This is a genomic window from Rhizobium sp. H4 (assembly GCF_003013335.1).
GTDB lineage: Bacteria > Pseudomonadota > Alphaproteobacteria > Rhizobiales > Rhizobiaceae > Rhizobium > Rhizobium sophoriradicis.
This window is the reverse complement of the sequence record NZ_PSOW01000009.1, coordinates 112513-167607: the sequence shown is the minus strand read 5'-3', so window position 1 is coordinate 167607 and position 55095 is coordinate 112513. Positions and strand designations below refer to the sequence as shown.

Sequence of the window (55095 nt, the reverse complement as noted above, 5' to 3'; positions counted from 1 at the left end):
CCTATACGCCCAATCTGCATCTCATTCCGGGAAATCTCGAGCTGATGGAATTCGAGCACGAGACGCCGAAGGCGATGGCGTCAGGCACGGCGGAGACGATGTTCTTCGCCCGCATCGGCGAGGTGCTGACCGACATCGAAAGCCTCTACGACATCGTGGTCATCGACTGCCCGCCGCAGCTTGGTTTCTTGACAATGTCGGCGCTCTGCGCGGCGACTTCGGTCTTGATCACCGTCCACCCGCAGATGCTCGACGTCATGTCGATGTCGCAGTTCCTGACGATGACGAGCGAACTCATGTCGGTCGTCGAGAGGGCCGGCGGGCGCACCAGCTATGATTGGATGCGCTATCTCGTGACGCGGTTCGAGCCGAATGACGGACCGCAGAGCCAGATGACCGGCTTCATGCGGGCGATCTTCGGCAACCGCATGCTCCACAACGCCATGGTGAAATCGACCGCGGTCGCCGACGCCGGCGTCACCAAGCAGACCCTTTATGAGGTCGAGCGGTCGCAATTCACGCGCGGAACCTATGACCGGGCGCTGGAGTCGCTGAACCTCGTGAATGGTGAGATCGAAGCGCATATTCGCTCCACCTGGGGAAGGAGATAGAAATGGCGCGCAAGAATCTCATCGAAATCTCCGCTCCGAGCCCGGCAAGGGTGGAAGCGGTCGCGCCACGCGACAATCGTCCGATCGCCGGCTTCGTGCCGCAGGAGCGTGTCGGCGGGCCGGTCGGCGGCATTACGAAGACGCTCGGCAACATCACCGAAAAGATGGAGCGAGCGGGCGAGCTGGAACGGCAGCTGGCGGCGGGCCAGATGATAATCGAGCTCGACCCAGGCCTGATCGACGCCTCCTTCGTCAGCGACCGCCTGGCGATCGACGCGTCCGGTCTTAGCGAGCTCGTCGAGCAGATCCGCGAACACGGGCAGCAGGTTCCGATCCTCGTGCGCCCGCATCCTGAAGCCAAGGGACGTTATCAGGTCGCCTACGGCCATCGACGGCTGGCGGCCATCCGAGACCTCGGCATCAAGGTTCGTGCGGCCGTGCGCGATCTCACGGATGACCAGCTGGTCGTCAGCCAGGGGCAGGAAAACAGCGCCCGCACCAATCTCTCCTATATCGAGCGCGCGCTCTTCGCGTCGCGGCTCGAGGAACGCGGCTTCGGCCGGGATGTCATCATGGCGGCGCTCAGTGTCGACAAAGCGGCGCTGTCGAGAATGCTGATCGTCATGCGGCAGGTGCCGCTCGACCTCATCAACGCCATCGGTGCTGCGCCCGAGATCGGCCGCCGCCGCTGGCTGGAGCTGGGCGAGCGACTGGAGAAAGCCGACGTCGGGACGATCATCGCGGAGTTGTCCGCGGACGACGCACGCAAGATTTCGAGCGACGAACGCTTCCACCGGGCATTGGTTCTGGCGACGAAGAAGACGGCCACGCCAAAGCCGGCGGTGGCCAAAACCGAAGTCAGCGGCGTTCCTGTGATGATCAAGAAGACAGCAGCCGGCGCTACTTTCGTCTTCGACGGCAAGACCGCGCCGGGTTTCGATCAATTCGTCCAGGAACGGCTGCAAGACCTATTCCAGGAATTCAAGAAGCACAGAGGAGCGTAGCGCGCAAAAGAAAAAGGCCCCCAACGACGCCGTCGTGGAAGCCCTTCTCAGATCTTAAGCACATCGAGAATCGCATTTCCACGAATCACAGTCAAGCGTCTTAGGCACCAAATTGGTGGATGGTTTTCTTTTGCCTGAACGAAGGTGAAGGCAAATGGAGAGTGGATATGTGACGACGCCCTTTGGGCGGCGGCCGATGTCGCTTGGCATGCTGGCAAGCCAGCAACTGGCCGAGACGATCGAGCCGGGGATGAAGCGCAGCAAGTGGAAGCTGTTCCGGGCGATCTGCGAGGCGCGCCCGGCGCTCGGCGTGACCGATCGGGCGCTGACGGTGCTCGACGCGCTGCTGACCTTCTATCCCGACGATGAAATCTCCGAGGAGAGGGGCCTGATCGTCTTTCCCTCGAATGCCCAGCTATCGCTGCGCGCCCGCGGCATGACGCCGGCGACGCTGCGGCGGCACCTGGCCGTCCTGGTCGAGGCCGGCCTGATCCTGCGCAAGGACAGTCCGAACGGGAAACGCTATGCCCGCCGCGACAGGGCAGGGGCGATCGGCGAAGCCTTCGGCTTCAGCGTCGCGCCGCTTTTGGCCCGTGCGGTCGAGATTGAAAACCTGGCGGCCCAGGTAATTGCCGACCGGGAGCTGCTCCGGGCGACGAGAGAACGCCTGACGGTCTGCCGGCGCGATATCTCCAAGCTGATTTCGGCGGCCATCGACGAAGCGGTTCCCGGTGACTGGGAAGAGATGGCCGTGATGTTTCGTGCGCTTGTCGCAAGGATCCCGCGGGTGGCGTGCATCGAAGAACTGGCATCGCTGCTCTACGAGATGGCGCTGTTGCGCGACGAGGCCGTCAACCTGCTGGAAAGGCAGATAAAAATAGAAAAAATGAACGCCAATGAGTCTCAAATTGAGCGCCACAAACAGAATTCAAACCCCGAATCCAATTCTGAACTTGAACCAAGCTTCGAAACGAAGCAGGGCGAAAAGGCACTGGCAAACAACGAAGGGATGGCCGAGCCGTTGGATGCACAAAGGCTGAAATCGCCGAGGCCTTCCACGGGACCAGGTGGCAAGGGGCCGGGTGCGGCCAATCCTGTCGCCGGCCACAGCCTAAAATCCTTCCCGCTCGGCCTCGTCCTGCAGGCCTGCCCCGCCATTCTCGACTATGGGCCGGGTGGCGCGATCGGCAATTGGCGCGACCTGATGTCGGCCGCCGTCGTCGTGCGCTCGATGCTCGGCGTCAGCCCCTCGGCCTATGAGGACGCCTGCGCCGGCATGGGGCCGGAAAACGCCGCGACCGTGATCGCCTGCATCCTGGAACGGGGAGGGCATATCAATTCGCCCGGCGGTTATCTCCGCGATCTCACCCGCAGGACCGAAAGGGGCGAATTTGCCATCGGCCCGATGTTGATGGCGCTCGTCAGGGCGAATGGCGGGGCGAAGCGCCATGCCGGCTAATGGACTTCGGCGACAACCGGTTGTTCCGTCCCGAAAGCTTACTCCAAGCACCGGCTTGTTCGCGGATCTGGTGCGAGAGGTGCCGCGCGCGTTGCCTCTCGCTCTGAAGCGGCGTTCCGCAGCTGTCAGCGCGGGGCCGCAGTGCTTTCTCGCAGGATCAACTCGACCGGCCACAATTCGTGGATCTCCTCGGCGGCGCGCCCCGCAATAAGCTGCAGCGTCAGTTCGGCGCAACGTGTGCCCGCAGCACGCATGGAGGATCGCGTTGTCGAGAGTGACGGCACCATATTTTCGGCCGTCAAATAAGGGAAGACGTCGTCATGGGCGATAACGGAGACATCCCGGCCGACCGTCATCCCAAGCGAACGGACGGCGCGGTAAACGCCGAGCGCTGTCATCGTGGAGCCGGCAACGATGGCGGTTGGCGCATTGGCGCTCTCCAAAAAAGAGCGGGCATGACGAAAACCGCTCTCGTCGGAGAATTTATCGCAGACCATCATGTGGGGATCGGCAATGAGCCCACGCTCCTGATGGGCGAGCCGAAAACCCTGTTCGCGATGGATCGAATAAGTCTTGCCCCTGAGGCCATTGATCATGGCGATGCGGCGGTGCCCGAGATCGAGCAGGTGTTCGGTGGACCTGCGCACCGCATTTTCATTATCGATATCAAGCCAGGCGTGAACGTGCTCCGTCTCCGACCGGCCGTGAACCAGGAAAGGCAGACGCAGGCTGCTCAGCATCTCGATCCGCGGGTCGCGAGGGCGAGGCGAGTGAATGATCACTGCGTCCACGCGACGGCTTTCGACTAGGCGTCTGTACTCCTGCATCTCGTCGTCGTCATTGTGTGCGGTAATCGGCGTGATGAGAATATCCGTGTCGGTCGTTTCCAGGCGTTGCGCCATGCCCGACATGAATTCGGTGAAATGGATTTCTCCCGACCGCGCCATCATGACGCCGATCGCACCGGCTCTTCCTGTCTTCAGACGCACGGCATTGATATCGGGGCGATAGCCAAGCCGTACTGCTTCGTTCGCAACCCGGGCGCGCGTGGCTTCACTGACCTCAGGGTAGCCGCCGAGCGCACGACTGACCGTGGTCGGAGAAAGTCCAAGCTGCTTTGCGAATTCACGAAGTTTCATCGGATGTCTTCTTTGTCCTGGCAATCAATGGACGATGCGTTGGCGATGCGCAACGGGCATGTACCCAATCAGGTCATAATTGAAATCGATTTCAAAAATATCGCCCCAGAGCGTAGCCTCTGGCGGTGATGAACTTCCTTTTAAGCTGTATATTGCACTGCAATGGCCCTTCTGCGCAACTGTGAAGCGCTCATTTGGCGACTTGACGCCGTCCATGCCTTCTGCAATGTTCTGCTGGCCAAATCGATTTCAATTTCTGGGAGGAGATCATGAAAAAGTTTGCTTTGGGCATGTCTGCGCTAGGCATTGCCATTGCGTTTGCCGGCCCGATCCGTGCCGCCGAAATTTCGTTTGCCGCCAACACTACGGGAAAAAACGTCGAATTCCTGAACAAGCAGCTGGCAATTTTCGAGAAGGAGACCGGCAATCAGGTCAAGCTCGTTACGATGCCGTCATCGAGCAGCGAACAGTTCTCCCAATATCGCCTGTGGCTCGCGGCTGGAAACAAGGACATCGACGTCTATCAGACCGACGTCATCTGGGCGCCGCAGCTTGCCGATCAGTTCATCGATCTCAAGGAGGCCACCAAGGATGTGGACGGCCAGTTTTTCCCGTCGATCATTGCCTCGCAGACCGTCAATGGCCGGCTGGTGGCGCTGCCGTTGTTTACCGATGCTCCGGCGCTGTTTTACCGGAAGGACCTGCTCGAGAAATATGGCAAGCAGCCGCCGAAGACCTGGGACGAGATGGCCGCAACCGCCAAAGAGGTTCAGGATAAGGAACGCCAGGCCGGACAGAAGGATCTCTGGGGCTACGTCTTCCAGGGCAATTCCTATGAGGGGCTGACCTGCAACGCGCTGGAATGGGTGAAGTCGTCGGGTGGCGGCCAAATCGTCGAGCCGGACGGGGCGATCTCGATCAACAACGACAAGGCGGCGGCTGCGCTTGACCGCGCCAAGGGCTGGATCGGCACGATCTCACCGCCAGGCGTGCTCGCCTATCAGGAAGAAGAATCGCGCGGCGTCTGGCAGACCGGCAACGCCGTCTTCATGCGCAACTGGCCCTATGCCTATTCCCTCGGCAATGGTGCCGACAGCGCTGTGAAGGGCAAGTTCGACGTCATGACGCTGCCCGTGGCCGCGGCCGGCGACAAGCCATCCTCGACGCTCGGCGGCTGGAACCTGGCGGTTTCGAAATATTCCGAAAAGCAGGAAGCAGCCATCGCGCTGGTAAAGTTCTTGGCGTCGAAGGAGGTTCAGAAAGCGCGCGCCATCGAGCTGTCCAACTTGCCGACACTGACGGATCTTTATGACGACAAGGATGTTGCCGCCGCCCAGCCCTTCATGCCGAACTGGAAACCGATTTTCCAGAACGCGGTGCCGCGGCCTTCGGCGACCGCCAAGGTAAAGTACAACGAAGTGTCCTCGAAGTTCTGGACGGCCGTGCACAATACACTGTCCGGCAGCGGCTCAGCCGCCGAGAACCTCGAGCTTCTCGAAGCCGACCTGACCACCCTCAAGGGCGACGCCTGGTGAGTATGCCGACCGGCGGCTCTCAGGCCGTCGGTCCCACCTCCGGACGACTTAACGAGGGATAGGCGTTTCATGAGCGAAATCGTAGTTCCGCAGGCAGTCAATCCAAGGCTTTCCCGTTTAAAAGCCTCGACGGAGCTGCGATCCGAGCGCGTTCGATCGGCATGGATGTTTCTGGCGCCGACGCTGCTGATCCTGGCAATCGTTGCCGGCTGGCCGCTGTTCAGAACGATCTATTTCAGCTTTACCAATGCGTCGCTGAACGACCTCGGCAACGCGCAGTTTGTCGGCTTTTCCAATTATCTGTCGTGGGTGACGCTGAAGAGCGGCAGGACCGTCTTTCGTGGGCTGCTTGCCGATCCGGTCTGGTGGAAGGCGGTCTGGAACACCGCCAAATTCACCCTCCTCTCGGTGGTGATCGAGACCGTGCTCGGGCTGATCGTCGCGCTGGTGCTGAACGCACGGTTCGTCGGGCGCGGGATCGTAAGGGCCGCAATCCTCATTCCGTGGGCGATCCCAACGATCGTCTCGGCCAAGATGTGGGCCTGGATGCTCAACGACCAATTCGGTATCCTGAACGACATCCTGCTCGGCTTCGGCCTTATCACTGAGAAGATTGCCTGGACCGCCAATCCAGAGACGGCGATGGTCGCCGTGCTGATCGTCGACGTCTGGAAGACGACGCCCTTCATGGCGCTGCTGATCCTTGCCGGACTGCAGATGGTTCCGGGCGATATCTATGAGGCCGCCAAGATCGACGGCGTCAATCCGGTCAAGGTGTTCTGGCGTCTGACGCTACCGCTGATCCGGCCGGCCATCATGGTTGCGGTGATATTCCGGATGCTGGATGCGATGCGCATCTTCGATTTGATCTATGTTCTGACGCCGAACAATGCGCAGACGAAGACCATGTCGGTCATGGCGCGCGAGAACCTGTTTGACTTCGACAAGTTCGCCTATGGCGCTACCGCCTCGACGGTGCTTTTCCTGATCATTGCCTCCGTCACCGTCTTCTATATCTGGCTCGGCCGCGTCAGGCTCGGCGGGGAGGAACGCTGATGCTGCTGTCGATCACCAAGAATACGCTCTTCTACCTGCTCGTCACGATCATCGTCATCATTGCGGTCTTTCCGTTCTACTATGCGATCCTCACGAGCCTGAAGACCGGCACGGCCCTCTTCAAAGTCGATTATTGGCCGACCTCGATCTCGTTCGGCAACTATACGTCCGTGATGGGCCAGGGCGGGTTCGTCCGCAGTCTTGCAAATTCCGCGATGATCGCCTGCGTCGTGGTTTCAGCGTCACTGTTGCTTTCGGTCACCGCCTCATTCGCCTTGGCGCGGGTGCATTTCCGAGGTCGGGCGCTCTTGATGCTGACCATCCTCTCGGTGTCGATGTTTCCGCAGATTGCCGTTCTTGCCGGCCTCTTCGAACTCATTCGCTGGATCGGCATCTTCAACACGCCCTTCGCGCTGATCTTTTCCTACATGATTTTCACGCTGCCGTTCACCGTCTGGGTGCTGACGACCTTCATGCGTGAATTGCCGATCGAGATCGAGGAGGCGGCGATCGTCGATGGCGCCTCGCCATGGGTCATCGTCACCCAGGTGTTCATGCCGCTGATGTGGCCGGCGCTGGTGACAACAGGGCTGCTCGCCTTCATCAGCGCATGGAACGAGTTCCTTTTTGCGCTGACTTTCACATCGTCGGATACGCAGAGAACCGTGCCGGTCGCCATCGCCCTGCTTTCGGGCAACAGCGAATTCGAAATCCCCTGGGGCAACATCATGGCGGCTTCGGTGATCGTCACCGTGCCGGTTGTGGTGCTCGTTTTGATATTCCAGCGCCGGATCATTTCGGGGCTGACCGCCGGCGGCGTCAAGGGGTGAGGGAGTAGGACATGGCAGAGATACGACTGGAGAACATTCGCAAGCGCGTCGGCGCTTTCGAGGTCATCAAGGGCGTGACGATGGACATCCGCCGCGGTGAGTTCATGGTGTTCGTGGGGCCGTCGGGATGCGGCAAATCCACGCTGCTCAGGCTTATCTCCGGCCTTGAGGACATTACGTCGGGGACCCTTTCCTTCGACAGCAAGATGGTGAACCAGCACGCGCCCTCGAAGAGAGGGATCGCCATGGTGTTCCAGTCCTACGCGCTCTATCCGCATATGACGGTTTTCGACAATATGGCTTTCGGCATGAAACTGTCAGGCCGTACCAAGGACGAGTGCCGCCAGCGCGTTGAACAGGCGGCCGGCATGCTGCAGCTCTTATCGTACCTTGAGCGCTTGCCGCGGCAGCTTTCCGGCGGACAGCGTCAGCGCGTCGCAATCGGCCGGGCGATCGTTCGCGATCCCAAGGTCTTTCTCTTCGACGAGCCGCTGTCCAATCTCGATGCGGCGCTTCGCGTCGCGACGAGGCTGGAAATCGCGAAGCTTCATCGCAGCATGCACAACACGACGATGATCTATGTGACGCATGATCAGGTCGAGGCGATGACGCTCGCCGATCGGATCTGCGTGTTGCGGGACGGCGTCGTCGAGCAGATCGGCACGCCGCTGGAGCTTTATGAAAGCCCCAATTCGCTTTTCGTAGCCGGCTTCATCGGCTCGCCGAAAATGAATTTCCTATCGGCCGGACTGGCGGAGCCCTATGGTAGCCATACGATCGGCGTGCGCGCGGAGCATGTTCGCGTCGCGCCCGAGTCGCCGGTTTGGAGCGGCACGGTCATCCATTCGGAAATCCTCGGCTCCGATAGCTTCGTCTATGTGGATATCGGGGCAGACGAGCCGCTCATCGTGCGGGAAACCGGTGTCTCCCGTCACGAGCCGGGGCAGACGCTTGGCCTTGCGCCGCTTGCCGGCCACGTCCACCGCTTCGACCATTCGGGCCGGGCGCTCGAGCGTCAATCCATGCAGGCTGCCTGACCTTCCCAGGATCGACGTTCCTCCCAAAGCTCGATCCGTTTTAATGACAAGGAGAAAACGACGTGACCATACGCACCGTTGTGTGGGGTGAAAACATCCACGAAAATACCAATGAGATCGTCCGCGGCATCTATCCCGAGGGCATGCACACGACAATCGCCAATGCGCTGAATGCCGATCCCGCGATCTCGGCGACGACGGCGACGCTGCAGGAGCCGGAACATGGGTTGAGCGAAGCCCGGCTTGCCGAAACCGATGTGCTGACCTGGTGGGGCCACAAGGATCACGGTGCGGTCTCCGACGTCGTGGTCGAACGTGTCGCCAAGCGCGTCTGGGAAGGCATGGGCCTGCTCGTGCTGCATTCCGGCCATTTCTCCAAGATCTTCAAGCGGCTGATGGGTACGCCCTGCGCGCTGAAGTGGCGCGAGGCCGGCGAACGCGAGCGGCTGTGGACGATCAACCCACGCCATCCGATCGCCGCCGGCATCGGCGAGCATTTCGAGCTCGAGAACGAGGAAATGTATGGCGAACAGTTCTCGGTGCCGGAACCGCTCGAAACGGTGTTCATCTCCTGGTTCCAGGGTGGGGAAGTGTTCCGCTCCGGCCTGACCTGGCGGCGCGGCGCCGGCAACATCTTCTATTTCCGCCCCGGCCACGAGACCTATCCGACCTATCACGACGCCACCGTCCAGAAGGTGCTGATCAACAGCGTCAAGTGGGCTTATAACCCTGAGGGATCGTTGACGAGCATTACCGACGCTCCAAATGTGCCGGTAGAAAAAGCACTGGAGCCGATCGTCGAACGCGGCCCGAGACTGCACCAGGCCGGCGAAGCCGGTTACCGTTAAGAGGTGAGATGCCGTGGGCGGCGGTGGCTCGTTCGGCCCCGCAAGACGCCGCGATGCTCTCGCTGCCGCTCACGCTTCGATGGATTAACCATGAGGACAAAAGAATGCGCTTGATCATTCTCGGTACCGGAGGATGGGCAAACACCCATGCCATGCATTTTTCGGAAATTGCCGGCGTCAAACTTGTTGCTGCCGTCGATACGGACGAGGTCCGGCTGCGGGCCTTCGCGCTCAGGCATAGTATCCCGCTGACTTTCACGTCGCTCGATGACGCCCTTGCCTGGGGAGAGTTCGACGCCGTCACCAATGTCACGCCGGATCGCGCGCATTATTCGACGACGATGAAGTTACTCGGCGCCGGCAAACATGTGCTCTGCGAGAAGCCGCTGGCGGTCACCTACCGGGAAGCCAAGGAGATGGCCGACGCCGCGGCGGCGTCCGGCAAGGTCACGATGGTAAACCTGACCTATCGCAATGTCGCGCCACTGCAGGCAGCCCGCAAGATGGTGCTGGACGGCCGTCTTGGCGCGATCCGTCACTTCGAAGCGTCCTATCTGCAGAGCTGGCTGGTCTCAAAGGCCTGGGGCGACTGGACCAAGGAATCGCAATGGCTCTGGCGGCTGTCGACGAAGCACGGTTCCAATGGCGTGCTCGGCGATGTCGGTATCCATATTCTCGACTTCGCGGTTTTTGCCGCGGGAAGCGACGTCAAGGCGGCGGCATCGCACCTCAAGGTGTTCGACAAGAGCCCTGGCAACCGGATCGGCGAGTATGAGCTCGACGCCAACGACAGTTTCCTGATGATGGCCGAGCTTGAAAACGGCGCGGCCGGCGTCATCCATGCGACGCGCTGGGCGACCGGCCATCTGAACGAGTTGCGCCTGCGCTTGCATGGAGACAAGGGCGCGCTCGAGGTGGTGCATACGCCTGAAGGTTCGACGCTCAGGGTCTGTGAAGGCCCTGACGCCGACAAGGCAATCTGGCGCAAGATAGACGTCGAACCGGTCATCACCAATTTCCAGCGATTTGCAAAGGCCGTGCAAAAAGGGCAGCCGGATGAGCCGGGTTTTGCCCACGCGGCCAAGCTGCAATTCGTCCTCGATCACGCCGTGAAAATGGCGGGCGCTTTGGTTGAACTTTAGACGTTGAGAGCCAGCGGCGTGTTCTGTTCGAAAGGCCTCGCGCAGCTTCTTCGGTCGGCGAAGCATGACAAGCGGCTCAGATTCTCCGGTTCAGCTCGTCTTCGCTGATGCCGAAATGTTCGAGGATGATACCGACGTTGCGGCGATGCGATTTGAAATAGACGTCGAAGAGATCACCGACCAGCGGAACCGTCCCTCCGGCCGCATCGATGCCGAGATTGACGGCCATGCGTGCGAGCTTGTGGTTGGGAACGCCGAGACGCCGGGCCTCATTGAGAATGTAGAGGCCGATGAGCGACGTGGCAACGTCGCCGACGCCGGGGAGGAGACCGAGCACCGAATCGGCGCCGATCCGTACGCCGATGAAAGGCAGTCGGACTGCGGTGTCCATCAGCCGCGCAATGCCCACAGCACGGCGAATCTTTTCGAGTTCGGCAGGGGTCAGGTATGTCGTCTTGGCAGCCGGCATCAGAGACCTTCTGGCGCGACCGGCGGTTTCGCCTCCCTCAAGGCCGCAGAGACGCCCCAGATTGCCTGGTTCAACGAATGGCCGATGTGATCGCGACGATTGTTCATGGCCGTAAAACGCCGATACGCCGATAAGGTTCGCCAGCGGCGCGATCGGAATCTCGCCTTATCCTCGGTCGGGCACCACGACCAATTTGCCCACGAAATTCTTCGCCATGAACTCGGTCTGGGCGCGATGGAATTCCGACAGCGGATAGACGCCACCGACGAGGGGCCGGATCTTGCGGCTTTCGATATAGCCGATGAGCCGGCGGAAGTCGGCGCGGCTTCCCTGGCTCGATCCGTGCAGCTCCAGCTGCTTCAGATACATGGTCCTGAGATCGAGCTGGACAACCGGGCCGGCAATGGCGCCGGCCGTCGTGTAGCGGCCTTCGGGGCGCAGTATCTTCAGGAGATCGTTGAACAGTGGCCCGCCGACGAGATCGGCGATGACATCGATCGGCTCGCCGCGGCTGACGAAATGGACGGCTTCGACCAGATTGCCCTTGCCGCGGGTCACCACAGCTTCGGCGCCGATGTCGAGCATCGCCGCCTCCTTGCCGGGACCGGCGACGGCGATCGGGATGGCGCCGCGGGCACGCGCAAGCTGGATGATCGCTGAGCCGACACCACCCGAGGCGCCGGTGACGAGGACGCGTTCGCCGGCGGCAAGCCGCGCCCGTTCCAGCATGCGCTCGCCGGTCAGATAGGCGCAGCAGAATGTGGCGAGCTCGACATCGGTCAGATCGGTAGCAACGAGATGAGCGTTTTCGGCCGGCAGCGCCATATATTCGGCATAACCGCCGTCACGGCCATGGCCCATGTAATCGATGTCGGCGAGACTGTCGTCGTCGCGATTATAGATCGAAAAGTCGACCATGACGCGCTCGCCGATGCGGCCGGGATCGACGCCGGTGCCGACGGCGACGATATAGCCAACCGTATCGGTGCCCTGGATGCGCGGGAATATCAGCGTATTGCCCTGCCTGCGCCAGGTCGAGATTGCGGCGGGGTCGTCCTCGGTGCCATAGGCGCCTTGGCGTACCCAGACGTCGGTATTGTTCATGCCGCAGGCGGTGACGCGGATCAGCACCTCGCCCTCCGCCGGCGCCGGAACAGGGACGTCGGTGCGGTAGACGAGCTTCTCCAATCCGCCATGGCCGGTGAGCAAAACGGCTGCCATCTTTTCCGGGATCGTCATGCGGCCTCTCCTCAGATGTTCTTGAAGACGCTTTCGATCGTGTCCGCTGTCGCCTTGACGACGATGTCCGCCTCCTCACGCGTCAGGCAGAGCGGCGGCGCAAAGCCGAGGATATCGCCCTGCGGCATGGCGCGGCCGATGACGCCGCGTTCAAGAAGGGCGGCGGCGACCTGCGGGCCGATCTTGCGCCCGGCATCGAAGAATTTTCGATCGTCCCTGTCCTCGATGAACTCGATAGCCGCCATCAGGCCGTCGCCGCGGACGTCGCCGACGTTGCGGTGGCTGCCCACGGCTCTTGCCAGTTCCGAGCGGAAATAAGCGCCGGTCGCGCCGGCATTTTCGACGATGCCGAGTTCGTCGATCAGTTCGAGATTGGCAATGCCGGCGGCAGCACAGATTGGATGGGCGGAATAGGTCCAGCCGTGGCCGATCGCTCCCAATTCATCGGAACCCCGCACCAGCACCTGCCACATCTTGCTCGAAACGATGCTGGCGGAAAGCGGGGCATAGGCGGAGGTCAGGCCCTTGGCGATGGTGATAAGGTCCGGCTTCATCCCATAGTGATCCGAGCCGAACATCGTGCCGAGACGGCCGAAGCCGGTGACGACTTCGTCGGCAACAAGCAGGATGTCGTATTTGTCGAGCACGGCCTGGATCTTCTGCCAGTAACCTTGCGGCGGCGGCACGATGCCGCCGGTGCCGAGGATCGGCTCGCCGATGAAGGCGGCGATGGTATCAGGGCCTTCGGCGAGGATCATCTCCTCCAGTCTGTCGGCGCAATATTGCGAGAACTGTTCCTCGTTCATCGAGCGGTCGGGGCGGCGGAAATAATAGGGCGCCTCGGTGTGAAGGACCGGTGCACGCGGCAGGTCGAAGGCATTGTGGAAGAGTGCAAGACCGGTGAGGCTGCCGGTCATGACGCCGGAGCCGTGATAACCGCGCCAGCGGGAGATGATCTTCTTTTTCTCCGGCCGGCCGAGGATGTTGTTGTAATACCAGATAAGCTTGATGTTGGTCTCGTTGGCATCCGAGCCGGAGAGGCCGAAATAGACGCGGCTCATGCCATCGGTCGCGCGGTCGATGATCATCTTCGACAACGCGATCGAGGCTTCCGTGCCGTGGCCGACATAGGCGTGGTAATAGGCGAGGTTCTTCGCCTGTTCGGCGATCGCATCAGCAATCTTCTGACGGCCGTAGCCGACATTGACGCAATAAAGCCCGGCAAAGGCGTCGAGGCTTTTGCGGCCGCTCGTGTCGGTGATGTAGACGCCTTCGCCGCCGGCGACGACGCGGGTCGGCGTCTCGCCGCGCGCATGCATGCCCATATGGGTCGAGGGGTGGAAGAAGTGATCGCGGTCCCAAGCGGTGAGTTCGTTGCTTTTGTCGAGCATGTCCTGTCCTCTTCTTGAAATGGGGTGCTCAGGCGGCGGTGTCGATGCAGAGATATTTGAGCTCGGTGAAGGCCTCGAGCCCGTGGCGCGAGCCCTCGCGGCCGAGGCCGGACTGCTTCCAGCCGCCGAAGGGAATGGGGCCGCCGGTGATTTTCACGCGGTTGACCGCTACCATGCCGTATTCCAGCGCGCGTCCGAGACGCATCTGCCGGGCACCGTTCTCGGTGATGACATAGGCGACGAGGCCGTATTCGCTATCATTGGCGCGGGCGACAACCTCGTCTTCGGTATCGAAGGTGGTCAACGCCGCCACAGGCCCAAAAGTCTCCTCACGCATGATCAACGCATTCGCCGGCACATCCGTCAAAAGCGTCGGCTGATAGAAGAGCCGGCCGGCCTTATGGCGGCTGCCGCCGATGACGAGCCGGGCGCCCTGCGCCAGCGCGTCGGCAACTTGCTCTTCAACCTTGACGACGGCCCGTTCATGCATCAGCGGCCCGATCTCGCTTCCATCCTCAAGTCCTGCGCCGACCTTCAGCTCGCCGATGCGGGCGGCAAGGGCCTTGGCGAAGGCATCGGCGATGCGCCGCTGGACGAAGATGCGGTTGGCGGCAAGGCAATCCTGGCCGGATGTGGCGAACTTGGCGTCGACGGCGATCTCGACCGCTTTTGCGACATCGGCATCGTCGAAGACGATCAGCGGCGCGTGGCCGCCGAGCTCCATCACCAGCCGCTTCATCGTTGGCGCGCATTGCGCGGCGATCAGGCGGCCGACCTCGGTGGAGCCGGTGAAGCTCATCGCGCGCAGGCGGACATCGGCGCACATGCGTCCGACGATCGTTGCGGCATGGCCGGTGACCACATTGAAGACACCGGCGGGGATGCCGGCGCGTTCACCGAGTTCGGCAAGGGCGAGGGCAGAGAGCGGCGTTTCCGAGGAGGGGTGGGCGACGACCGTGCAGCCGGCGGCGAGTGCCGCGGCTGCCTTCCGGGTGAGCATGGCGGAAGGAAAATTCCAGGGCGTGACGACGCCGACGACGCCGAGCGCTTCGCGCCGGACGATCATTTCCGCCCCGGCCAGATGGCTGGTGACGCTTTCGGCGTTCAGCCGCTTGGCTTCCTCGGCATACCATTCGATGAAGGAGGCAGCGTAATCGATCTCGCCGCGCGCTTCGGCCAGCGGCTTGCCCTGTTCCAGCGTCATGATCAGCGCCAGATCCTCTTTGGCAGCGAGCATCAGCGCATGCCATTTCCGCAGGATCGCCGAGCGGCTCTGCGGCAGCATGGCGCGCCAGGCGGTGAAAGCTTCGGAGGCGGCATCGATCGCCGCCGCCGTCTCCTCCGCACCGAGGCTCGCAACCCAGGTGAGTGTCGCCGAAGAAGCCGGATCGGTCACGGCGAAGCTCTTGCCCGTGGTCCCGGCGATCCACCGGCCGCCGACATAGGCGAGATCGCGCAGGAGATGACGATCGGCGAGCCGCGACAGCGCGTCGTGATAGGCGGGGCGGGCAAAAACGGCAGTCATGTCCAATCTCCTCGTTGCGGTGACGTGAAGTCTTCCACAGGAGCGGACGAGAGATTGTCCTTTGGCGATGGCGAAAAGAGAGAAACGGGCTAAAGCACAGCCGCCGGATAGAGAGATTGTCTAGAGCATGATGCCGAAAAATGTGAGCGGTTTTCGGACGACATCATGCTCTAACTCTTTAACTTAGAACAGGATTCAGATTTTAGACCGGGTCAGCCTAAAATTTGAATCCTGTTCTAGGAAGCGCCTTCCTCATCGCCGGCGAAGGAAGAGACCGGAACGACTGTTTCCTCCTTCACCGTCTTGGTGACGATATAGGTGAAGTAGCGGTCGATGCCGAGTTCGCGGTCGAGAAGCCCATCGACCAGTCGCTGGTAGGCGTCGATATTGGCCGTCATGATCTTCAGAATGTAATCGACGCCGCCACCCACCGACCAGCAGGCGACGACCTCGGGGATTGCGGCAATGGTACGTTCGAAGCGCTCGAAATCGGCCTGGCGATGATTGGCGAGCGTCACCTCCATCATCACGCTGGCAACCGGCGCGATGCGCCGCGGGGCGAGGCGGGCGTGGTAGCCGGTGATAACACCGGCCTTTTCGAGCTTGCGCAGCCGCATCCAGCACGGCGTCGGCGACAGTCCGGCTTTTTCGGCCAGCGCCAGCTTGGTGATGCGACCGTCGCGTTGGACGGCGTCGAGAATGCGCAGGTCGATGGCGTCGAGCTTCATGGTGCTTTCTTCAGAAAGAAATCATTTCAAACGCAGCGAAAAGACAATGGGAGCGCATTTTGGCATTGTCAATTGAACTGATTTTCAGCACTGTTGAAATCATGACAAATTGGCGCCCCGATCCCTCGCAACTCCGCCGGCCGGCCTATCTTTCACTCGCCGAGCAGATCGCCAACGCGATCACCGACGGCAAGCTCTCCGACGGGGCGCAATTGCCGCCGCATCGCAAGCTGGCCGATGATCTGCATCTTTCCGTGCAGACGGTCAGCCGCGCCTATGACGAGCTCAGCCGCCGCGGGCTGATCTCAGGCGAGATCGGCCGCGGCAGTTTCGTGCAGACGCGGCCGCCTGAGCCGGAGCCGCCCTATCTGCCGGAACGGCTGGGCGAGGTGATCGATCTGTCAATCCTGAAGCCGGTCTGCGAGCAGATCCATCTGGAAAAACTGCGCCAGGCCTTCGGCTGGCTTTCAGAAAACCTGCCTTCCAGCTCGGCCCTGTCGTTCCGGCCGAATATGGTGTTTCCACGTCACCGCGTCGTCGCCACCGAATGGCTGGCGCGCTGCGGACTCGACGTGTCGCCGCTGAACATCAGCCTGACGAATGGCGCGACCTCTGGCATGACGGTGGCGCTGATGAGCGTCGCACCGCCCGGCTCGACGATTGCGACCGAAGCGGTCAGCCACCATACTCTGGTGCCGCTCTGCGGCTATCTCGGCCTGCACCTCGAAGGGTTGGCGATCGACGAGGAAGGCATGATCCCCGAAGCGCTGGACGAGGCCTGCCGGACCGGGCCGATCCGGGCAATTTTCCTGCAGCCTTCAGTGATCAATCCGATGGCGGCCCTGATGAGTGCCGAGCGCCGGCAGGCGCTTGCCGCCGTCGCCGCCAAGCATGACATAGCGATCATCGAAAACGACATTCTCGGGCCGATGATCGAGGACCGGGCACCGCCGATGGCGGCCTTCGCGCCGGAGCGCACGCTCTACGTCACGAGCTTTACGAAGATCACCGTTCCCGGCCTCAGGATCGGCTACCTCGTCGCGCCCGACCGCTATGTCGCGGCCGTCGCCAACCGGCATCTCGTCTCCAGCTGGATGGCGACGCCTGCCATGGCCGAGATCGCCAGTCGCTGGGTCAGCGACGGCACGGCGATGGAACTCGTCAACTGGCAGCGCCGCGCCCTTGTCGGACGCCACGCGATCGCGGCGGAGATGCTGGCCGGCCTGTCCTATCGAACGCACCCGCAAAGCCTGCATGTATGGCTGCCGCTGTCCGGCAGCCATACGGAGGATGGTTTCGTGTCGCAGGCAAGGCTGCGCGGCGTAGCGATTGCGCCGGGCAAATCCTTCCACACCACCGACCACGGCTGGACGCCAGCGGTGCGCATCTCGCTCGGCTCGACGACGGAAGGCGAGCTGCGGACAGGACTCGGGATCGTTGCCTCGCTGGCGCAGGGAAATCCGGAGGAACTGCTGCTTGCGATTTGACGCTGCCACCGCATTTGCCGGCATGCGCAGAATAATTGTCATGATATTATTTTACGAATTGACATGATTTTCGTGGACCGTCATCGTTAGGTCATTGCTTGTCTCAACAAGGAGAGACATGAATGCCTGCGCCCATCATCCGCATCGACAACATCGTCAAGAGATACGGCCCCCTGACCGTGCTCGACGGCCTGTCGATGAATGTCATGCCGGGCGAGAAACTGGCGCTGATCGGGCCATCCGGCTCCGGCAAGACGACGATCCTGCGCATCCTGATGACGCTGGAGACGATCAGCGGCGGCCATATCGAGGTCGACGGCGAGCAGCTCTACCATATGCCTGGTGGCAGCGGGCTGGTGGCGGCCGATGAGCGGCACCTGCATCGTATGCGGGAAAAGATCGGCATGGTCTTCCAGCACTTCAACCTGTTCCCGCATAAATGCGTCCTCGACAACGTGACGCTGGCGCCGATGCTGACCAAGGGCATCAAACGGCCGCAAGCCGAGAAGCGGGCGATGGAGCTTCTCGATATGGTCGGCCTTGCCGACAAGGCGAAAAGCGTCCCGGCGCAGTTGTCCGGCGGCCAAAAGCAGCGCGTCGCCATCGCCCGGGCGCTGGCGCTGTCGCCGAAGATCATGCTGTTCGACGAGGTGACTTCGGCGCTCGACCCGGAACTGGTCGAAGAGGTGCTGAACGTCATGCGGAAGCTCGCCTCCGAGACCGACATGACGATGCTTCTCGTCACTCACGAAATGGGCTTTGCCCACGACTTTGCCGACCGCGTGCTGTTTTTCGATCGCGGCAGGATCGTCGAGGAAGGCAGACCCGGCGACATCTTCCGCAATCCGACGCAGGAAAGGACGCAGACCTTCCTGCGCAAAATCATCGCGGCAGGGCACCGCGTCTGACCTCAGACATTGCCCGCGAACAACAAAACGCAAAGAGAAAGCCAGAGGAGTTGGGAACGATGAAAGCAGGATATTTTTTGAGCGCCGTCAGCCTGTCGGTGCTTCTGGTTACAGCGGCCGCTCCGGTATCCGCCGCCGCCGACAAGCTCGAACAGCTGAAGGAACAGGGTTTTGCCCGCATCGCCATCGCCAACGAGCCGCCATTCACGGCCGTCGGCGCCGACGGCAAGGTCTCTGGCGCCGCCCCCGACGTGGCACGCGTGATCTTCGAAAAGCTCGGCGTCAAGGAAGTGGTCGCCTCGATCTCGGAATACGGCGCGATGATCCCCGGCCTGCAGGCCGGCCGCCACGACGCGATCACCGCCGGCCTGTTTATGAAGCCGGAACGTTGCAGCGCCGTTGCCTATTCCGAACCGATCCTCTGCGATGCCGAAGCCTTCGCTCTCAAGAAGGGCAACCCGCTGAAGCTGACGAGCTACAAGGATATCGCCGACAATCCGGATGCCAAGATCGGCGCGCCGGGCGGCGGCACGGAGGAGAAGCTGGCGCTGGAAGCCGGCGTGCCGCGTGACCGCGTTATCGTGGTTCCGGATGGCCAGAGCGGCATCAAGATGCTGCAGGACGGCCGCATCGACGTCTATTCGCTGCCGGTCCTGTCGATCCACGATCTGATGGCGAAGGCGAAGGATCCGAACCTCGAAACCGTCGCCCCCGTCGTCAATGCACCGGTCTATTGCGACGGTGCTGCCTTCCGCAAGCAGGACGTTGCGCTGCGCGATGCCTTCGATGTGGAGCTGAAGAAGCTGAAGGAATCGGGCGAGTTCGCCAAGATCATCGAACCCTACGGCTTCTCGGCCAAGGCGGCGATGTCGACGAGCCGCGAAAAGCTCTGCGCCCCGGCCAAGTAACCTGATGTGCGCACACCGGCCACGGGCAGGGCGCACGGCCGGTGTGCTCCTCAAACGATCTCCAGAGAAGCGAGTTGCCGATGTCGGTATGGTCCGGCTATCTGACACTGATCCTTCAGGGCGCCCTAGTGACGCTCCAGCTGACGGTCATGGGCTCGGCGCTTGCGCTCGTTATGGCCTTCCTGGCCGGCCTCGGCCGCCTGTCGCGCTTCTTTGCCGTGCGGGCTCTGGCGACAACCTATATCGAATTCTTTCGCGGCACTTCGATCTTCGTCCAGCTCTTCTGGGTCTATTTCGTCCTGCCCTTCGCAGGCATGACGCTGACGCCGCTGCAGGCTGGCGTTCTGGCGCTCGGGCTGAATGTCGGCGCCTATGGCGCGGAGGTGGTGCGCGGCGCCGTCAAGGCCGTCGGGCGCGAACAGTCGGAAGCCTGTGTCGCCCTCAACCTGTCGCGCTATCAGCGCATGCGCCACGTCATCCTGCCGCAGGCGCTGCCGCTGATGCTGCCGACCTTCTGCAACAATGCGATCGAGCTCTTGAAGGGCACGGCCGTCGTATCGCTGATCTCGCTGACTGACATGACCTTCCAGGCGCAGGTGGTGCGGGCGCAGACCGGCAACACGCTGGTGCCCTTTGCGACAATCCTCATCCTCTATTTTCTCATGGCCGTGGCGATTTCCGCGGCGATGCGCTGGCTGGAGCGGCGGATGACACGCGGCCTCGACGGTATGAGGACCTGATCATATGGAATGGGATTGGGAGTTCGTCTGGCAGATCATGCCGACCCTTCTCGAAGGGTTCAAGATCACTATTCTTGCCACCCTCCTCGGCGCTGCGGTCGCCATGGTCGTCGGGCTGGCGCTCGCCATCGCGCGGCGATCCCCGGTCGCCGCCGTTTCCCGGACGGTCGGCTTCGTCTCGGAATTCATTCGCGGAACCCCGCTGCTGGTTCAGCTCTACTTCATCTTCTACGTGCTGCCCGATATCGGCATCCGGCTGTCGCCGCTCACCGCCGGCGTCATCGGGATCGGCATTCACTATGCCACCTATACCGCGGAGGTCTATCGCGCCGGCATCGAGAACGTCTCGCGCGGACAATGGGAAGCGGCCAAGGCGACCAATCTGACGACGCGCCAGGCCTGGATCCACGTGGTCCTGCCGCAGGCAATCCCGCCGATGATCCCGGCGCTCGCCAATTATTTCATCGCCATGTTCAAGGAGACGCCGCTGCTTTCGGCGATCACCGTGCTCGAACTGATGAACCAGGCAAAGAGCATCGCCAACAGCAACTACCGCTATATCGAGCCGATGACGTTGGTCGGCGTCTTTTTCCTCGTCATCAGCCTGATCTCGGTTCTCGGATTGCGCTGGCTCGAGGAGCGTTACGCCAGGATGGATGACTGAGATGACAAGGATCGAAATCATACCCGCCGGCCGGCGGCCGCGACTGGAAGACCGGCCACTCGAAAAACGCATCGGCCTCATCATCCTGGCGACGGACCACACAACCGAAGTCGATTTCCAGCGCATGGTCGCCAGCGACCGCATTGGCGTCTATGTCAGCCGCATCCATTATGCCAATCCGGTGACGCCGGAAAATCTTTTGAAGATGCAGCCATCGCTGACGGAAGGCGCCGGGTTGATCCTGCCGGACGAGCCGCTGGATGCAGTCATGTATTCCTGCACCTCCGCCTCGGTCGTTATTGGCGACTGTAATATCGAGGCGGCGATCCACGCGTCGAAACCGGGTGCTTCAGTGGTGACGCCGACGGCGGCGGCGGTGAAGGGTCTGAAGGCGCTCGGCGCCCGCCGGGTTTCGGTGCTGACGCCCTATACAATCGAGACCAGCCGGCCGATGGCGGAGTATTTCGCGGATCTCGGTTTTGCGATCGACCGCTTCACCTGCCTCGGCCTCAGCGACGATCGTGAGATGGCGCGGATCGCGCCGGATGAGATCGCGGCCTTCGCGCGTGAGGCGTTGGCGCCGCAGTCCGACGCACTGTTCATCTCCTGCACGGCCCTGCGCGCCGCACAGGTCGCCGCCCGCATCGAAATGGAAACCGGCAAACCGGTGGTAACCAGCAATCTCGCAACCGCCTGGGCCTGCCTGAGGCTTTGCGGCGATGATCGGGCGCGGCCCGAGCTCGGTCATCTGATGACCATGCCCTATAGGGAAGGCTGAGATCATGGCGAGCGCCTTGCCGGTTGCACTGGAGGATATTCGCGCAGCGGCGCGGCGGATCGCCGGCCGGGTCGTCGAAACACCGATGGTGCTGTCGGCATCGCTTGCCGAGATTGCCGGCGCTCCGGTCTGGCTGAAACTTGAACATCATCAGACGACGGGCAGCTTCAAGCTGCGCGGGGCGACCAATGCGGTGCTGTCATTGTCACCGGCAGAGCGAGCGCGCGGCGTCGTCGCCGCTTCGACTGGAAATCACGGCCGGGCGCTTGCCCATGCCGCGAAGGCGCAAGGCGCGGTCGCGACGATCTGCATGTCGCGGCTGGTGCCGGAGAACAAAGTTTCGGAAATCCGCCGTCTCGGCGCCGATGTGCGCATCGTCGGCCGATCACAGGACGAGGCGCAGCAGGAAGTGGACCGGCTGGTGCGAGAGGAGGGGTTGGTAATGATCCCGCCTTTCGACCATCCTGACGTCGTCGCCGGGCAAGGGACGCTGGGGCTCGAAATCATCGACGCCTTGCCCGAGGTGGCAACGGTGCTGGTGCCGCTTTCGGGCGGCGGCCTTGCGGCGGGCGTCGCCGCCGCGGTCAAGGGCGTCAATCCGAAGACGAGAGTGGTCGGCCTGACGATGGAACGGGGCGCGGCGATGAAGGCGAGCCTCGATGCCGGACGACCGGTGCAGGTCGAGGAGGTGAGGAGCCTTGCCGACTCTCTCGGCGGCGGCATCAGCCTCGACAATCGCGTGACCTTCGCCATGTGCCGCGAACTTCTCGACGGCGTCGTCCTGCTGACGGAGACGGAGATCGCCGCCGGCATGCGCCATGCCTATGCCTGCGAGGGCGAGGTCGTCGAGGGGGCGGGCGCAGTCGGCATAGCAGCACTGCTGGCCGGAAAGATCCGCTCCGGTGGCCCGGTCGTTGCGATCCTTTCGGGACGGAATGTCGACATAGAACAGCACCGCCGCGTGATCAACGGCGAGGGTGCGGCGTTCGCGGAGGATAACCCATGAGCCGCATGATCATTCTGACGGAAGCGGAATTGCGAGAGATCGTCGGGCTCGATGCCAACGCGGTCGCTTGCGTCGAGCAGGCCTTCGCCGCGCTTGCGACGAAGGCGGTCGCCATGCCGCCGATCCTGCGGCTCGACATTCCCGAGTATCGGGGTGAGGTCGATGTGAAGACCGCCTACATCCCCGGCATCGAGGGTTTCGCGATCAAGATCAGCCCCGGTTTCTTCGACAATCCGAAGATCGGCCTGCCGAGCACCAACGGCATGATGGTGCTGCTGTCGAGCCGGACCGGACTGGTGCAGGCGCTGCTCCTCGACAACGGCTATCTCACCGACGTGCGCACCGCCGCGGCCGGCGCCGTCGCGGCAAAATATCTGTCGCGGCAAAATTCCAGCGTGGCGGCGATCTTCGGCGCCGGCATGCAGGCGCGGCTGCAGCTGGAAGCGCTGACGCTGGTGCGGCCGATCCGTGACGCCAGGATATGGGCGCGGGATGCGGCCAAGGCTAAGGGCGTGGCTGCGGAACTGGCGGCTAGGCTCGGCTTTCCCGTCAAGGCGATATCCGACCCGCGGCAAGCAATGTCCGGTGCCGATATCGTCGTGACCACCACGCCGGCGGAAAAACCGATCATCGACGCCGGCTGGCTCGAACCCGGGCAGCATCTGACGGCCATGGGATCGGATGCCGAGCACAAGAACGAGATCGATCCCGCGGCCATCGCCGGCGCCGGCCTCTATGTCGCCGACAGCCTGAAGCAGACGCGCCGGCTGGGTGAGCTTCACCATGCGATCGAAGCGGGCCTCGTCGAAAGGGATGCCGATTTCGCCGAACTCGGCCTGATCGTCGTCGGGCGGATGTCGGGCAGGACGAGTAGCGACCAGATCACCATCGCCGACCTCACGGGAACCGGCATCCAGGACACTGCCATCGCCACACTCGCCTTTGCCCGCGCCGGCGCGGCAAATGCCGGCACCACATTCGAAAGCTGACCGGCGCGGCGCCGGGAAAGAAGGGAAGAGATATGACCCAGCCCCATCTGAAGTTCTCGCTCGGGGAATATGCCGAGCGCCTGGAAAAGACACGGCGTGCCATGGAGGCGAAGGGCGTCGATCTGCTTATTGTCAGCGACCCCTCGAACATGGCCTGGCTGACCGGCTATGACGGCTGGTCGTTCTACGTGCACCAGGCGGTGATCGTGCCGCCGCAGGGCGAGCCGATCTGGTTCGGCCGCGGCCAGGACGCCAACGGCGCCAAGCTCACCGCGTATCTCGGCCACGACAATATCGTCGGTTACCCCGATCATTACGTGCAGTCGACCGAGCGCCATCCGATGGACTATCTCTCCGGCATCCTGACGGAGCGCGGCTTCGGCAAGCTGACGATCGGCGTCGAGATGGACAATTACTGGTTTTCGGCCGCCGCTTTCGCCGCGCTGCAAAAGCACCTGCCGAATGCGCGCTTCGTCGATGCGACTGCGCTGGTCAACTGGCAGCGCGCGGTCAAGAGCGAGACCGAGATTCAGTACATGCGCAATGCCGCCCGCATCGTCGAAGCGATGCATGCCCGCATCTTCGACAAGATCGAGGTCGGCATGCGCAAGTGCGATCTGGTGGCGGAAATCTATGACGCCGGCACTCGCGGCGTCGACGGCATCGGCGGCGACTATCCGGCGATCGTGCCGCTGCTGCCGTCCGGCGTCGAAGCATCGGCACCGCATCTGACCTGGGACGACCGGCCGCTGAAGAAGGACGAGGGCACCTTTTTCGAGATCGCCGGCTGCTACAACCGGTATCACCTGCCGCTGTCGCGTACCGTCTTCCTCGGCAAGCCAACGCAGGCCTTCCTCGATGCCGAAAAAGCGACGCTGGAGGGCATGGCAGCCGGTCTGGCGGTCGCCAAGCCCGGCAACACCTGCGAGGATATCGCCAACGCCTTCTTCGCGGTCCTGAAGAAATACGGCATCGTCAAGGATAACCGCACGGGTTACCCGATCGGCCTTTCCTATCCGCCGGACTGGGGCGAACGGACCATGAGCCTGCGGCCCGGCGACCGGACGGAACTGAAACCCGGCATGACCTTCCATTTCATGACAGGCCTCTGGCTCGACGACATGGGGTTCGAGACGACGGAGAGCATCCTCATCACCGAGAGCGGCGTCGAGTGCCTCGCCAATGTGCCGCGCAAGCTGATGGTCAAGGATTGAGGCTGTCATGACAGAGACCCGCTTGCGGCCGTCGCCGATCAGCGCGACGGTGAATTTCGCCGCCGAGGGCGTCCAGCACGGTTTCCTCAGGCTGCCCTACAGCCGCGACGAGTCCGCCTGGGGATCGGTGATGATCCCGATAACGGTTGTCAGAAACGGCACGGGACCGACGGCGCTTCTGACCGGCGGCAACCACGGCGACGAGTATGAGGGACCGATCGCGCTCTTCGATCTTGCCCTCTCGCTGAAGCCTGACGAGGTGAGCGGCGCCGTGATCGTCGTGCCGGCGATGAATTATCCGGCATTCCTGGCGGGCACCAGGACCTCGCCGATCGACAGGGGCAACATGAACCGCAGTTTCCCCGGCCGGCCGGACGGCACGGTGACCGAGAAGATCGCCGACTATTTCCAGCGTGTGCTTCTGCCGATGGCGGATGTCGTTCTCGACTTCCATTCTGGCGGCAAGACGCTCGATTTTCTGCCCTTCTGCGCCGCGCACATTCTGCCCAACAAGCAGCAGGAGCAAAAAGCCTTCGACTTCGTCACGGCGTTCGCCGCGCCCTATTCGATGAAGATGCTGGAGATCGATGCGGTCGGCATGTACGACACGGCGGCCGAGGAGATGGGCAAGATCTTCATCACGACTGAACTCGGCGGCGGTGGCACCGCGACCGCCAAAAGTGCGGCGATCGCCAAACGCGGCGTGATAAACGTGCTGCGACATGCGGGGATCGTCGCCGGCGCCGTCGATATCGGTCCGACGACCTGGCTGGACATGCCGGATGGCCGCTGTTTCTCTTTCGCGGAGGAGGGGGGATTGATCGAAGCCGTCATCGACCTCGGGGACTTCGTCACCGAGGGTGCGGTCATCGCTCGCATCTATCCGACCGGGCGGACGGGTGAGGCGCCGCGCGAGATCCGCGCCGCCATGGACGGTATTCTCTGCGCCCGGCATTTTCCGGGGCTCGTCAAACCAGGCGACTGCGTTGCGGTGATGGCGATCGTGACGAGCTGAGATGACGGGCAGGCGCGGCGAGATGCGTTTCGCCGGTCGATCACGTCAAGCCGCTTTCGGCGATCTCGACCCGGCAGCTGCCGCATCGATCTGGAATCGGCTGACAACGCCTTCCAGCGTCTGCGTCTGGCCGCCGAGCGCGCGGCAGGCCGAGACGGTTTCCGCAGCCATGGCGGCGTTGCGCTGCGTGACCTCATCGAGCGCATTGACGGAGGCGTTGATTTCCCCGATCGCCACGGCCTGCTCGGAAGATACCGAAACGATGCGGGCAATCAGGCCGGCGACCTGCTCGACCTGGCCTTCGATTTCCATAAGTGCCTTGCCGGTGCGGTTGACGAGCTCCACGCCGGTGGAAACCTGCGACGACGACGTGGAAATCAAAGATCTGATCTCCTTGGCGGCGTTGGCCGAGCGGAGAGCGAGCTCACGCACTTCCTGCGCCACGACGGCGAAACCCTTGCCGGCTTCGCCGGCGCGGGCAGCCTCGACACCGGCATTGAGCGCTAAGAGGTTTGTCTGGAAGGCGATCTCGTCGATGACGTTGACGATCTCGCCGATCTGGGCGGACGAGCCTTCGATCTTTTGCATTGCGGCGATCGCTTCGCGAACCACGGCTGCCGAATGTTCGGCGCTGTTGCGAGTCTCGGCCATCATGCCGGTCGCCCTGCCGGCATGGTTCGAAGCGTCCTTGGCCTTAGCGTTCATTTCGCCGAGCGCGGCGGTCGCCTCTTCGAGCATCGCCGCCTGCTGATCGGTGCGTGATGCAAGGCTGTCGGCGGCATCCGTGATGCCGGCGGAAGAACTGCCCACCTGTCTGGAAGTGTGGGCGATCTCAGCCATCGAGGCGCCAAGTGCATTCATGCTGTCGTTGAATTTGGCCCGCAACATTTCGTAGGCGGGGGCGAAGGCTGTGGTGATCCGGCAATCGAGATTGCCGAGCGAGAGCTGGTCCAGGCCGTAGGTCAGCGACTCGATCACCGTTTCCCGGCTTTGCTCTTCGGCAGCCTTTTCAGCCATCTGGCTGCGCTCGCGCTGGAATTCCTGATCGCGCAGCGCCGTTTCGCGCTTCTGTGCGTCCTGCCGCTCCAGCGCGTTGCGGCGGAAGACCGCCACTGCCTTGGACATGGCGCCAATCTCGTCGGAGCGGTTGGCGTAGGGGACTTCGGTCGAAAAATCGCCTTCGGCGAGGTTTCCCATATAGGCCTTCATGCCATCCAGCGGCACGATGGCCCGGCGGCGCAGAAGATAAAGCCCGACCAGCAGCAGGGCGAAGGAGCCGAAGCCCGCGGCGCCCGCGTAGATCGTCCATGTGACAATCTCCGAGGCGGCATTTCTCTCTTCGCCCTTCAGGAAAGCGTCGGAATTTGCAACGAGCTTCTCGACCGCGTCCTGATGTGCGTGGAAGGCGACGCGCAGTTGCTCGATCGCACCGTGCGCCTTGTTATCGTCCCTGGCGTTCAGGGCCGGGATGATCGCGCGGTTCATCACCTCCCAGAATGCATCGCCCTTGGCGAGCACATCGTTCTCGAGCTCGTCTTTCAAAGCCTGCGGCAGCCGCGTTGATTTCCAATAGGCGCGTCGGTCGTCGTAGGCGGCCTTGAGATGTGCGATTTTAGCAAGATTGGTCTCGCTCAGTTCGGGAAATTTACTCGCCTCGAAAGACAGCATGTAGGATTCGACCACGAACAGCGGTGGCGGCAGAATATCGGCAATCAGATCCTTGCCGTAAACCACCTGCTCATAAACCGGGCCGTTGACCTTCAGCCGTTCGAGCGCCGATTGCTGCAACCCGATCGACATGAAAATGCCGGTTGAAACAGCGACGCCGAAAGCCACCAAGCTGCGGGCAATAGTAAATGCCAAGACCGTCTCCAAATAACTTTGCGGCGTCTCTTCTTCGAGATGCCTGATGTACGTGGATCATTATTTCGCAAGAACGCTGCGATATAGTTAATACTTTTGGATCTCAGGGGCCCGGAACAGCTATTTGCGAGCTGTCAAGTGACCAAAATTGGGTCGATCTTGCTATATTGGGTATCGCGCCATCACCCCGCCACTTTCATGGTGGAGGGGGCGGGTTATACTCCGGGTTGATCCGAGAAGCGGTTCGTCGACAATTCCATCATCTGCGACATAAGTTTGACGGCGCTGCTGGAGGCGTGTTCGGCGAACTGCTGGGTTGTGGTTGATTTATTTTCTGAAACCGTATTACACGAAGGGATGTCCTCGGATGCGGACGTCTAGCTCCTACTATAAGAATAGGAAGAGAGTGATGTTGCAGCAAAAATGGTCGTCACAAGCGCTCCATCGCTAAGGGGTAGGAGCAACGCATTACAGGAACGAGTTCTACAAATCGAAATTGCTAATGCTACAACCTCACAATCAGTCTTCAGAAATCGTACTGGGTTGTCTCAGGTCATCGGCATGCACTTCGGCAGGGCGGCTTAGACAATCATGAAAGCTGTGGATGAGCCCGCAGGCGAGCCGCGCAGACGAGGCCGGCCGAAAGTCTCCACCGACGAAGACAAGCGGGTGCAGATCGTCGAAGTCGCCCGCCGGGTTTTTGTGAAATATGGATATGCCGGAAGCACGACCGCGGTCGTCGCCTCCGAAGCGGGCGTTTCCAAACAGACGCTCTACCGCCTGTTTGAGAGCAAGGAAGAGCTGTTCGCCGCCGTCGTCGCTGCGCACCGGCGCCTGATGCTTGATTTGCCGCGGCCTGCCGAAGATTGTTCGATCGCCGAAAGCCTCGAACGGATCTTCATGCTCGACATGGACGAGGACAGAGATGCGGACCGCGCCGGTTTCCTGCAGCTCGTCTTCCGTGAAGCCGCGCAATTCCCCGAGCTGGTCGAAATCCTGCAACGGGAAGGCATCCTTGCCAGCCGACAGGAACTGGCCGACTGGCTGAGCGATCGCCGGGCCGAAGGCCGGCTCACCCTGGACGATCCGGTGAGCGGAGCCCGGATGCTGATGGACATGATTTTCGGAGGCATGGGACCGCCGGAGGGCCGTGCTCAGGCCTGGCCCGATCGGGCGGCCCTGCTTGCCCATCTTCGCCGCTCAATTGCGATTTTTGCCGCCGGCATTGGCGCCGCCTGAGCGAACGAGAGACATTTCTGACTCCTGGCTTCCCGGCGACGATATTCCCGTACAACTCAGTCCAACGGCAGCCGCGCCCCAGGACTGACCGGGAACACTCTTTATAGGAGAGTTCTCCAGAAGGCGCTTGGGCAACCTCTTTGCATTCCGCATCCGCGCCAAGATCGCCGCGCATTTTGCTTAGATTAACTTTGGCAAACCGAAACGCTCAGAACGCTGCCAATAGTCCGCCCGGAGCGTAGGAAAAATGCTGCACTGCCAAAAAAATCACCACGCGCACTCCTGCGCGTTTTTTCGGCATGACCCATTGACAATTCAGCCCTGATGGCACTTGATAGGTTATTCCAGTAAAACAGACATGCGTCCATTATACTGGAATAATAGAAGCTATCCATAAGGGGAACGCCATGACCATTTCCTTTCGCGCCGGTGTGATATCGCTGGTCGCCGTCGCTTTGTTGTCCACGCCTGTGCTGGCCGAGGGCAGCAAGCTTGATGAAGTGCTGGCCCGCGGCCACCTCGTCCTCGGCACGGGCAGCACCAACGCGCCCTGGCACTTCAAGAGCGCGGACGACAAGCTTCAGGGCTTCGATGTCGACATGGGCCGTATCATCGCCAAGGCCCTGTTCGGCGATCCGGAAAAGATCGAATATGTCAACCAGTCCTCGGACGCCCGCATTCCGAACATCACCACCGACAAGGTGGACATCACCTGCCAGTTCATGACCGTGACCGGCGAACGCGCCCAGCAGGTTGCCTTCACCATTCCTTATTATCGCGAGGGTGTCGGCTTGATGCTCAAGGCGGACGGAAAATATTCCGACTATGCCGCGCTGAAGACGGCAGGTTCCTCGGTCACCATCTCGGTTCTGCAGAACGTCTATGCCGAGGCTATGGTGCATGCGGCATTGCCGGAGGCGACCGTCGATCAGTACGAATCCGTCGACCTGATCTATCAGGCGCTGGAGTCCGGTCGGGCCGACGCCGCCGCCACGGACCAGTCTTCGCTCGCGTGGTACATGACGCAGAACCCCGGCCGCTACAAGGACGCCGGCTACGGCTGGAATCCCCAGACCTATGCCTGCGCCGTCAAACGTGGCGATCAGGACTGGCTGAACTTCGTCAACACCGCTCTCCACGAAGCGATGACCGGCGTCGAATTCGATTTTTACGCCAAGTCGTTCAAGACCTGGTTCGGCAAGGATCTGACGCCACCGCAGATCGGGTTTCCGGTCGAATTCAAGTAACCCGGATGCGGGGGAGCGGGAGCGCTATCCCGCTCCGCTGGAACAGAATGATATTGGTTCAGGTCGGGCAAAGATCTGAATCCTGTTTTTGAATCGAATGGTTGGAGCATGACGTCGTCCGGCCCGCTCGTACGTTCAACGGCATGCTCTGATCTGAAAGGGCCCGCATGGGTTACACGCTGAATTTCGCTGCCGTCTGGCGCAATTTCGACTTTCTTCTAAGCGGACTTGCCCTCAGCCTTGGCCTTGCAGTGATCTCGATCCTGATCGGCGCCGCCATCGGTCTCTTCGTGGCTTTCGCGCTGACGTCGAGGAACCGCTTTGCGCTCGTGCCGGCGCGCGTCTATGTCACCGTCATTCGCAACCTGCCCATTCTCGTCCTGGTGCTTTTCGCCTTTTTCGCGCTGCCGCAGATGGGTTTGCGCTTAGACAAGTACAAAAGCTTTGTGCTGGTTCTCTCCCTCTATTCCGGCGCCTATCTGGCCGAGGTGTTCCGCGCCGGACTGCTGTCGATACCGAAAGGATTGACGGAAGCCGGCCTTGCGATAGGCCTGACGGGAATGCAGATCCGCAGTTCGATCATCGCTCCGCTGATGCTGCGCAACGTGCTGCCGTCGCTCTCCTCGACGATCATCTCGCTCTTCAAGGACACTTCGCTCGCCGCCGCAATCGCCGTGCCCGAACTGACCTTTGCCGCCCGCAAGATCAATGTCGAGAGCTTCCGCGTCATCGAAACCTGGATGGTGACATCAGCCCTCTATGTCGCCACCTGTTTCCTCATCGCCGCCTTGATGCGCCTCGTTGAGCGCCGTCTGGCCCTGCCGAGATAGTCCCGATGTCTCACACATTTTTCGAACAACTCTGGATCGCCCGCTACGTCATCATGAACGGCGTGGCCATGACGGTGTCGATTTCTCTGCTGGCCATTCTCGCGGGCTCCGTCCTCGGCGTTTTCGTCGGCCTGGCGCTCGTCTATGGCGGCATGATTTTACGCCTTATCGTGCGCGCTTATACGGATATCATTCGCGGCACGCCGGTGCTCGTGCTCGTGCTGGCAAGCTATTACGTCTCTGCTGCAGTCGGTCTCGATCTCGGGCCGTTCTCCGCCGGGGTGCTCGCCCTTGCCATCTTCTGCTCTTCCCATGTTGGCGAGATCGTGCGCGGCGCGCTTCAGGCAATCCCGAAGGGGCAAACCGAAGCCGCCAAAGCGATCGGCCTGACCTTTACCCAAACTTTCACCTCGGTGCTGTGGCCGCAGGCCTTGCGCCAGTGCCTGCCGGCCTGGGTGAACACGGCCGCCGAAATGGTGAAGGCTTCGACGCTGCTCTCCGTTATCGGCGTCGCCGAGCTTCTGCTGCGCACGCAAGAGATCATTTCCCGCAATTTCATGAGCCTCCAGTTCTATTTTCTGGCCGGTGGTCTCTATTTCATCGTCAATTACGGTATCGAGCACTTCGGCAAATATGTCGAGCGCAAGACCGCCCTGCCGTCCTGAGGAGAGTTTCCGATGGCCAAGACCATTCTCGACATCAAGGGTCTGCGCAAGACTTACGGCATCCACGAAGTTCTCAAAGGCGTTGACTGCGCCGTCCGGGAAGGCGAGGTCATCTCGATCATCGGTTCGTCCGGCTCCGGCAAGACCACCTTGTTGCGCTGCGTCAACATGCTCGAGGAATTCCAGGGCGGCACGATCAGCCTCGACGGCGAAGAGATCGGCTATCGCGTCGAAGGCGCGACGCGGCGGCGCAAGAGCGAGAAGGAGATTGCCCGCCAGCGCGCGCTGACCGGCATGGCTTTTCAGCAGTTCAATCTCTTTCCGCATATGAGCGCCGCCGAAAACGTCATGCTCGGCCTCGTCAAGGTGAAGAAGATGACGAAGCCGGAGGCCCGCGCTATTGCGGAAAAATGGCTCGACCGTGTCGGCCTTTCCGCCCGCGCCAACCATTATCCCGGTCAGCTCTCCGGCGGCCAACAGCAGCGCGTCGCGATCGCCCGCGCCATCGCCATGTCGCCGCGGCTGATGCTGTTCGACGAGGTGACCTCGGCGCTCGACCCGGAACTGGTGGGCGAGGTGCTGCAGGTGATCAAGGGGCTTGCTGCCGACGGCATGACCATGCTGCTCGTCACCCACGAGATGCGCTTTGCCTACGAAGTTTCATCGCGTGTCATCTTCATGAACCAGGGCGTCATCTGCGAGGAGGGCGATCCCAAGGAAATGTTCGTGCGCCCTAAGACCGAACGGCTCGCGGAATTCCTCAAGACCTCGAGCTTCAGCTAAGAAGGGGCGAAAGCCTGCGGAGTTCGCGACTTCGGGCGCCGGCGTCGCTGCCAGGCGACCGGAGATCGAGAGGTCGATGTCGGGAAAGGGGGCCGCTCGCCTAAATTACGTTCAGTCTGCATTCCCGGCAGGCAAATTCTCCGCAAAGCATCCGAGACATGCTGAAATCCTGAGAGCGCAAGATTTTGGCATGCGCTTTGCTTTCTGTCTTGTATGCAAGATAGTCACACATCGGAGACCACGCAGAAGTCGATCGAGGAAACGATCGTATCCGGCATCCTCTCTGCCAAGATCAGGCCAGGTACGCGCCTTGGCGAAAATCAGCTGGCGGCACTCTTCGGCGTGTCCCGCACCCGCGTCCGTGAAGCGATGATGCGCCTGGAGACACGCGGCATCGTGCATGTCAGCCCAAGGCGGGGCTGGTTTGTCGTCGAGCCGTCCGCTGAAGATGCGATCGCGGTCTATGAGGCACGGCGTGTCGTCGAGGCCGGATTGCTGCGCGGCATGCGCGTGCTGACGGACGAGGGCAGCAAGGCCCTCGACGCGCATCTCGCCGATGAACGAAATGCGATGGCAGCGGGCGACCGCCAGCGGCTGACCTATTTGATGGGCGATTTCCATATCCGCATCGCGGAATTGAGCGGCAATGCCATCATCGTCGATACCCTGCGTGACCTGACCGCCCGGACCATCCTCATTTCGATGCTCTATCAATCCGAATTTCATGCGGCGCAGTCTCACGAGGGGCACTGCCGCATTTTCGAGGCCATGCGGGCGGGCGATTTCGTCAGAGCTGCGGCGCTCTCCGTCGAACATCTTGATGAAGTTGAAATGGGCCTCGACCTCACGGCGCGCCCGGATCCACTTTCGGATCTGCGCAATTCCCTGTCGCTTCCGCCCAAGACCGCTTTATCCGCCTTCCAACAATCGGACCCAAAAACCACAACCTCAAAGGAGCAATGAACACATGCTGACAAGACGAGTCTTCTTCGCGATCGCGACCCTGGCCGCGACCTTCAGCTTCAACTCGCCGTCCCACGCCGATGCTCTTGCCGACATTTCGGCGCGCGGTACGCTGCGTGTCGCTGTCCCCCAGGATTTCCCGCCCTTCGGCAGCGTCGGCACCGATATGGCGCCGATGGGCTACGATATCGACGTCGCCAATCTCATTGCCGAAAAGCTGGGCGTCAAGACCGAGCTCGTGCCGGTGACGAGCGCCAACCGCGTCCCCTATCTGCAGACGAACAAGGTCGATCTGGTCATATCAAGCCTTGGCAAGAATGCAGAGCGCGAAAAGGTGATCGATTTCTCTGTTGCCTACGCTCCCTTCTTCAACGGTGTGTTCGGACCCGCCGATCTTGCGGTCGCCAAGACGGAAGATCTCGCAGGCAAGAGCATCGGCGTCACGCGCGGCGCCGTTGAGGATCTCGAACTGACGAAGATCGCGCCGGCCGATGCGACGATCAAGCGTTACGAGGACAATAACGGCACCATCTCGGCCTTCCTGTCTGGTCAGGTCGAGATCATTGCCACCGGCAATGTCGTGGCGGCTGCGATCCTCGCCAAGAATCCTCCGAAGCGTCCTGAGCTGAAATTCCTGATCAAGAACTCACCCTGCTACATTGGCCTCAACAAGGAACAGTCCGCCCTCCTGGAGAAGGTGAACGGCATTATCGCCGCCGCCAAGTCCGACGGCACGCTGAACGCCATATCGCAGAAGTGGCTCGGCGCCGATCTGCCGGCCGATCTGTAAGGAACCAGGATCTTGCGCATGTCTCCCGCGCTAGGCTGGATGACATGCGCTCCGTCACCGCAAGAGGGGACATTCCTTGAGCTACCATTTCGAATTCAGCTGGCTGCTTCAATATTACCCTGAAATCATCAAGGGCATACTGATCACCCTGGAGCTTATCGCCGTCGGCGGCGTGCTCGGCATTTCTCTCGGCATCATCTGCGCCTGGGTGCGGGCGCTCGGCCCGGCCTGGCTGAAGCCGGTCGTCGCGGCCTATGTCGAACTGATCCGCAACACCCCGTTCCTGATCCAGCTTTTCTTCATCTTTTTCGGTCTGCCGTCGCTAGGCATCCAGCTCTCCGAATTGACGGCCGCCAATCTCGCGATGATCGTCAACCTCGGCGCCTATAGCTGCGAGATTATCCGTGCCGGCATCCAGGCCACGCCGAAAGGCCAGTTCGAGGCGGGCGAGAGCCTTGCCATGACACGTTTCGAGACCTTCCGGCATGTCGTTCTCGTGCCCTCGCTGCAGCGCATCTGGCCGGCGCTGTCGTCGCAAGTGGTCATCGTCATGCTCGGCTCAGCGGTCGTGTCGCAGATCGCCGCCGAAGATCTGACGTTCGCGGCGAATTTCATACAATCGCGAACCTTCCGGGCCTTCGAGGCCTATATCGTCTCGACCGCCATCTATCTCGTGCTGGCGATCCTGCTCCGGCAGGTGCTGGGTCTGATCGGCGGTTTCATTTTCCCGAGGAGAACAGCACGATGATCACGTTCACACTCTGGGATATCCTGCGCAACCTGCTGCTTGCCACCCGCTGGACGATCCTTCTTTCGCTGGTCTCGTTCCTTGGCGGGGGTCTGGTTGGGCTGTGTCTGCTATTCCTGCGCATCAGCAGGCGCAAGGCCGCCAGGGCATTCGCGAAATACTACATAGAGCTCTTCCAGGGCACGCCGCTGCTGATGCAGCTGTTCATCGCCTTTTTCGGTCTCGGTCTCTTCGGGATAGACGTGCCGGCCTGGCTTGCGGCGGGATTGGCGCTGATCTTATGGAGTGCCGCCTTCCTCACCGAAATCTGGCGAGGCTGCGTCGAAGCGGTCGCGAGGGGGCAATGGGAAGCCTCGGCCAGCCTTGGCATGGGCCGTCTGCAGCAGATGCGCCACGTCATCCTTCCGCAGGCGCTGAGGATCGCCATACCGCCCACGGTCGGCTTTTCCGTCCAGATCGTCAAGGGAACCGCGCTGACCTCGATCATCGGCTTCGTCGAATTGTCGAAAGCCGGCACCGTGGTCACCAACGCCACTTTCCAGCCCTTCACCGTCTATGGGCTCGTCGCGCTCATCTATTTTGCCCTTTGCTGGCCCTTGTCAAAAAGCAGCCAGATCCTGGAGAGAAAACTCAATGTCGCTCATCGAAATCACTGACGTCCGCAAAAGCTACGGGACCAACGAGGTGCTGAAGGGCATCAACCTCAATGTGGAACCTGGCGAGGTCATTGCCATCATCGGCAAGAGCGGTTCGGGCAAATCGACGCTGCTTCGCTGCATCAATGGCCTGGAGACGATTACCGACGGCTCCATCTCCGTGGCCGGCGCGCAGCTTCTCGAGGACGAAGTCCATCTGAAGGCACTGCGCCTCAAGGTCGGCATGATCTTTCAGCAGTTCAACCTTTTTCCGCATCTGACCGCCGGCGGCAATGTCATGCTGTCGCAGACCGTGGTCAAGAAGACCCCGAAGGCCGAGGCAGAAGCGACCGCCCGCAAGATGCTGGAGCGGGTGGGGCTGGGTCAGAAGTTCGATGCCTATCCGGATGAGCTCTCGGGCGGCCAGCAGCAGCGTGTTGCCATCGCCCGCGCGCTCGCCATGCAACCGACCGCGCTTCTCTGCGACGAGATTACCTCGGCGCTCGACCCGGAACTGGTCGCCGAAGTTCTGGCCGTCGTGCGCGAGCTTGCCGCCGAGGGAATGACGCTGCTGATGGTCACCCATGAGATGAAGTTCGCTCGCGACGTCTGCAGCCGCGTCGTCTTCATGCATCAGGGCAGGATCCACGAAGCAGGCCGCCCGGAGGATGTCTTCGCCAATCCTCACACTGCCGAGCTCAGGCAGTTTCTCGGTGTCGGCTAGACTAGGTTTCCCGACCCGTCGTACGGTCGCACGGTTGGTGGCGAATGGCTACCGCCAATTCTTGGTGAGAAATCCGGACGGACCCTGGACGGGGTCGCTGTTCGGGATGGGGAGCGACGAAATTTTTGCCAGCATTTCGCTTGATGCAGCCGACGTCTGGATGTCGGCATGCTGTCCCTCGGGATATGCGCCGACGACCTGGAAGCCCCGAGTGCAGCCGAGATTTCGATGCCCTGTCCCCGCGGGAAGCACCAGACAGTCTCCCGCAGTGACCTTCATTGCTTGACCGCTTGGACCGCCGATCAAGAGGGTGGCACTACCCCGTGACACTCCGAGCGCCTCATGTGCGCCGGTATGGTAGTGCTGATAATCAAAGACGCCGTTTGTCCAGATGCCTGTCCAACCGCTTTCTGCGAAGAGGCCCTCGAAATCACACGGTCCGTCGTCGCCGAAAAGTCCCTTGTAAAGTATCACAGGAAAGCGCTGATTGTTCGGGACCCAGTCACTCGGCTCGAACATTCTCGTTTCGACGTGCATGTTGACTACTCGGGTTGTCGTCGCGGTGCGAAGCGGCTCAAGCTGTTCACACAGGTGGAGGCTCTCTTCGCCGAAGATCACTGGTGCTGGCGGCTGCAAAAACCCAAACTTTGTTGATTGCCAAAGGTTCCTCGACGCGCTGCAGCTTCGGGGAGGAGACCCCGCGGGAGGCCGCCAGATGCTTCGCGCTTGAGGGGGCGCCCTGCGCGCCCCCGATCCGGCGAGGTGCGGTCGCCACGATCATCAGTGGGCCAGCATCTCCTCGGCGATCTGCTTGCCGTTCAGGTTCGCGGGGTAGTAGGTCGGCCAGTTGGTTACCTCATTCAGCAGCGCGGCGCGGTCATTACCCCAGTAAAGATGGTAGTGGTCGGCCTTCTCGGGGGCGACGATGTGGTCGCTGAACTGAATGAAGCGTGGTGCGGCCTCATCACCGGCACTTTTTTTGAAGACGAAACGAACCCCTCGATTACCCTTCTTGTAGGTGAGAAGTTCGTGCCCATCCGTCTCATAGTCTCCGGTCACGGAGTCCTTGCCGCGGAAAAACGTAACCTTCTTTCCGTTAATGACGATCCGGTCGACGTCGGTCTTGTATCCCGCGTCATAGTAGGCACGATAGTCCCCGGCGCTCTTGTCGCCATGTTTTGCTTTGTCGGCCATCACCGGATCCAATGTTCCGTCGACAAGATAGGGGTAGACCGACTGCCAGTCGCCTTCCCAATCCGACAGTTCACGCGCCTTTACCTGATCGTCATCGAAATACCCATCATGCACCGACCCCTTGCTATCGTGGGAATGGCTGTGGTTGTTTCCTGAAGATGTCTGGGCGCCCGCCGTTCCTGCAAAAGTCAATGTTGCGGATACCGCCAGGGCGTAGCTGAGTGTTGTGATCACCTTGTTCATTCACTGAAACCTTTCGATTGGCCGGCACGGCTCGCGCCTTACCTGTTATGTAATAACATTACAAATGCTAAGTAGCGTGCTTCGGCTGCAAGCGCAAGGTGGGAACGGTGGATGCGCGTCGCTTGGTGATCACCATTGCAACGCATGCAGGCAAGTCAATTCAGGAGGGCCGATCGCTGCAAAAGCTCCGGTTCAAACCCGCAACGGCGCCGAAATCCGGGTTCGTGCTTGCGTCATTGGCGCGGTCGGTGAGCACGTGCTCGGCCGGCCGTCCCTGACGAGATCAACGGCAGGAGCCGTATCATTCTTCGACTTGCTCGGGCGCTGCAATGCCGAAGCTCCACGTGCGGCCGCTCCGTCTTCAAGATCACTCTGACGACGGCGCGGCCGCTCCGGAAATTATTTGTCCTTATTGCCGGCAGGGGCGGGAAGCAAGACTGGCTCGGCCGAGCGTGTCGGCGCCATCAGCTGTGCAAGAACGTCGTCGGCCGACTGGCTCGAACTGCCGATGCCGGCCTCGCGCAGCTGGCGGTCGAGATCGCTGCCGTTTTCCAGCGCGGCCAGTTCAGCCCCGGCTTCGATGCGTCCGGCGGTGATTTCCTGGCGCTTCTTGATGCGTTCGAGACTTTGGACGGCGCTGCCGAGGCGGGTGTTGATGCCCGACTGGCTATGGGCGATCGCCGACTGAGCACGCAGCAGCGACTCGTTGGCTTTGACGTTCTCCACCTCACGCTTCATCTGAGCAATGCGCGATTCGGTTTCCTGGATGGTGCGCAGCATCTGCTGCTGGCGGGGCAGCAGCCGGTCGAGCTCTTCCTGGTCTCGCTGCATTTCGGCGCGGCTGTTGGCAATGCGCTGAGCGAGCCCCTGGGCGAGATCGGTGCGGCCCGCCGAGATCGCAGCGCGGGCGCTGTCGGTATCCTTGGTTTCCTTTGCGCGGTTTTCTTCAAGCCGGCGCATGACGCTCTTGTTCGATGCCATGATGCCGGCCAGATCGGATCGCGCCCGGCGCAGCGACTGTTCGGCGTCGCGGATTTCTTGGTCAAGAATGCGCATCGACTGGCTGTCGGCGGCGGCTTCGGCCGCCTCGTTGATGCCGCCGCGAATGGCGGTAAAAATCTTTCCCCAGGTGCTCACGCTGCAATCTCCCCGCTTTTCCATTCTTCAATCATGTGTGCCGCATCGACTGCATTGGCAGCCAGAATGGCGACTTCCTCGACGACGGTATCGGCCGACGAGCGCGCCGACAGTGAACCGAACAATTCGTACCATTCCTCACCGTCGATTGTAGTGATGCCGAAGCTCGACAGCGGCACGAATTTGTGCGTCTTGAGAACCATCCGTTCGAAGGCTTCCCGCTTGGGCACGTCCTTGCACGGCACCAGGACAACGCTGACAAGAATATCGCGCTCTCCGCTCACTGCGACGAAGACGTCGAGATCGCCTCTTTCCTTGAGCGTTACGCAGATGACGTCACCATGTTCGGGTACGGCTACATCAACATCGCCCAGCGCATCCGGATCGGCCGCGAACAGGCGCGTTAAAGTGGTAAGGTTCCAGGTCTCCAAAAAGTCCTCCATCGGTTAGAGCGTCGAAATATCTGGGTGGTCGGTTTACAACTTAAAGGTCTGGCGCGCGAAATAAATTTTGCTAGGCTACCGATCAGCAACGGGGGGAATCGCTTGCCATTTATCGCTTCATTATTGCGGCGTGTATATCTGTCGCTCAGCGAATTGGCGTGGTCAGCCCTTCTGGTTATCCTCGTTGCCCATCTGGTCGCTTCCTACCTTCTGTTTTTACTGGCCGGCGAAGGCGATCTCGTCGGCAACCCGGTCGACTTTCTTTACTACTATATGGTGACCGCAACGACTGTCGGTTATGGCGATCTTTCTCCAAAATCAGGATTCGGCCGGATCATTACCATTATGGTCGTCCTTCCTGGTGGTATTGCCATCTTTACCGCTGTTCTTGGCAAGTTGTTGACAGCTATCGGTACGATCTGGAGGAATCGCATGCGCGGATTGGGTGATTACAGCGAACGGGCCGGCCACATCATCGTTTTGGGCTGGCAAGAGGGGCAGACATACCAAACCCTGCGGCTGCTGCATTCCGAGCGGCACGCCAACGAACCGATGACGGTGCTGGTCGCCAAGGACCTGCCGGAAAATCCCGCCAGCAATTATGCCGATTATATCCGCACGGAACGGCTTGCCGATGCCGACGCTTTGCTGCGGGCCGGAGTGGCCCAGGCGCGTGCGATCATCGCACGCGGAGCAAATGACGATGAAACGCTGGCCGCGGTTCTTATCGCTGAAGATCATGCGCCCAATGCCCATATCGTGGCCTATTTCGCCGATGACCGCACAGCGCAAATGGTCAAGCAGCGTCGGCCGCGCGTCGAGGCGGTGGGTTCGCTCGCCGAGGAGCTTCTGTCGCGTGCGGCACGTGATCCGGGCTCTTCGGAAATCGCCGCACGGCTGTTGTCGGCAGCCTCCACCGACACTGCCTTTTCCCTGGCGGTGCCGCCCTTGCATACGCCGCTGTCCTATGGCGACGTGTTTTTGAGCCTCAAGCGTCGGCATAATGTGACGCTCGTGGGCATGCTGAGCCACGGCGTGACCGACCTGAATTGCAGGGACGAGACGCTGATGCAGGGCGGCGAGACCCTTTACTACATCAGCGGAATACGGCTAGATCCCGCTGCCATCGCTTGGGCTCGAATGGGAGACGTGACATGATCGGCTGGTTCGGCGGAGACAAGAATGAGAAGCCCTTACCCGAAGAGCTCGGCCCGTTGAGCGTGGCCATCGGTGGGGCGCTTGAAATCGATTTCCTCTCCCTTGAAGCCGATGCTCTGGGCGGCGAGCCGGCCATGCCGCTGCCCCGAAGCGGGCCATTCATCATTGCCGGCTACGGTGAGGTTTCGCTCGATGCGGCGACGGTTCTGTCGCGCTACTACGATGAAGAGAACCGGATGATTCAGGTGATGTCGGCGTCGGGCAAGCCGGGTGAAGCAATCGACGACATCAGCTTTTATCAGCCTTGGGACAGCGTGGTGCCCGCCGGCCAGAGCGAATGGAGCCGCTGGACCGGGTCGAGCGGCCTGATCGGTCAGCCATCCTATGATGCCGATGGAATCCTCTTTAACCGATTCTGGGGCGACGGTCCGGAGCGGGCGCAGTTGGTGGAATTTGTCGAAAGGGTCAATGATGGTGAAGCGCAGCGCTCCATCCATCAGACCTGCATGCTGTATTACCGCCCGCTGGGGTCGACGCGCGAAATGCTTCTGATCAATGTCGAGCGCGATCTGGATCTCGGGCAGAGCCAGGCGGGCAGCTCGGTGGAATTTCTGATCGGTTACGGACTGGCTCCGGCCGACGTTCGCCGCGTCTGATGGGCCTAGCAATTTTCAACGGAGGATTTTTTTGATGCTCGACTACGTGGCGGGCTTGCCTGCCTTCCTTGGTTATTTCGCCGTCGGTCTTGCCGCATACGGAGTTTTTGCGGTGATCTACACCTGGTTGACCCCGCAAAAGGAGGTGCAGCTCATTCGCGCGGGCAATCTTGCGGCCGTCACGGCCTTCTTGGGCGCCCTTGTCGGTTTCAGCCTGCCTCTGGCTTCGGCCGCAGCCAATTCGGTCAGCATCGTCGACTATATCATTTGGGCGGTGATAGGCATTTTGGCGCAGATCCTCGCTTTCTATATTGCCAATTTCACCATGAAGGACCTGCATGAAAAGATCACCGCCGACGATATCGCCGCCGGCATATGGGGCGGCGGCATCGCGCTCGTCGTCGGTATTCTCAACGCCGCCTGCATGACCTATTGAGGGAGGGAAAGATGCGCAGACGCATGAGCGGGCACAGGCGACCTTTCCTGGCCCTTGGCACTATCGCTGCCTCGACCCTGGCTTTGTCCGGTTGCGGCGATCAGACTCCTTCGGAGGTAATGTTCACCTCCGTCGACCAATGCGTGGCTGCAGGAATGGATCGGCAGGTCTGCCAGGCCGGCTATCAGGATGCGATGCGCGCCCATCTCGCCGTCGCGCCACGTTTCAACGGCATGGCCGCCTGCGAGGCCGAATACGGTACCGGCCAGTGCACCGAACAGCCGGCCGGCACTGTCCCGAACAATAGCGGCGGAGGCGGCAGCTTCTTCGTGCCTTTCCTGGCAGGCTACATGATGTCTTCGGCGCTAAACAACATCGGCGATTATTACGATTATCGCCGGCGCCAGGAGCAGAGCGGTTCCTATTACGGTTCGACGCCGATTTATCGCAACCGCTCGGGACAGACGGTCACAACCACCGTTCGCTCAGGCGGCGACAGCGTGACTGTGCCTTCGCGCCAGAGCGTCAAGCCGGTCAATGTCAATACCCGCACCGTTGCCCGACAAGGCTTCGGCGGCCGGTCGTCTTTCAGTTTCGGCGGTTGACATGAAGCGCATCACCCTCTCGGCGCGTCCTGACTGGCGTGACAAGGCGCGCGCCGTCGGCTTCGGATTTCATGTCATGTATGGCGAGCCCTACTGGCTCGATGATGCCGCCTATACGTTCACGCTCGATGAGATCGAGATGCAGATCGAGGAGCCCAGCCAGGAACTCCATGATATGTGCATGGATCTGGTCGGCGAGATCGTCAGCAGCGAAGAGTCGCTCGACAGGCTGGCCATTCCGGAAGACCTGCGCGATGTGGTGCAGCGGTCCTGGCAGCGCCGCGACCGGCACCTCTACGGCCGTTTCGATCTTGCCTATGATGGCAATGGCCCGGCCAAGTTGCTCGAATACAACGCCGATACCCCCACCTCGGTGTTCGAGACCGCTTATTTCCAGTTCAACTGGCTGACTGATCAAATCGCTTTGGGTGTTTTGCCCAAGGATGCGGACCAGTATAATTTCCTGCAGGAAAGCCTCGTCGAGGCATTCGACCAATTTCCCAAGGAGTCGATTTTCCACTTCGCGGCGATAACCGACAATGAGGAGGATCGAGGCACGACGGTCTATCTCATGGATTGTGCGGTCCAGGCGGGCCATCGCGTCGAGCTTTTGGATATTCGGGAGATCGGCATTGATGCGCAGGGCCGCTACACCGACCTCAATGATCGGGTGATCGACCGCTGCTTCAAGCTGTATCCATGGGAGTTCATGCTGCGCGAGCCCTTCGCTCGCGAGCTGGCGCGCTCTGGCGATGTTTTCGTCGAGCCCGCCTGGAAGGCCGTGCTTTCCAACAAAGGGCTTCTGCCGCTGCTCTGGAAGCGCTACCCCAATCACCCCAACCTGCTGCCCAGCTATTTCACCGATGACCCGGCGGCCTCGACCCTGACCGACTACGTGCGCAAACCGCTGTTGTCGCGAGAAGGCGAAAACGTGACGATCTTTCGAGACGGGCGGGAATTGGTTTCCGCGCCCGGCGACTATGGCGAGGAAGGCTTCATCGTTCAGGCCTATGCACCGCTTTTCGAAACCGATAACGGCTTTGCCGTGCTCGGCAGCTGGATTGCCGGCGACCGCGCCTGCGGCCTTGCTGTCCGCGAGGACCGCTCGCGCATAACCGCAAATCTATCGCGTTTCGTGCCGCACGTCATAGTCGGGTAAGTCGATCGGCTGAGGCCGCAGTTCCCTTCCATAGGTCCGGAGCGGGATGTCGTCTATGCGCATCGGTCGCACAGGCAGCATTTCGAAGTGCTCTTTCTGAACCATCGTGGCCTGGCATGTCACAAGTTACTTCATTTCATAAAACTGTCACCCAACCTTGGCATAGCTCGATCGATTTCCGATAACGCGATCCGAGGGGGGATTGATGCACGACGGAATCTATCGCGTGCTCTTTCTATCGCGCCGCAATTCCGCACGTAGCGTGATGGCTGAAGTAATCTTGAACAAGATTGGCAAAGGACGGTTCAGAGCATTCAGCGCTGCCGTCGATCCGGCGCCGGTGATAGAGCCTACCGTTCTGCAGCTGCTTCGGAACGCAGACTACCCGATCGAAGATATAAAGCCTCGGCATTTCGGGGCCTTTGCGGATGCTGGCGCCGCCGACCTGGATTTTGTCTTCACTCTCAGCGCTACTGCCGCCGGCGAAGCGCCTCCGGAATGGCCGGGCCTGCCGATCACTTCGCATTGGCGCTGTCAGGACCCGATCCTCGTCGAAAATGAGGGTTGGCAACGCAATCAGGCCTTGATGCAGGTGCTGGCTGGGCTGGAGCGCCGCCTGAACATCTTTATCAATCTGCCGTTTGCGTCGTTGGACCGCATGAGCCTGCAGCACCAGATCAAAGGCATTGGTGATGCGGAGAGGACTTGGTCAGAAAGAGCCGCTTTCGGTCGATGCATCGAGCGTCGTTGATGACTGATGGGCGAGCAGGTACTCGCTTCCACCGCAGTCATGCTCCCGCTTGCGCGTCGGAGGCGGAAAGGGTGTTGGGGTTGGCCAGTTTCCAAAATGACCCTTCGAAACGGTTTCATCCCTCATGCCAACAGCTATTCGCTCATCATCCGGATGTGATCTTACGGAGATAAAGCCGCTGTTGGAATCGTTCCAAGAAGCCACAAAGGAGAAGCGCCATGGCTAATATCGACACCAGCAAATTGTCCTGGGACGAATGGGATGAATTGCAAAATCCCCCGCCGGCCGAAACCGATTTCGATCGTGTCGTCGAATCGGCTGTTTCGCGCCGTGGCTTCCTCGGTGGCATCTTGGCTGTCGGTTCGGCTGCCGCCGCGATGGGGACGCTCGGCAGTCTGATGTCCTCCACCTCGGCCCAGGCGCAGGACGCTGCTTCGCGCTTCGCGTTCAAGCCGATTCCCATCTTCACCGACAACACCGTCCATGTCCCGGAAGGCTATGCCTGGAAGCCGCTCGCAAAGTGGGGCCAGCCGCTGTTTTCCAACGTTCCGGATGTCGATCCTGCCAACGGCGTCAGCCTCGAAAATTCGGATAAGGTCTTCGGCGAAAACACCGACGGCATGGAACTGTTCGTGATCGGCGGCCGTCAGGTCATCGCCGTCAACCATGAATATGTGAACAACGAAATCAATCTTCCGCACAACGAAAAGGGCATGCCGAAGAGCGCGGACGACGTGAAGATCCTGCAGAACCTTCAGGGCGTCACCGTCATGGAAGTTACCGAAGGCAAAAACGGTTGGGAAATCGTGCTCGACAGCCCGTTCAACCGCCGTATTACGCATCTGACGCCGATGAAGATTTCCGGTCCGGCCGCCGGTTCCGATCTTATCAAGACCGCCGCCGATCCGAACGGCACCGACTGTCTTGGGACCTTCAACAATTGCGGCGCCGGCAAGACGCCTTGGGGCACCTATCTCACCTGCGAGGAAAATTTCAACGGATATTTCGGCTCGTCCGATCCGAACTTTGCCATGCCCGACGACTTCAAGCGCTACGGCATCGCCGCCGAAACCCGGTATGGCTACGAGGTTTTCGATCCCCGTTTCGACGTATCGAAAAACCCGAACGAGCCGCGCCGCGCCGGCTATGTCGTGGAAATAGACGTGTCCGATGCTACGTCCACCCCGATCAAGCGTACTGCGCTCGGCCGCATCAAGCATGAGAACGCCGCCGTCGTGATTGCCCGCAATGGTCGGGTGGTCGTCTACATGGGAGACGACGAACGTGGTGAATTCCTTTACAAATTCGTCTCCAACGGCATCTACGTGCCAGGCGGCGACACCTCCAAACTGCTTGACGATGGCACGCTCTACGTCGCCAAGTTCGTCGATGACGGCAATGGCGAGTGGTTGGCGCTGACGCCGGAAACGACCGGCATGAAGATGGACGAGATCTGCGTCTTCACCCGGCAGGCCGCCTCCAAGGTCGGAGCCACGACCATGGACCGCCCGGAGTGGGTCGCCGTCAACCCAGTCGCCATCGAGGCCTATTGTGCGCTCACCAACAACACCAATCGCGGCGTGAAGAAGAATGCCGGCGGCGACGAAATGCCGGTCGGCGGCGCCAACCCGCGCGAGAAAAATGCCTACGGTCAGATCGTGCGCTGGTATCCGGAAAGTGAGGACCATGCCGGCGGCAAGTTCAAATGGGACCTGTTCGTCATGGCCGGCAATCCCGACGTTCACAAGGATGCCTATGCCGGCTCGTCCAACATCAATTCCGGCAACATGTTCAACTCGCCTGATGGCATGATGTTCGACTCGACCGGTCTCTTGTGGATCCAGACGGACGGCGAAGACACCAACGAAGGCGACTTCCTCGGCCAGGGTAACAACCAGATGCTCGCCGGTGACCCGGCAACCGGCCGCATCGAACGTTTCCTCACAGGCCCGAAGGGGTCCGAAGTCACCGGCATGACCTGGTCTGCGGACAAGCGGACGATGTTCGTCGGCATTCAGCACCCCGACGCGCCCTTCCCGGATGGCGAAGGCAAATTGCCACGCTCGACCATCCTCGCGATCAAGCGTGCCGACAACGCGCTTGTCGGATAGCCGCCTTCTCGACAATAGCTGGGGGCGCTGGTTCAGCGCCCCTTAGCTCTGTCTCGAACATCGCCGTGAGCTACGGCTCGTTGATCTGATGGCCTTGGCGCTTTTCTTGCTTCATCGACACAGCTAATAGGCCACCTTCGCCGCCGCCTGGGAGCGGACGATCAGTGCCGCCACAAGCGATATGAAGGTTGTCGCAATCATCAAAGCAATGGTGGTCCAGTGAGCGTCCGCGGCAGTTATGAACATGCCTGAGATCGAAACAATCGCCGCGCCGCCTGCAACGGTCGTCGCGTTGGCGAGCCCCAGGGCTGTCGCCGACAGTTCCGAACGCAACGATAGGACGCCTGCATTGGCAGCGGGCATTGTAATACCATTCCCCAGCCCAACGAATGCACAGGGCAAGAAGAACGCGGCGACATGATGAACGTCAAAAAAGAAGAGTAGGATGCCGGCGGAAAGACCGAATAAGGTCAGGAGGCGGCCGACGGCCATCAGTACTGGTGGCGCGTATTTCTTTCCGAATCGACCCGCAAACATGCTTCCCAGTATGAACGCCGCTGGGACAAGTCCCATCAAGGCTCCGACCGCGATCGAAGATCCCACACCGAAGCTCTTTGCGGCCAGGGGTGCGCCGCTCAGAAAGATGTAGAGGGTACTCATGGAGAACACCATGCAGATCGCGTAACCCCAGAAAATGCGCGAACCCATCGGCGCCAGATAAGTGCTCAGCCGAAAGGTGGCGGCGAGGTCCGAGGCTATCGTCTCCTTAAAACCGCGCAGCACAAGGACGACGCCGCTCAAGCCGAGAACAGCAAAAGCTATGAAATTCGCTCTCCACCCGAGCAAAGTGTCCAGTGTACCTCCGATAGCTGGTCCGAGCATCGGTGCGAGTGCCCAAGCGGATGAGACGAAGGCGATTCTGCTCGTCGCTTCCCGCTCATCTGAGGTGTCGCGTATTGACGCCATCGAAACCGCATAACACGCGATCACCACCCCCTGCAGGGTGCGGAACACAAGAAATATCCCAACATTCGGCGCAAAACTGCAGATCAGCGAAGCGCCGCAAAAGACGCAGAGCGCCACCAGTGCCACTGGCTTACGGCCAAATCTGTCAGATAGCACACCGGCAACGACGTGTGTCAGCGCGCTCATCAGCGCATAGCCGGCAATCGCCAAATTCACTACGGCGTAATTGGAATTCAAAGCATCGGCAATGTGTGGAAGCGACGGTATGAACATGTTCAACGGAAGCACCGACAAGGCTGCCAGGAAAATCAAAACGGCAAGTTTTGGCTGCTTTCTTGAGTCGATTCCGCCGGTCATATTCGGTTCCGCCGTGTTGAAGATGATAGGTGCGACGGGGCATAAAAAAGGCCCCGTCAGGGACCTGTTTTCGGCGCATGGGCGGCGGTTGCCGGAGGGCTATTCCCTCCTGCCCATGCGCGATATCACCACTACGACAATCGTCATCGTTTCCATGGATGGTAGAGTTAACGGCAGATCTACACGCCGTCAACGTCGTTCCGCTTGATGGACTCTTCTTTGACGCCGCGCCTGAAAAGGGGTTGGAGCACCGCTGTTTGGATTGTATCAAAGACCAAGTTCACGCTTTGCCATCATGAAGCCGCGCGCATCGTTGATGCAGTCAACAGCAATCAGCAGATTTTCCTTGAAGTAGGAAACCTTAAGGCCGCTTTCGTTGGCACTCGCCAGGGGTTCCGCGCGCTCATAACCGCGGTTAAAACCCGCGATCTGCAGTTTCGTCTGGTATTGATCCGACCAGAACCAGGGGCGCGGGCAATAGGGCGTTGCTTCACCGAGAATGTTGCGTGCGACGTGCTCTGCCTGATCGATTGCGTGCGGCACGGATTCGAGACGGATCATTTCGCCGTTGTGAATAAACGAGGCGCAGTCTCCGGCAGCCCAAATGTTTGGATCGGTTGTACAGCCGGATTTGTCGACGACGATGCCGCCGTCAATCTTTAGGCCTGCTGCTTCGGCAAGTTCCGTGTTCGGACGCACGCCGATACCGGTCGCGCCTGCAAAGAAGCTGATCGTTCGGGAAACGCTGGAGGCGTTTGCTGCTGCACTCCTCCAGGCGGGTGGTTTCAGGGGCGACTACGCCCGACAGTCCGCCGAGCACTTGGTTTGGGCCAACCTGCGCGGAGCGGAGTCGCATGGGGTGCTGCGAATCCCTCGCTATCTTGAGATGGTCGAACTCGGTATCGTGAAGGGCGATGCCCAGCCGACGCTTTCACGTGAATTTGCCGCCGTTGCGGTTCTGGATGGCGATCTCGTGCCGGGCGCATCGGGTATGGCGATGGCGACGGACAAGGCCGTCGAGCTTGCCGGCAAATTCGGAATCGGTCTTTGTTCGGTCATGCGCACCAGTCATGCGGGCGCGGTCGGTTATTTCGCCGAACGCATCGCCCGAGCCGGTTTGGTCGGTATTGTCATGTCGGCCTCCAAGCCGCTGATGGTCTATCATGGCGCACGAGGTGAGGGGGGTCTCCACCAATCCCCTCGCGATCGGAGCTCCGGGCAATGATCCGGAGCGGCCGATTGTCCTCGACATGTCAACCGCTGCCGTTGACTTGGGCAAAGTGATGGCTGCCAAGGATGCGGGCCAGCCGATCCCGCCCGACTGGGGTGTCGATGTCAACGGCGTTCCGACGACCGATCCCTCGCAGGTCAAGGCGGTTCTGCCGATGGCGGGTCCGAAGGGGTCGGGACTTTCGCTGATGATCGAGGTTCTCGTCAGCGTGCTTGGCGGCAATCCACTGATCTCGGTCGCGCTGACGGAGAAGCGTGATGCAGGATTCAACGGTCTGGCCGTTGCGCTGCATCCCGAAGCGTTCGGTTTCGAACACGGTGTCGGCGCGGAGGTGGGCCGGCTTGCGGTGGCTATCAAGGGCCTTCCCCCCGCTGAGGGCGTGGACGCTGTGCGGCTTCCTGGCGAGCGCGGCTTCGAACTGGCGGTACAACGTATGTCCAACGGTATTCCGATTGCCGCCGGCACCGCCAGGCGACTCGCTGAAGAGGCCGTGCGGCGCGGCGTTTCCGTGCCCCTAGAGCTCACCGGACGATAACTGTTTTCGTATTCTTTTTTGATGCTGATAGTCAGTCGTTGAACTTAGGATTTCCGCGGCAAACAGAAAGCTGCCTCGAAATAGCTTGCGAATCGCATAAGTCCGTGCTTATGTGTTCGCATGGTGGAGAATGACTTCTTCCGAGCTTTGGCAGACCCGACCCGCCGCGCGATCTTCGAGAAGCTGGCGGCAGGAAGCATGAACGCCAGCGCCTTGCGCGACGGCATGGACATCAGCCAGCCGGCGATGTCGCAACACCTCGCAGTGCTGCGCAGTGCAAAGCTGGTGAGGGAAGAACGACAGGGGCGTTTCGTAAATTACGAAGTCGATCCCGATGGATTGGCTCTCATCGCCCAGTGGCTCGCAAAATACCGCGCCTATTGGCCGGAGCGTATCGCAGCACTCAAAGTCTTGCTGAAGGACATGGATCAATGAACGAAGGGAAGACCAAGGAGCAGGATAGCGGCGTCGAGTTGGAGTTTGACTTGGGCGATCCGCCGCAAAAGGTCTGGCGTGCCGTCACCATTCCCGAACTTCGGGAAAGGTGGTTGCCGAAGGAGGCATTGGCTGATTCCGATGCGATGGCCGTCATCCCCGGCCAGGAAGTTCGCTACAAGCTGCGTGACGATAACCCGCCTTTCCTTGAAAGCACCGTGACGTTCACGATTACCCCGAATGCCACTGGTGGCACTTGCCTTCGGATCGTCCACGAACTGACGGACGCTAGATTCGATGGAATGGCAAGAGCGCCGGCGAACAGCAACAGCCCGCCCCTTATGCTCGCCGCCTGACACGGCGAGCCTCCCCTCAAAATTCTGAAGCCTGGAGGTCGCCGATGCGCGAAGCGATGCAACTCGTCCCTATGGTTATAGAACAGTCCAGCCGGGGGGAGCGATCCTTTGATATTTATTCCCGGCTTCTGCGCGAGCGGATTATCTTCCTTAATGGCGAGGTGAACGATACCGTCTCGGCGCTCGTCTGCGCGCAACTTCTGTTTCTGGAAGCGGAAAACCCCCATAAGCCCATCAACCTCTATATCAATTCGCCGGGCGGCGTCGTGACCAGCGGCCTGGCCATGTACGACACCATGCGCTTCATCCGTGCGCCGGTTCATACTCTTTGCATGGGGACGGCTCGTTCAATGGGATCGTTCCTGCTGATGGCAGGCGAGCCCGGCGGAAGAGCAGCATTGCCCAATGCCAGTATCCTCATTCACCAGCCCTCCGGCGGCTTTCAAGGGCAGGCTTCCGACATGCTGATTCATACCGAGGAAATTTTAAAGACCAAGCAACGCATGACGCGGCTCTACGCGGAGCATTGCGGACGTTCCTACGAAGACTTTGAGCGCGGGATGGATCGCGACCGCTTCATGACGGCGGAGGAAGCGCTTGAATGGGGTCTTATCGACCGCATTCTGAAGGTTCGGGAAGACACGAGCAGCCTATAAGCCTTGCCGCAAAAATCCCGATTAAAGCGACACTTGTTTTTCTCAACTTCTGCCATGTCACAGAATAGGGGGCGGCAGCCACAATGACCGCGCCTGGCGCAGAGATGCCGACATCAAGCGTCCGGAGAATGGGTGTTAACGCCGCAGGACATCTTGCGGCGTTAGCGGCTAGAGGGGGCTGCACCTTGCAATCCCGGTCCATGCGGATTAAATGTGGTTACGTAACCACATTGAGGCTCATCATGACCGTCACCACGCTTTCAGGACGAGAGCTCAATCAGGATCTTGGCCGCGCAAAGCGCGCCACCAAGGACGGTCCCGTGATCATCACCGATCGGGGAAGGCCTGCGCATGTTCTCCTGTCGTTCGACGAGTACAAGCGCCTCACAGGTAAGGTGCGAACGCTTGGTGACATGCTGGCGGCGCCGGGTGCGGAAGATATCGACTTGCCGCTCCCGCAACGCACAGAACACGCCCAACCGGTCGATCTGTCCTGATGCTGCTGCTCGATACCAATGTCGTCTCCGAACTACGCAAGGTCGCGAGCGGCAAGGCTGATCCCAATGTCGTGGTCTGGAACGAAACCGTCGATCCGGCCGAGACCTTCATTTCCTCCGTCGTCCTGCACGAACTGGAGATTGGCGTTCGGCTGGTGGAGCATAATGATGCCGCCTCCGGGACGGTACTGCGCAACTGGCTGGAAAATAGCGTTCTCGCTGTGTTTTCCGGCCGTATCCTGCCTCTGGACGAGGCGGCGGCGGTTCAGGCGGCCCGATGGCATGTGCCCAATCCCAAACCGATCAATGACGCCTATATTGCAGCGACAGCCTTCACCCGTCGCATGACGCTGGTCACGCGCAATCTCAAGGATTTCGACGGCATGGGAATTGCACTCATCAATCCGTGGGACTCTCAACGCCGCAATAGGACATTCTAACTTTGCGGCTACAAGGTGAATCTGGCGTAATGCAGTTTATGGAACTAAGATTCCGTATGACGATCGCGCCGCCGGCTGGGTTATGACGCAGGGTGCACGTATCAATGCCAAAACCTCTTCCGGCCCAGAAATCGGCAATAGTGCCGCGCATCATCTCCCTGCGCTAATCTGCGATCTTCTGCCAAACGGAGACATGTCGATCGCTGACCTTTGTGAATGGCTCCTTTTTCCATCCGCCCCATCGGTCTTTGAGTTTGAAGCCGGCCAGCCGCGCCATAAGATCGAATTCCGCTGGCCAAGCATAACGAAACGGGACCGAGAAGTGCCTATAGCTTCCGTCCCGGAACCAGATGTGGTGAGATGAGAAGTTCTGGTTTACCACATCGTACTCGTCGACGCCCCAATGCGATTCGGAGCGGTCGAATGCCAGGATCGTCTCGCCGAGCGGAAGCCGCTGAAGCGGCGGGACGCCAACCTCGATCAGGAAGTGCCCACCAGTTTCCAGATGCGCGGCCGCGTTCAAAAAGCAAGCGACCTGAGCTTCCTGCGACGTCAGGTTATTGATCGTGTTGAAGGCCAGATAAACAAGGGAAAAGCGCCCCTCGACACGAGTGGTGGCCATGTCGCCGATCACCACCGGAATTTCCGCGCCGCCCTCTTTGGCGCGAAGGCGAGACACCATCGCTCTCGAAAGCTCGATGCCTTCCACCTGTACCCCTTTCCGCGCGAGAGGGAGCGCCAGGCGGCCGGTGCCGATCGCGAACTCCAGGACGCGCCCGCCTCCTGCAAATTCGGCCAGGAGATTGACGGCCGGATCAACTAGCTCCGGGGCCGAGATGCCAACATCGTCATCGTAGGTTGCTGCAACCTCTTCGTCAAAAAGCCCGTCGTCTTGCATCTTGCTTACCTCTCTAATCATGCAGTTGCTTGAGGACCGGTAGTGCCATCACCTTGCCCGCGACTTCGCGGACATCGCATCCATTTGCGCCTGCGATCGCGCCACCGCGCGAATCTCATGGCGCGCGACGCCTATGTCCGCCAGATCACGGTCCGATAGCCACTGTAGTGCCTCTTCTGTTTCGCGCCGTTGCCACCAGCCAAGGATGATGGGCGCTCCAAACCGCAAAGCTGCCAGCTTCGTCAGAAAGCTTGGAGCAAAGCGATCGGAAATTTCAGCTTGTCGGAGTTCGAATGTCATAACTTACGTCCAAGTTGTTCTGCGGTGATATCAATCTAGTGAAATGCCCCTCCGACGTGTTATCGGCAGTCTGTCAAATTATGTCTGTGAGACGCCATGATTGCCCGCGACAACCTGACCAACGTTCATCTGCCGGAAGACGGGTTTGGAGATTATCCCCACACAGCTGTGGCTCAGGGTGGCGCAGAGCCTGCCGGACGAACCTACTCTTTCCACGCGCACCACCGCGCGCAGCTTTTCCAGATCGTGCGTGGTTCGCTTAGGCTGGAGACCGAGCGTGGCTACTTCATCGTTCCGCCTGAACGTGCCGTATTCGTGCCGTCCGCCGTCCTCCACGAAGTGACATACCTGCAGGAGACGGAGCGCAGCTACCTCTTCTTTCGCCCCGACGCGGTCGTGAACCTGCCCTCCCAGGTCTCCGTCATTGGTACGACACCGCTCCTGCGGGAACTTATCCTGGCGTTCCTGGAGATACCTCGTGCGGACGCCGGCAGTGCCCGTGCAGAACGGCTTGTCGCCGTCATTCTCGACCAGCTTGAGACGAGTCCACTCGCGCCGCTGTCCCTTCCCTCGCCGGCATCCGAACGCCTCCGGAGCATCGCTTCAGACATCCGGAACGAACCGGGTGCCGATTGGCCACTCGATGGACTTGCGTCACGTGCGGCCATGTCCCCGCGCAGCTTCCAACGCCATTTCCAATCCGAGACAGGCATGAGCTTCCGCGCCTGGCGTCAGCAGGCGAAACTCCTCAAAGCGGTGGAGTGGCTCGCGGCCGGCCGAAGCGTCGGCGATATCGCCTTCTCGCTCGGCTACTCAGGTCCCAGCGCCTTCATTGCGGTGTTCAGGTCAGCCTTCGGTGTCTCTCCTGGGCAATATTTCCAGCTGGAAGCAAGGGAGACTTTCTGATCAGCGCAGTTGGCTACGTACGTCCTGGCGGGTTAGTCTTTGGTGCGCAAGCTGGCGAGAACCTCCGTCCCATCGCCGTCTCAGGCGATGTGGAGCACATGAGAATGTCCGGAACAATCTCTCGCCCTGAAGGACCCGGCGATGGCGGAGGATGAGTCGTTCTTCGAAGAACTCATGCCGTGCTCCGGCCGCCACTACGGCATGTGGAGGCAGGCTCAGTCGAAAAAGCCCGCATCCTCTTCCCTGAGATACTTCATTGCCCCTTCAGCGTCGATGTCGAGGCCCAGCCCCGGCGCTTCCAGTAGGTCCACCATGCTGTCTTTCACGATCTGCGGCGGCAATCCGATTATCAGGTCCTCCCACCAGGGATCGGAGGCCGTCGGGTATTCGAAGGCGATGTAATTTGCCGGCAATGTGGCGCAGACATTGATCAACGCACCGAGGCCCAGCAGGCCGTTAGCGGTGCCGTGCGGTGCCATCAGGATCGAATGCATGTAGGCGTGCTCGGCGATCCATTTGAGCTCTGCTATGCCGCCAACATCGGCTGGATCGGGCCCGATGACGCGGACCGCCTGCGTCTCGATCAGTTCCTTGAAATTGTGCCGCAGGTAGATCTGCTCACCAGTGTGGATTGGCGTCGAGGTGGAGGTTGTCAGTTCCCGGTAGGCCTGCGGATTGACCCACGGCACGTAGTCGCCAGTCAGCATGTCCTCGAGCCACATCAGATTGTACTTTTCGACCGCACGAGCGAACTTGATCGCATCGGGCAACATCCAGCCCGGGCCGCAGTCGAGCGCCAGGCTGACCTTGTCGCCCAGCACTTCCTTCATCGCGGCCACGCAGTCGAGCATGTGACTGAAACCGCGCTCGCTGATCACGCCCTGATCCATGGCACCGTGATAGCCGGCCTTCTTCTGCGTCACCCCGTAGTGAAAACCCTCGATGGTGTCCTTCATGTTGGAGTGGAACGAGATTCCTTGCTTGATCATGAAGAAGTTCTGCGGCTGCTCCATCATCCATTTAACGTCAGCGGCGTAATCCTCCGGCCGGTCTCCGGTTCGCTTCTGGCGGACCGAGCCATTGTAGACGAGCACCTTGTCCCGCACCTTGCCGCCGAGCAGTTTATATGCCGGCACGCCCGCGGCCTTGCCGGCAATATCCCACAGCGCATGCTCGATCGCGCTCACTGCCGCGCCATACGGCTTGAAGGAGCCTCGCTGGCGGATTTTCAGCATGACTCTCTCGACGTCGGTCGGGTCCTCGCCGATCAGCGCCTCGCGGAAATGCAGCACCCAGGGCTTGAGATAGACCTTGGTGAATTCGACTTCACCCAAGCCATAGAGGCCCTCGTCTGTGACGATGCGGACGATCGGGTGTTTGCCGATGACGGCACAGCGCAGATCAGTGATCTTCATC

Annotated in this window: 61 protein-coding genes and 1 pseudogene (1 of these 62 only partly in view); 44 read left to right on the top strand and 18 right to left on the bottom strand. The window is 60.7% G+C overall.

The features are described 5' to 3' along the window. The 3 genes from repA to repC all read left to right on the top strand — a co-directional run. Window positions 1–611, top strand: the 3' portion of a protein-coding gene (gene repA, locus C4N04_RS15940) for a plasmid partitioning protein RepA (protein ID WP_077989142.1). Its footprint begins 583 nt before the window's first position; only the last 611 of its 1194 coding nucleotides appear in the window; its start codon lies beyond the left edge, outside the window; the stop codon is at window positions 609–611. Window positions 612–613: 2 nt separating this feature from the next. After that, complete coding sequence (gene repB / locus C4N04_RS15935; protein WP_106796495.1) at window positions 614–1615, top strand: plasmid partitioning protein RepB; 1002 nt, start codon at window positions 614–616, stop codon at window positions 1613–1615. A gap of 154 nt (window positions 1616–1769) precedes the next feature. Continuing rightward, window positions 1770–3074, top strand: a complete 1305-nt coding sequence (gene repC / locus C4N04_RS15930) for a plasmid replication protein RepC (protein ID WP_106796494.1) — start codon at window positions 1770–1772, stop codon at window positions 3072–3074. Between the two features lie 125 nt (window positions 3075–3199). Here repC and C4N04_RS15925 read toward each other — a convergent pair whose 3' ends face one another. After that, window positions 3200–4213, bottom strand: a complete 1014-nt coding sequence (locus C4N04_RS15925; RefSeq protein WP_106796493.1) for a substrate-binding domain-containing protein — start codon at window positions 4211–4213, stop codon at window positions 3200–3202. Between the two features lie 24 nt (window positions 4214–4237). Further along, window positions 4238–4429: a hypothetical protein gene (locus C4N04_RS31585; RefSeq protein ID WP_158775558.1), complete on the bottom strand. Its 192-nt coding sequence runs from the start codon at window positions 4427–4429 to the stop codon at window positions 4238–4240. Window positions 4430–4482: 53 nt separating this feature from the next. On the opposite strand from C4N04_RS31585, the gene C4N04_RS15920 reads away from it, so the two are divergent. From C4N04_RS15920 to C4N04_RS15895, 6 genes are all read left to right on the top strand, one after another. Continuing rightward, the gene (locus tag C4N04_RS15920; RefSeq protein WP_106796492.1) at window positions 4483–5748 is read left to right on the top strand and encodes an ABC transporter substrate-binding protein; all 1266 of its coding nucleotides are present in this window, start codon (window positions 4483–4485) and stop codon (window positions 5746–5748) included. Window positions 5749–5817: 69 nt separating this feature from the next. Continuing rightward, a complete protein-coding gene (locus tag C4N04_RS15915) occupies window positions 5818–6804 on the top strand; it encodes a sugar ABC transporter permease (RefSeq protein ID WP_106796491.1) in 987 nt (328 codons plus the stop codon). Next, entirely contained in the window at window positions 6804–7634 is an 831-nt protein-coding gene (locus C4N04_RS15910) for a carbohydrate ABC transporter permease (protein ID WP_106796490.1), read from the top strand. Before C4N04_RS15915 ends, C4N04_RS15910 begins: the two co-directional genes overlap by 1 nt. A gap of 11 nt (window positions 7635–7645) precedes the next feature. After that, on the top strand, window positions 7646–8671 hold the full coding sequence (locus C4N04_RS15905) for an ATP-binding cassette domain-containing protein (protein WP_106796489.1): 1026 nt from the start codon (window positions 7646–7648) through the stop codon (window positions 8669–8671). Window positions 8672–8733: 62 nt separating this feature from the next. Further along, window positions 8734–9519 (top strand): ThuA domain-containing protein, encoded by a 786-nt coding sequence (locus tag C4N04_RS15900; RefSeq protein ID WP_106796488.1) that lies wholly within the window; start codon window positions 8734–8736, stop codon window positions 9517–9519. Window positions 9520–9623: 104 nt separating this feature from the next. Next, window positions 9624–10661 carry a Gfo/Idh/MocA family oxidoreductase gene (locus tag C4N04_RS15895; RefSeq protein WP_106796546.1) on the top strand — a complete coding sequence of 346 codons (1038 nt, stop codon included), beginning with the start codon at window positions 9624–9626 and terminating at the stop codon, window positions 10659–10661. A gap of 76 nt (window positions 10662–10737) precedes the next feature. Here the strand turns inward: C4N04_RS15895 and C4N04_RS15890 are convergent, their stop codons facing one another. The 5 genes from C4N04_RS15890 to C4N04_RS15870 all read right to left on the bottom strand — a co-directional run bounded on the left by C4N04_RS15890 (window position 10738) and on the right by C4N04_RS15870 (window position 16013). Further along, entirely contained in the window at window positions 10738–11130 is a 393-nt protein-coding gene (locus tag C4N04_RS15890) for a DUF4112 domain-containing protein (RefSeq protein ID WP_040112144.1), read from the bottom strand. A gap of 165 nt (window positions 11131–11295) precedes the next feature. Beyond that, window positions 11296–12369: an alcohol dehydrogenase family protein gene (locus C4N04_RS15885; RefSeq protein ID WP_106796487.1), complete on the bottom strand. Its 1074-nt coding sequence runs from the start codon at window positions 12367–12369 to the stop codon at window positions 11296–11298. A gap of 11 nt (window positions 12370–12380) precedes the next feature. Next, a complete protein-coding gene (locus C4N04_RS15880; RefSeq protein ID WP_106796486.1) occupies window positions 12381–13760 on the bottom strand; it encodes an aspartate aminotransferase family protein in 1380 nt (459 codons plus the stop codon). 28 nt (window positions 13761–13788) lie between these two features. Continuing rightward, on the bottom strand, window positions 13789–15285 hold the full coding sequence (locus C4N04_RS15875; RefSeq protein WP_106796485.1) for an NAD-dependent succinate-semialdehyde dehydrogenase: 1497 nt from the start codon (window positions 15283–15285) through the stop codon (window positions 13789–13791). Between the two features lie 236 nt (window positions 15286–15521). Beyond that, on the bottom strand, window positions 15522–16013 hold the full coding sequence (locus C4N04_RS15870) for an Lrp/AsnC family transcriptional regulator (RefSeq protein ID WP_077989786.1): 492 nt from the start codon (window positions 16011–16013) through the stop codon (window positions 15522–15524). Between the two features lie 101 nt (window positions 16014–16114). On the opposite strand from C4N04_RS15870, the gene C4N04_RS15865 reads away from it, so the two are divergent. The 10 genes from C4N04_RS15865 (at window position 16115) to doeB (ending at window position 25722) form a co-directional block, all read left to right on the top strand. Continuing rightward, complete coding sequence (locus C4N04_RS15865) at window positions 16115–17500, top strand: PLP-dependent aminotransferase family protein (RefSeq protein WP_106796545.1); 1386 nt, start codon at window positions 16115–16117, stop codon at window positions 17498–17500. A 122-nt stretch (window positions 17501–17622) separates the two neighbouring features. After that, a complete protein-coding gene (ehuA, locus tag C4N04_RS15860) occupies window positions 17623–18408 on the top strand; it encodes an ectoine/hydroxyectoine ABC transporter ATP-binding protein EhuA (protein WP_020919732.1) in 786 nt (261 codons plus the stop codon). Between the two features lie 59 nt (window positions 18409–18467). Then, complete coding sequence (gene ehuB, locus C4N04_RS15855) at window positions 18468–19316, top strand: ectoine/hydroxyectoine ABC transporter substrate-binding protein EhuB (RefSeq protein WP_106796484.1); 849 nt, start codon at window positions 18468–18470, stop codon at window positions 19314–19316. 80 nt (window positions 19317–19396) lie between these two features. After that, entirely contained in the window at window positions 19397–20056 is a 660-nt protein-coding gene (ehuC, locus tag C4N04_RS15850) for an ectoine/hydroxyectoine ABC transporter permease subunit EhuC (protein WP_106796483.1), read from the top strand. A gap of 4 nt (window positions 20057–20060) precedes the next feature. Beyond that, window positions 20061–20720: an ectoine/hydroxyectoine ABC transporter permease subunit EhuD gene (gene ehuD / locus C4N04_RS15845; protein ID WP_106796482.1), complete on the top strand. Its 660-nt coding sequence runs from the start codon at window positions 20061–20063 to the stop codon at window positions 20718–20720. 1 nt (window position 20721) lies between these two features. Beyond that, window positions 20722–21498, top strand: coding sequence for an ectoine utilization protein EutA (gene eutA, locus C4N04_RS15840; RefSeq protein WP_106796481.1), 777 nt, complete (start codon window positions 20722–20724; stop codon window positions 21496–21498). 4 nt (window positions 21499–21502) lie between these two features. Continuing rightward, the gene (gene eutB / locus C4N04_RS15835) at window positions 21503–22504 is read left to right on the top strand and encodes a hydroxyectoine utilization dehydratase EutB (protein ID WP_106796480.1); all 1002 of its coding nucleotides are present in this window, start codon (window positions 21503–21505) and stop codon (window positions 22502–22504) included. After that, window positions 22501–23493 carry an ectoine utilization protein EutC gene (gene eutC / locus C4N04_RS15830; protein ID WP_106796479.1) on the top strand — a complete coding sequence of 331 codons (993 nt, stop codon included), beginning with the start codon at window positions 22501–22503 and terminating at the stop codon, window positions 23491–23493. Before eutB ends, eutC begins: the two co-directional genes overlap by 4 nt. A gap of 32 nt (window positions 23494–23525) precedes the next feature. Beyond that, window positions 23526–24707, top strand: a complete 1182-nt coding sequence (gene doeA, locus C4N04_RS15825; protein WP_106796478.1) for an ectoine hydrolase DoeA — start codon at window positions 23526–23528, stop codon at window positions 24705–24707. Window positions 24708–24714: 7 nt separating this feature from the next. After that, on the top strand, window positions 24715–25722 hold the full coding sequence (gene doeB / locus C4N04_RS15820) for a N(2)-acetyl-L-2,4-diaminobutanoate deacetylase DoeB (RefSeq protein ID WP_106796477.1): 1008 nt from the start codon (window positions 24715–24717) through the stop codon (window positions 25720–25722). Window positions 25723–25767: 45 nt separating this feature from the next. Here the strand turns inward: doeB and C4N04_RS15815 are convergent, their stop codons facing one another. Both C4N04_RS15815 and C4N04_RS32160 read right to left on the bottom strand, forming a co-directional pair. After that, the gene (locus C4N04_RS15815) at window positions 25768–27585 is read right to left on the bottom strand and encodes a methyl-accepting chemotaxis protein (protein ID WP_106796476.1); all 1818 of its coding nucleotides are present in this window, start codon (window positions 27583–27585) and stop codon (window positions 25768–25770) included. Between the two features lie 242 nt (window positions 27586–27827). Next, window positions 27828–28019, bottom strand: a pseudogene (locus C4N04_RS32160) (EF-hand domain-containing protein); the annotation flags it as partial. Window positions 28020–28176: 157 nt separating this feature from the next. Here C4N04_RS32160 and C4N04_RS15810 point away from each other — a divergent pair. The 10 genes from C4N04_RS15810 to C4N04_RS15765 all read left to right on the top strand — a co-directional run bounded on the left by C4N04_RS15810 (window position 28177) and on the right by C4N04_RS15765 (window position 36209). Further along, the gene (locus tag C4N04_RS15810; RefSeq protein ID WP_106796475.1) at window positions 28177–28824 is read left to right on the top strand and encodes a TetR/AcrR family transcriptional regulator; all 648 of its coding nucleotides are present in this window, start codon (window positions 28177–28179) and stop codon (window positions 28822–28824) included. A 407-nt stretch (window positions 28825–29231) separates the two neighbouring features. Next, a complete protein-coding gene (locus C4N04_RS15805; protein ID WP_009991027.1) occupies window positions 29232–30071 on the top strand; it encodes a transporter substrate-binding domain-containing protein in 840 nt (279 codons plus the stop codon). Between the two features lie 167 nt (window positions 30072–30238). Continuing rightward, a complete protein-coding gene (locus tag C4N04_RS15800; protein WP_040112117.1) occupies window positions 30239–30901 on the top strand; it encodes an amino acid ABC transporter permease in 663 nt (220 codons plus the stop codon). Window positions 30902–30906: 5 nt separating this feature from the next. Further along, window positions 30907–31566, top strand: a complete 660-nt coding sequence (locus tag C4N04_RS15795; RefSeq protein ID WP_096769965.1) for an amino acid ABC transporter permease — start codon at window positions 30907–30909, stop codon at window positions 31564–31566. A gap of 12 nt (window positions 31567–31578) precedes the next feature. Continuing rightward, entirely contained in the window at window positions 31579–32349 is a 771-nt protein-coding gene (locus C4N04_RS15790; RefSeq protein ID WP_040112115.1) for an amino acid ABC transporter ATP-binding protein, read from the top strand. A gap of 213 nt (window positions 32350–32562) precedes the next feature. Then, window positions 32563–33312 carry a GntR family transcriptional regulator gene (locus C4N04_RS15785; RefSeq protein WP_106796474.1) on the top strand — a complete coding sequence of 250 codons (750 nt, stop codon included), beginning with the start codon at window positions 32563–32565 and terminating at the stop codon, window positions 33310–33312. Window positions 33313–33316: 4 nt separating this feature from the next. Beyond that, the gene (locus C4N04_RS15780) at window positions 33317–34102 is read left to right on the top strand and encodes a transporter substrate-binding domain-containing protein (protein WP_096769967.1); all 786 of its coding nucleotides are present in this window, start codon (window positions 33317–33319) and stop codon (window positions 34100–34102) included. A 76-nt stretch (window positions 34103–34178) separates the two neighbouring features. Then, entirely contained in the window at window positions 34179–34850 is a 672-nt protein-coding gene (locus C4N04_RS15775) for an amino acid ABC transporter permease (protein WP_040141668.1), read from the top strand. Beyond that, complete coding sequence (locus tag C4N04_RS15770; protein ID WP_096769968.1) at window positions 34847–35506, top strand: amino acid ABC transporter permease; 660 nt, start codon at window positions 34847–34849, stop codon at window positions 35504–35506. Before C4N04_RS15775 ends, C4N04_RS15770 begins: the two co-directional genes overlap by 4 nt. Further along, entirely contained in the window at window positions 35484–36209 is a 726-nt protein-coding gene (locus C4N04_RS15765) for an amino acid ABC transporter ATP-binding protein (protein ID WP_106796473.1), read from the top strand. The genes C4N04_RS15770 and C4N04_RS15765 overlap by 23 nt, the downstream gene beginning before the upstream one ends. A 48-nt stretch (window positions 36210–36257) precedes the next feature. On the opposite strand, the gene C4N04_RS15760 is transcribed toward C4N04_RS15765, so the two are convergent. From C4N04_RS15760 to C4N04_RS15745, 4 genes are all read right to left on the bottom strand, one after another. Then, complete coding sequence (locus tag C4N04_RS15760) at window positions 36258–36746, bottom strand: cupin (protein WP_106796544.1); 489 nt, start codon at window positions 36744–36746, stop codon at window positions 36258–36260. Window positions 36747–36989: 243 nt separating this feature from the next. Then, window positions 36990–37646, bottom strand: coding sequence for a metal-binding protein ZinT (locus C4N04_RS15755; RefSeq protein ID WP_106796472.1), 657 nt, complete (start codon window positions 37644–37646; stop codon window positions 36990–36992). A 399-nt stretch (window positions 37647–38045) separates the two neighbouring features. After that, a complete protein-coding gene (locus tag C4N04_RS15750) occupies window positions 38046–38783 on the bottom strand; it encodes a PspA/IM30 family protein (RefSeq protein WP_106796471.1) in 738 nt (245 codons plus the stop codon). Next, a complete protein-coding gene (locus tag C4N04_RS15745) occupies window positions 38780–39226 on the bottom strand; it encodes a YjfI family protein (RefSeq protein WP_106796470.1) in 447 nt (148 codons plus the stop codon). The genes C4N04_RS15750 and C4N04_RS15745 overlap by 4 nt, the downstream gene beginning before the upstream one ends. A gap of 102 nt (window positions 39227–39328) precedes the next feature. On the opposite strand from C4N04_RS15745, the gene C4N04_RS15740 reads away from it, so the two are divergent. The 7 genes from C4N04_RS15740 to C4N04_RS15710 all read left to right on the top strand — a co-directional run bounded on the left by C4N04_RS15740 (window position 39329) and on the right by C4N04_RS15710 (window position 46102). Then, a complete protein-coding gene (locus C4N04_RS15740; RefSeq protein WP_096762494.1) occupies window positions 39329–40384 on the top strand; it encodes an ion channel in 1056 nt (351 codons plus the stop codon). Then, the gene (locus C4N04_RS15735) at window positions 40381–41040 is read left to right on the top strand and encodes a YjfK family protein (RefSeq protein WP_040112103.1); all 660 of its coding nucleotides are present in this window, start codon (window positions 40381–40383) and stop codon (window positions 41038–41040) included. Before C4N04_RS15740 ends, C4N04_RS15735 begins: the two co-directional genes overlap by 4 nt. 34 nt (window positions 41041–41074) lie before the next feature. Next, entirely contained in the window at window positions 41075–41476 is a 402-nt protein-coding gene (locus C4N04_RS15730; RefSeq protein WP_009994737.1) for a DUF350 domain-containing protein, read from the top strand. 11 nt (window positions 41477–41487) lie between these two features. Continuing rightward, complete coding sequence (locus C4N04_RS15725; protein ID WP_040112102.1) at window positions 41488–42081, top strand: DUF1190 domain-containing protein; 594 nt, start codon at window positions 41488–41490, stop codon at window positions 42079–42081. 1 nt (window position 42082) lies between these two features. Next, a complete protein-coding gene (locus C4N04_RS15720; RefSeq protein WP_096762493.1) occupies window positions 42083–43240 on the top strand; it encodes a glutathionylspermidine synthase family protein in 1158 nt (385 codons plus the stop codon). Between the two features lie 205 nt (window positions 43241–43445). Continuing rightward, window positions 43446–43991, top strand: coding sequence for a protein tyrosine phosphatase (locus C4N04_RS15715; protein ID WP_106796469.1), 546 nt, complete (start codon window positions 43446–43448; stop codon window positions 43989–43991). A gap of 218 nt (window positions 43992–44209) precedes the next feature. Beyond that, window positions 44210–46102, top strand: a complete 1893-nt coding sequence (locus C4N04_RS15710; protein WP_106796468.1) for a PhoX family phosphatase — start codon at window positions 44210–44212, stop codon at window positions 46100–46102. Window positions 46103–46225: 123 nt separating this feature from the next. On the opposite strand, the gene C4N04_RS15705 is transcribed toward C4N04_RS15710, so the two are convergent. Further along, window positions 46226–47425: an MFS transporter gene (locus C4N04_RS15705; protein ID WP_106796467.1), complete on the bottom strand. Its 1200-nt coding sequence runs from the start codon at window positions 47423–47425 to the stop codon at window positions 46226–46228. Between the two features lie 267 nt (window positions 47426–47692). Further along, on the bottom strand, window positions 47693–48124 hold the full coding sequence (locus C4N04_RS15700) for an oxidoreductase C-terminal domain-containing protein (RefSeq protein WP_245425586.1): 432 nt from the start codon (window positions 48122–48124) through the stop codon (window positions 47693–47695). On the opposite strand from C4N04_RS15700, the gene C4N04_RS32500 reads away from it, so the two are divergent. From C4N04_RS32500 to C4N04_RS15670, 7 genes are all read left to right on the top strand, one after another. Continuing rightward, window positions 48111–48650 (top strand): Ldh family oxidoreductase, encoded by a 540-nt coding sequence (locus tag C4N04_RS32500; protein ID WP_280954338.1) that lies wholly within the window; start codon window positions 48111–48113, stop codon window positions 48648–48650. The genes C4N04_RS15700 and C4N04_RS32500 overlap by 14 nt on opposite strands. Next, a complete protein-coding gene (locus C4N04_RS32495; protein ID WP_280954337.1) occupies window positions 48589–49191 on the top strand; it encodes an Ldh family oxidoreductase in 603 nt (200 codons plus the stop codon). Before C4N04_RS32500 ends, C4N04_RS32495 begins: the two co-directional genes overlap by 62 nt. A 120-nt stretch (window positions 49192–49311) precedes the next feature. Further along, window positions 49312–49626, top strand: coding sequence for a metalloregulator ArsR/SmtB family transcription factor (locus C4N04_RS15690; RefSeq protein WP_009993813.1), 315 nt, complete (start codon window positions 49312–49314; stop codon window positions 49624–49626). Beyond that, a complete protein-coding gene (locus tag C4N04_RS15685) occupies window positions 49623–49982 on the top strand; it encodes an SRPBCC domain-containing protein (protein WP_040112083.1) in 360 nt (119 codons plus the stop codon). The genes C4N04_RS15690 and C4N04_RS15685 overlap by 4 nt, the downstream gene beginning before the upstream one ends. A 44-nt stretch (window positions 49983–50026) precedes the next feature. Beyond that, on the top strand, window positions 50027–50638 hold the full coding sequence (locus C4N04_RS15680) for an ATP-dependent Clp protease proteolytic subunit (protein WP_106796466.1): 612 nt from the start codon (window positions 50027–50029) through the stop codon (window positions 50636–50638). 242 nt (window positions 50639–50880) lie between these two features. After that, window positions 50881–51135, top strand: coding sequence for a type II toxin-antitoxin system Phd/YefM family antitoxin (locus tag C4N04_RS15675; protein WP_010046569.1), 255 nt, complete (start codon window positions 50881–50883; stop codon window positions 51133–51135). Further along, window positions 51135–51575, top strand: coding sequence for a type II toxin-antitoxin system VapC family toxin (locus C4N04_RS15670; protein ID WP_106796465.1), 441 nt, complete (start codon window positions 51135–51137; stop codon window positions 51573–51575). The genes C4N04_RS15675 and C4N04_RS15670 overlap by 1 nt, the downstream gene beginning before the upstream one ends. A 163-nt stretch (window positions 51576–51738) precedes the next feature. On the opposite strand, the gene C4N04_RS15665 is transcribed toward C4N04_RS15670, so the two are convergent. Then, window positions 51739–52473, bottom strand: a complete 735-nt coding sequence (locus C4N04_RS15665; RefSeq protein ID WP_106796464.1) for a class I SAM-dependent methyltransferase — start codon at window positions 52471–52473, stop codon at window positions 51739–51741. A 48-nt stretch (window positions 52474–52521) separates the two neighbouring features. Then, a complete protein-coding gene (locus C4N04_RS15660; protein WP_106796463.1) occupies window positions 52522–52773 on the bottom strand; it encodes a DUF1127 domain-containing protein in 252 nt (83 codons plus the stop codon). Window positions 52774–52869: 96 nt separating this feature from the next. On the opposite strand from C4N04_RS15660, the gene C4N04_RS15655 reads away from it, so the two are divergent. Beyond that, window positions 52870–53679: a helix-turn-helix transcriptional regulator gene (locus C4N04_RS15655; RefSeq protein WP_106796462.1), complete on the top strand. Its 810-nt coding sequence runs from the start codon at window positions 52870–52872 to the stop codon at window positions 53677–53679. Between the two features lie 215 nt (window positions 53680–53894). Here the strand turns inward: C4N04_RS15655 and C4N04_RS15650 are convergent, their stop codons facing one another. Continuing rightward, window positions 53895–55094, bottom strand: coding sequence for a mandelate racemase/muconate lactonizing enzyme family protein (locus C4N04_RS15650; protein WP_077989818.1), 1200 nt, complete (start codon window positions 55092–55094; stop codon window positions 53895–53897). Window position 55095 lies beyond the last annotated feature (1 nt).

Excerpts from the sequence above, each read along its gene's own strand:
- repB (WP_106796495.1), top strand. The coding sequence starts at position 614 with ATGGCGCGCAAGAATCTCATCGAAATCTCCGCTCCGAGCCCGGCAAGG.
- repC (WP_106796494.1), top strand. The coding sequence starts at position 1,770 with ATGGAGAGTGGATATGTGACGACGCCCTTTGGGCGGCGGCCGATGTCG.
- C4N04_RS15925 (WP_106796493.1), bottom strand. The coding sequence starts at position 4,213 with ATGAAACTTCGTGAATTCGCAAAGCAGCTTGGACTTTCTCCGACCACG.
- C4N04_RS31585 (WP_158775558.1), bottom strand. The coding sequence starts at position 4,429 with ATGGACGGCGTCAAGTCGCCAAATGAGCGCTTCACAGTTGCGCAGAAG.
- C4N04_RS15920 (WP_106796492.1), top strand. The coding sequence starts at position 4,483 with ATGAAAAAGTTTGCTTTGGGCATGTCTGCGCTAGGCATTGCCATTGCG.
- C4N04_RS15915 (WP_106796491.1), top strand. The coding sequence starts at position 5,818 with ATGAGCGAAATCGTAGTTCCGCAGGCAGTCAATCCAAGGCTTTCCCGT.
- C4N04_RS15910 (WP_106796490.1), top strand. The coding sequence starts at position 6,804 with ATGCTGCTGTCGATCACCAAGAATACGCTCTTCTACCTGCTCGTCACG.
- C4N04_RS15905 (WP_106796489.1), top strand. The coding sequence starts at position 7,646 with ATGGCAGAGATACGACTGGAGAACATTCGCAAGCGCGTCGGCGCTTTC.
- C4N04_RS15895 (WP_106796546.1), top strand. The coding sequence starts at position 9,624 with ATGCGCTTGATCATTCTCGGTACCGGAGGATGGGCAAACACCCATGCC.
- C4N04_RS15890 (WP_040112144.1), bottom strand. The coding sequence starts at position 11,130 with ATGCCGGCTGCCAAGACGACATACCTGACCCCTGCCGAACTCGAAAAG.
- C4N04_RS15885 (WP_106796487.1), bottom strand. The coding sequence starts at position 12,369 with ATGACGATCCCGGAAAAGATGGCAGCCGTTTTGCTCACCGGCCATGGC.
- C4N04_RS15880 (WP_106796486.1), bottom strand. The coding sequence starts at position 13,760 with ATGCTCGACAAAAGCAACGAACTCACCGCTTGGGACCGCGATCACTTC.
- C4N04_RS15875 (WP_106796485.1), bottom strand. The coding sequence starts at position 15,285 with ATGACTGCCGTTTTTGCCCGCCCCGCCTATCACGACGCGCTGTCGCGG.
- C4N04_RS15870 (WP_077989786.1), bottom strand. The coding sequence starts at position 16,013 with ATGAAGCTCGACGCCATCGACCTGCGCATTCTCGACGCCGTCCAACGC.
- C4N04_RS15865 (WP_106796545.1), top strand. The coding sequence starts at position 16,115 with ATGACAAATTGGCGCCCCGATCCCTCGCAACTCCGCCGGCCGGCCTAT.
- ehuA (WP_020919732.1), top strand. The coding sequence starts at position 17,623 with ATGCCTGCGCCCATCATCCGCATCGACAACATCGTCAAGAGATACGGC.
- ehuB (WP_106796484.1), top strand. The coding sequence starts at position 18,468 with ATGAAAGCAGGATATTTTTTGAGCGCCGTCAGCCTGTCGGTGCTTCTG.
- ehuC (WP_106796483.1), top strand. The coding sequence starts at position 19,397 with ATGTCGGTATGGTCCGGCTATCTGACACTGATCCTTCAGGGCGCCCTA.
- ehuD (WP_106796482.1), top strand. The coding sequence starts at position 20,061 with ATGGAATGGGATTGGGAGTTCGTCTGGCAGATCATGCCGACCCTTCTC.
- eutA (WP_106796481.1), top strand. The coding sequence starts at position 20,722 with ATGACAAGGATCGAAATCATACCCGCCGGCCGGCGGCCGCGACTGGAA.
- eutB (WP_106796480.1), top strand. The coding sequence starts at position 21,503 with ATGGCGAGCGCCTTGCCGGTTGCACTGGAGGATATTCGCGCAGCGGCG.
- eutC (WP_106796479.1), top strand. The coding sequence starts at position 22,501 with ATGAGCCGCATGATCATTCTGACGGAAGCGGAATTGCGAGAGATCGTC.
- doeA (WP_106796478.1), top strand. The coding sequence starts at position 23,526 with ATGACCCAGCCCCATCTGAAGTTCTCGCTCGGGGAATATGCCGAGCGC.
- doeB (WP_106796477.1), top strand. The coding sequence starts at position 24,715 with ATGACAGAGACCCGCTTGCGGCCGTCGCCGATCAGCGCGACGGTGAAT.
- C4N04_RS15810 (WP_106796475.1), top strand. The coding sequence starts at position 28,177 with ATGAAAGCTGTGGATGAGCCCGCAGGCGAGCCGCGCAGACGAGGCCGG.
- C4N04_RS15805 (WP_009991027.1), top strand. The coding sequence starts at position 29,232 with ATGACCATTTCCTTTCGCGCCGGTGTGATATCGCTGGTCGCCGTCGCT.
- C4N04_RS15800 (WP_040112117.1), top strand. The coding sequence starts at position 30,239 with ATGGGTTACACGCTGAATTTCGCTGCCGTCTGGCGCAATTTCGACTTT.
- C4N04_RS15795 (WP_096769965.1), top strand. The coding sequence starts at position 30,907 with ATGTCTCACACATTTTTCGAACAACTCTGGATCGCCCGCTACGTCATC.
- C4N04_RS15790 (WP_040112115.1), top strand. The coding sequence starts at position 31,579 with ATGGCCAAGACCATTCTCGACATCAAGGGTCTGCGCAAGACTTACGGC.
- C4N04_RS15785 (WP_106796474.1), top strand. The coding sequence starts at position 32,563 with ATGCAAGATAGTCACACATCGGAGACCACGCAGAAGTCGATCGAGGAA.
- C4N04_RS15780 (WP_096769967.1), top strand. The coding sequence starts at position 33,317 with ATGCTGACAAGACGAGTCTTCTTCGCGATCGCGACCCTGGCCGCGACC.
- C4N04_RS15770 (WP_096769968.1), top strand. The coding sequence starts at position 34,847 with ATGATCACGTTCACACTCTGGGATATCCTGCGCAACCTGCTGCTTGCC.
- C4N04_RS15765 (WP_106796473.1), top strand. The coding sequence starts at position 35,484 with ATGTCGCTCATCGAAATCACTGACGTCCGCAAAAGCTACGGGACCAAC.
- C4N04_RS15760 (WP_106796544.1), bottom strand. The coding sequence starts at position 36,746 with ATGCACGTCGAAACGAGAATGTTCGAGCCGAGTGACTGGGTCCCGAAC.
- C4N04_RS15755 (WP_106796472.1), bottom strand. The coding sequence starts at position 37,646 with ATGAACAAGGTGATCACAACACTCAGCTACGCCCTGGCGGTATCCGCA.
- C4N04_RS15745 (WP_106796470.1), bottom strand. The coding sequence starts at position 39,226 with ATGGAGGACTTTTTGGAGACCTGGAACCTTACCACTTTAACGCGCCTG.
- C4N04_RS15735 (WP_040112103.1), top strand. The coding sequence starts at position 40,381 with ATGATCGGCTGGTTCGGCGGAGACAAGAATGAGAAGCCCTTACCCGAA.
- C4N04_RS15730 (WP_009994737.1), top strand. The coding sequence starts at position 41,075 with ATGCTCGACTACGTGGCGGGCTTGCCTGCCTTCCTTGGTTATTTCGCC.
- C4N04_RS15725 (WP_040112102.1), top strand. The coding sequence starts at position 41,488 with ATGCGCAGACGCATGAGCGGGCACAGGCGACCTTTCCTGGCCCTTGGC.
- C4N04_RS15720 (WP_096762493.1), top strand. The coding sequence starts at position 42,083 with ATGAAGCGCATCACCCTCTCGGCGCGTCCTGACTGGCGTGACAAGGCG.
- C4N04_RS15715 (WP_106796469.1), top strand. The coding sequence starts at position 43,446 with ATGCACGACGGAATCTATCGCGTGCTCTTTCTATCGCGCCGCAATTCC.
- C4N04_RS15710 (WP_106796468.1), top strand. The coding sequence starts at position 44,210 with ATGGCTAATATCGACACCAGCAAATTGTCCTGGGACGAATGGGATGAA.
- C4N04_RS15705 (WP_106796467.1), bottom strand. The coding sequence starts at position 47,425 with ATGACCGGCGGAATCGACTCAAGAAAGCAGCCAAAACTTGCCGTTTTG.
- C4N04_RS32495 (WP_280954337.1), top strand. The coding sequence starts at position 48,589 with ATGGCGCACGAGGTGAGGGGGGTCTCCACCAATCCCCTCGCGATCGGA.
- C4N04_RS15690 (WP_009993813.1), top strand. The coding sequence starts at position 49,312 with ATGGTGGAGAATGACTTCTTCCGAGCTTTGGCAGACCCGACCCGCCGC.
- C4N04_RS15685 (WP_040112083.1), top strand. The coding sequence starts at position 49,623 with ATGAACGAAGGGAAGACCAAGGAGCAGGATAGCGGCGTCGAGTTGGAG.
- C4N04_RS15680 (WP_106796466.1), top strand. The coding sequence starts at position 50,027 with ATGCGCGAAGCGATGCAACTCGTCCCTATGGTTATAGAACAGTCCAGC.
- C4N04_RS15675 (WP_010046569.1), top strand. The coding sequence starts at position 50,881 with ATGACCGTCACCACGCTTTCAGGACGAGAGCTCAATCAGGATCTTGGC.
- C4N04_RS15670 (WP_106796465.1), top strand. The coding sequence starts at position 51,135 with ATGCTGCTGCTCGATACCAATGTCGTCTCCGAACTACGCAAGGTCGCG.
- C4N04_RS15665 (WP_106796464.1), bottom strand. The coding sequence starts at position 52,473 with ATGCAAGACGACGGGCTTTTTGACGAAGAGGTTGCAGCAACCTACGAT.
- C4N04_RS15660 (WP_106796463.1), bottom strand. The coding sequence starts at position 52,773 with ATGACATTCGAACTCCGACAAGCTGAAATTTCCGATCGCTTTGCTCCA.
- C4N04_RS15655 (WP_106796462.1), top strand. The coding sequence starts at position 52,870 with ATGATTGCCCGCGACAACCTGACCAACGTTCATCTGCCGGAAGACGGG.
- C4N04_RS15650 (WP_077989818.1), bottom strand. The coding sequence starts at position 55,094 with ATGAAGATCACTGATCTGCGCTGTGCCGTCATCGGCAAACACCCGATC.